The organism is Micromonospora sp. NPDC003241, from assembly GCF_053589795.1.
The window spans coordinates 1-50,560 of sequence record NZ_JBSFSO010000039.1 but is presented as its reverse complement, the minus strand read 5'-3'; the positions used below and the strand labels follow the sequence as shown (position 1 = coordinate 50,560).

Annotated in this window: 48 protein-coding genes; 22 read left to right on the top strand and 26 right to left on the bottom strand. The window is 72.9% G+C overall.

Annotated elements, in window-relative coordinates:
* Positions 1-382 precede the first annotated feature (382 nt).
* A complete protein-coding gene (locus ACWDVW_RS25180) occupies positions 383-2,056 on the bottom strand; it encodes an ABC-F family ATP-binding cassette domain-containing protein (RefSeq protein ID WP_449953348.1) in 1,674 nt (557 codons plus the stop codon).
* A 202-nt stretch (positions 2,057-2,258) separates the two neighbouring features.
* Here ACWDVW_RS25180 and ACWDVW_RS25175 point away from each other — a divergent pair, with 202 nt between their 5' ends.
* The gene (locus tag ACWDVW_RS25175) at positions 2,259-2,870 is read left to right on the top strand and encodes a histidine phosphatase family protein (protein WP_449953346.1); all 612 of its coding nucleotides are present in this window, start codon (positions 2,259-2,261) and stop codon (positions 2,868-2,870) included.
* On the opposite strand, the gene ACWDVW_RS25170 is transcribed toward ACWDVW_RS25175, so the two are convergent.
* From ACWDVW_RS25170 to ACWDVW_RS25160, 3 genes are all read right to left on the bottom strand, one after another.
* Positions 2,800-3,306 carry an Lrp/AsnC family transcriptional regulator gene (locus tag ACWDVW_RS25170; protein WP_350694246.1) on the bottom strand — a complete coding sequence of 169 codons (507 nt, stop codon included), beginning with the start codon at positions 3,304-3,306 and terminating at the stop codon, positions 2,800-2,802. The two genes, ACWDVW_RS25175 and ACWDVW_RS25170, sit on opposite strands and share 71 nt — an antisense overlap.
* Before the next feature lie 64 nt (positions 3,307-3,370).
* Entirely contained in the window at positions 3,371-4,513 is a 1,143-nt protein-coding gene (locus ACWDVW_RS25165; protein ID WP_449953342.1) for an acyl-CoA dehydrogenase family protein, read from the bottom strand.
* Between the two features lie 132 nt (positions 4,514-4,645).
* The gene (locus ACWDVW_RS25160) at positions 4,646-5,026 is read right to left on the bottom strand and encodes a VOC family protein (RefSeq protein WP_449953339.1); all 381 of its coding nucleotides are present in this window, start codon (positions 5,024-5,026) and stop codon (positions 4,646-4,648) included.
* A 94-nt stretch (positions 5,027-5,120) separates the two neighbouring features.
* On the opposite strand from ACWDVW_RS25160, the gene ACWDVW_RS25155 reads away from it, so the two are divergent.
* Positions 5,121-6,029, top strand: a complete 909-nt coding sequence (locus tag ACWDVW_RS25155) for a 5'-3' exonuclease (RefSeq protein ID WP_449953379.1) — start codon at positions 5,121-5,123, stop codon at positions 6,027-6,029.
* Positions 6,030-6,048: 19 nt separating this feature from the next.
* Here ACWDVW_RS25155 and ACWDVW_RS25150 read toward each other — a convergent pair whose 3' ends face one another.
* Positions 6,049-6,777 (bottom strand): GntR family transcriptional regulator, encoded by a 729-nt coding sequence (locus ACWDVW_RS25150; RefSeq protein WP_449953336.1) that lies wholly within the window; start codon positions 6,775-6,777, stop codon positions 6,049-6,051.
* Positions 6,778-6,795: 18 nt separating this feature from the next.
* A complete protein-coding gene (locus ACWDVW_RS25145) occupies positions 6,796-7,338 on the bottom strand; it encodes a UTRA domain-containing protein (protein ID WP_449953333.1) in 543 nt (180 codons plus the stop codon).
* Positions 7,339-7,540: 202 nt separating this feature from the next.
* Between ACWDVW_RS25145 and ACWDVW_RS25140 the strand changes: the two genes are divergently transcribed.
* Entirely contained in the window at positions 7,541-8,023 is a 483-nt protein-coding gene (locus tag ACWDVW_RS25140; protein WP_431729696.1) for a hypothetical protein, read from the top strand.
* A gap of 28 nt (positions 8,024-8,051) precedes the next feature.
* Here the strand turns inward: ACWDVW_RS25140 and ACWDVW_RS25135 are convergent, their stop codons facing one another.
* The 3 genes from ACWDVW_RS25135 to ACWDVW_RS25125 are packed head-to-tail and all read right to left on the bottom strand — an operon-like array spanning position 8,052 to position 11,169.
* The gene (locus ACWDVW_RS25135; RefSeq protein WP_449953330.1) at positions 8,052-8,870 is read right to left on the bottom strand and encodes a sugar phosphate isomerase/epimerase family protein; all 819 of its coding nucleotides are present in this window, start codon (positions 8,868-8,870) and stop codon (positions 8,052-8,054) included.
* Positions 8,867-10,021, bottom strand: coding sequence for a dihydrodipicolinate synthase family protein (locus ACWDVW_RS25130; protein ID WP_449953327.1), 1,155 nt, complete (start codon positions 10,019-10,021; stop codon positions 8,867-8,869). The genes ACWDVW_RS25135 and ACWDVW_RS25130 overlap by 4 nt, the downstream gene beginning before the upstream one ends.
* Positions 10,018-11,169 carry a Gfo/Idh/MocA family protein gene (locus ACWDVW_RS25125; RefSeq protein WP_449953325.1) on the bottom strand — a complete coding sequence of 384 codons (1,152 nt, stop codon included), beginning with the start codon at positions 11,167-11,169 and terminating at the stop codon, positions 10,018-10,020. The genes ACWDVW_RS25130 and ACWDVW_RS25125 overlap by 4 nt, the downstream gene beginning before the upstream one ends.
* A gap of 277 nt (positions 11,170-11,446) precedes the next feature.
* Between ACWDVW_RS25125 and ACWDVW_RS25120 the strand changes: the two genes are divergently transcribed.
* The 3 genes from ACWDVW_RS25120 to ACWDVW_RS25110 are packed head-to-tail and all read left to right on the top strand — an operon-like array spanning position 11,447 to position 16,260.
* Positions 11,447-12,463, top strand: a complete 1,017-nt coding sequence (locus ACWDVW_RS25120) for a LacI family DNA-binding transcriptional regulator (protein WP_449953322.1) — start codon at positions 11,447-11,449, stop codon at positions 12,461-12,463.
* Positions 12,464-12,512: 49 nt separating this feature from the next.
* Positions 12,513-15,221 carry a hypothetical protein gene (locus tag ACWDVW_RS25115; RefSeq protein WP_449953319.1) on the top strand — a complete coding sequence of 903 codons (2,709 nt, stop codon included), beginning with the start codon at positions 12,513-12,515 and terminating at the stop codon, positions 15,219-15,221.
* Positions 15,222-15,255: 34 nt separating this feature from the next.
* Positions 15,256-16,260, top strand: a complete 1,005-nt coding sequence (locus tag ACWDVW_RS25110) for a phosphotransferase (protein ID WP_449953316.1) — start codon at positions 15,256-15,258, stop codon at positions 16,258-16,260.
* Between the two features lie 40 nt (positions 16,261-16,300).
* Here the strand turns inward: ACWDVW_RS25110 and ACWDVW_RS25105 are convergent, their stop codons facing one another.
* The 5 genes from ACWDVW_RS25105 to ACWDVW_RS25085 all read right to left on the bottom strand — a co-directional run bounded on the left by ACWDVW_RS25105 (position 16,301) and on the right by ACWDVW_RS25085 (position 22,733).
* Entirely contained in the window at positions 16,301-18,127 is a 1,827-nt protein-coding gene (locus tag ACWDVW_RS25105; protein ID WP_449953314.1) for an IucA/IucC family protein, read from the bottom strand.
* Complete coding sequence (locus ACWDVW_RS25100; RefSeq protein WP_449953376.1) at positions 18,124-18,693, bottom strand: GNAT family N-acetyltransferase; 570 nt, start codon at positions 18,691-18,693, stop codon at positions 18,124-18,126. The genes ACWDVW_RS25105 and ACWDVW_RS25100 overlap by 4 nt, the downstream gene beginning before the upstream one ends.
* Positions 18,694-18,698: 5 nt before the next feature.
* Complete coding sequence (locus ACWDVW_RS25095; protein WP_449953311.1) at positions 18,699-19,979, bottom strand: lysine N(6)-hydroxylase/L-ornithine N(5)-oxygenase family protein; 1,281 nt, start codon at positions 19,977-19,979, stop codon at positions 18,699-18,701.
* Positions 19,980-20,013: 34 nt separating this feature from the next.
* Positions 20,014-21,564: a pyridoxal phosphate-dependent decarboxylase family protein gene (locus ACWDVW_RS25090; RefSeq protein ID WP_449953308.1), complete on the bottom strand. Its 1,551-nt coding sequence runs from the start codon at positions 21,562-21,564 to the stop codon at positions 20,014-20,016.
* Positions 21,565-21,701: 137 nt separating this feature from the next.
* Positions 21,702-22,733, bottom strand: a complete 1,032-nt coding sequence (locus ACWDVW_RS25085) for an ABC transporter substrate-binding protein (protein ID WP_449953305.1) — start codon at positions 22,731-22,733, stop codon at positions 21,702-21,704.
* 101 nt (positions 22,734-22,834) lie between these two features.
* Between ACWDVW_RS25085 and ACWDVW_RS25080 the strand changes: the two genes are divergently transcribed.
* From ACWDVW_RS25080 to ACWDVW_RS25050, 7 genes are all read left to right on the top strand, one after another.
* Complete coding sequence (locus ACWDVW_RS25080; RefSeq protein ID WP_449953302.1) at positions 22,835-23,899, top strand: FecCD family ABC transporter permease; 1,065 nt, start codon at positions 22,835-22,837, stop codon at positions 23,897-23,899.
* Positions 23,896-24,918, top strand: coding sequence for a FecCD family ABC transporter permease (locus tag ACWDVW_RS25075; RefSeq protein ID WP_449953299.1), 1,023 nt, complete (start codon positions 23,896-23,898; stop codon positions 24,916-24,918). The genes ACWDVW_RS25080 and ACWDVW_RS25075 overlap by 4 nt, the downstream gene beginning before the upstream one ends.
* 29 nt (positions 24,919-24,947) lie before the next feature.
* Positions 24,948-25,757, top strand: coding sequence for an ABC transporter ATP-binding protein (locus ACWDVW_RS25070; protein WP_449953296.1), 810 nt, complete (start codon positions 24,948-24,950; stop codon positions 25,755-25,757).
* Positions 25,754-27,823, top strand: coding sequence for a penicillin acylase family protein (locus tag ACWDVW_RS25065; protein ID WP_449953293.1), 2,070 nt, complete (start codon positions 25,754-25,756; stop codon positions 27,821-27,823). The genes ACWDVW_RS25070 and ACWDVW_RS25065 overlap by 4 nt, the downstream gene beginning before the upstream one ends.
* A complete protein-coding gene (locus ACWDVW_RS25060; RefSeq protein WP_449953290.1) occupies positions 27,816-28,385 on the top strand; it encodes a GNAT family N-acetyltransferase in 570 nt (189 codons plus the stop codon). Before ACWDVW_RS25065 ends, ACWDVW_RS25060 begins: the two co-directional genes overlap by 8 nt.
* A 66-nt stretch (positions 28,386-28,451) precedes the next feature.
* The gene (locus ACWDVW_RS25055; RefSeq protein WP_449953288.1) at positions 28,452-29,195 is read left to right on the top strand and encodes an SDR family NAD(P)-dependent oxidoreductase; all 744 of its coding nucleotides are present in this window, start codon (positions 28,452-28,454) and stop codon (positions 29,193-29,195) included.
* Between the two features lie 321 nt (positions 29,196-29,516).
* A complete protein-coding gene (locus tag ACWDVW_RS25050) occupies positions 29,517-29,975 on the top strand; it encodes a class I SAM-dependent methyltransferase (protein ID WP_449953285.1) in 459 nt (152 codons plus the stop codon).
* On the opposite strand, the gene ACWDVW_RS25045 is transcribed toward ACWDVW_RS25050, so the two are convergent.
* From ACWDVW_RS25045 to ACWDVW_RS25015, 7 genes are all read right to left on the bottom strand, one after another.
* Positions 29,942-30,649, bottom strand: a complete 708-nt coding sequence (locus tag ACWDVW_RS25045) for a RibD family protein (protein ID WP_449953283.1) — start codon at positions 30,647-30,649, stop codon at positions 29,942-29,944. The two genes, ACWDVW_RS25050 and ACWDVW_RS25045, sit on opposite strands and share 34 nt — an antisense overlap.
* Entirely contained in the window at positions 30,646-31,278 is a 633-nt protein-coding gene (locus ACWDVW_RS25040) for a GTP cyclohydrolase II (protein WP_131052902.1), read from the bottom strand. Before ACWDVW_RS25040 ends, ACWDVW_RS25045 begins: the two co-directional genes overlap by 4 nt.
* An 11-nt stretch (positions 31,279-31,289) precedes the next feature.
* Positions 31,290-32,252: a lysylphosphatidylglycerol synthase domain-containing protein gene (locus tag ACWDVW_RS25035; RefSeq protein WP_449953279.1), complete on the bottom strand. Its 963-nt coding sequence runs from the start codon at positions 32,250-32,252 to the stop codon at positions 31,290-31,292.
* Positions 32,253-32,314: 62 nt separating this feature from the next.
* A complete protein-coding gene (locus ACWDVW_RS25030) occupies positions 32,315-33,151 on the bottom strand; it encodes an SAM-dependent methyltransferase (protein WP_449953277.1) in 837 nt (278 codons plus the stop codon).
* Positions 33,148-34,185, bottom strand: coding sequence for a glycosyltransferase family 4 protein (locus ACWDVW_RS25025; protein WP_449953275.1), 1,038 nt, complete (start codon positions 34,183-34,185; stop codon positions 33,148-33,150). Before ACWDVW_RS25025 ends, ACWDVW_RS25030 begins: the two co-directional genes overlap by 4 nt.
* Before the next feature lie 43 nt (positions 34,186-34,228).
* Entirely contained in the window at positions 34,229-34,645 is a 417-nt protein-coding gene (locus ACWDVW_RS25020; RefSeq protein WP_449953273.1) for a 6-pyruvoyl trahydropterin synthase family protein, read from the bottom strand.
* A 3-nt stretch (positions 34,646-34,648) separates the two neighbouring features.
* Complete coding sequence (locus tag ACWDVW_RS25015; protein WP_449953271.1) at positions 34,649-35,629, bottom strand: zinc-dependent alcohol dehydrogenase; 981 nt, start codon at positions 35,627-35,629, stop codon at positions 34,649-34,651.
* Positions 35,630-35,723: 94 nt separating this feature from the next.
* Here ACWDVW_RS25015 and ACWDVW_RS25010 point away from each other — a divergent pair, with 94 nt between their 5' ends.
* Both ACWDVW_RS25010 and ACWDVW_RS25005 read left to right on the top strand, forming a co-directional pair.
* Positions 35,724-36,527 carry a CDP-alcohol phosphatidyltransferase family protein gene (locus ACWDVW_RS25010; protein WP_449953268.1) on the top strand — a complete coding sequence of 268 codons (804 nt, stop codon included), beginning with the start codon at positions 35,724-35,726 and terminating at the stop codon, positions 36,525-36,527.
* A gap of 14 nt (positions 36,528-36,541) precedes the next feature.
* Positions 36,542-38,389, top strand: a complete 1,848-nt coding sequence (locus ACWDVW_RS25005; RefSeq protein ID WP_449953265.1) for a sulfatase-like hydrolase/transferase — start codon at positions 36,542-36,544, stop codon at positions 38,387-38,389.
* A gap of 50 nt (positions 38,390-38,439) precedes the next feature.
* Here ACWDVW_RS25005 and ACWDVW_RS25000 read toward each other — a convergent pair whose 3' ends face one another.
* Positions 38,440-39,468, bottom strand: a complete 1,029-nt coding sequence (locus ACWDVW_RS25000) for a TRM11 family SAM-dependent methyltransferase (protein WP_449953263.1) — start codon at positions 39,466-39,468, stop codon at positions 38,440-38,442.
* 150 nt (positions 39,469-39,618) lie between these two features.
* Complete coding sequence (locus ACWDVW_RS24995) at positions 39,619-40,803, bottom strand: snapalysin family zinc-dependent metalloprotease (RefSeq protein ID WP_449953260.1); 1,185 nt, start codon at positions 40,801-40,803, stop codon at positions 39,619-39,621.
* Positions 40,804-41,032: 229 nt separating this feature from the next.
* Here ACWDVW_RS24995 and ACWDVW_RS24990 point away from each other — a divergent pair, with 229 nt between their 5' ends.
* The 4 genes from ACWDVW_RS24990 (at position 41,033) to ACWDVW_RS24975 (ending at position 44,713) form a co-directional block, all read left to right on the top strand.
* Positions 41,033-41,602, top strand: a complete 570-nt coding sequence (locus ACWDVW_RS24990; RefSeq protein ID WP_449953258.1) for an AMIN-like domain-containing (lipo)protein — start codon at positions 41,033-41,035, stop codon at positions 41,600-41,602.
* A gap of 108 nt (positions 41,603-41,710) precedes the next feature.
* Positions 41,711-42,391 carry a response regulator gene (locus ACWDVW_RS24985; RefSeq protein ID WP_449953256.1) on the top strand — a complete coding sequence of 227 codons (681 nt, stop codon included), beginning with the start codon at positions 41,711-41,713 and terminating at the stop codon, positions 42,389-42,391.
* Between the two features lie 13 nt (positions 42,392-42,404).
* Positions 42,405-43,811 carry an ATP-binding protein gene (locus tag ACWDVW_RS24980; RefSeq protein WP_449953254.1) on the top strand — a complete coding sequence of 469 codons (1,407 nt, stop codon included), beginning with the start codon at positions 42,405-42,407 and terminating at the stop codon, positions 43,809-43,811.
* Positions 43,808-44,713, top strand: a complete 906-nt coding sequence (locus tag ACWDVW_RS24975; protein ID WP_449953252.1) for a Gmad2 immunoglobulin-like domain-containing protein — start codon at positions 43,808-43,810, stop codon at positions 44,711-44,713. The genes ACWDVW_RS24980 and ACWDVW_RS24975 overlap by 4 nt, the downstream gene beginning before the upstream one ends.
* 3 nt (positions 44,714-44,716) lie before the next feature.
* Here ACWDVW_RS24975 and ACWDVW_RS24970 read toward each other — a convergent pair whose 3' ends face one another.
* The gene (locus tag ACWDVW_RS24970) at positions 44,717-45,361 is read right to left on the bottom strand and encodes a response regulator (protein WP_449953249.1); all 645 of its coding nucleotides are present in this window, start codon (positions 45,359-45,361) and stop codon (positions 44,717-44,719) included.
* Positions 45,358-46,461 carry a sensor histidine kinase gene (locus ACWDVW_RS24965; RefSeq protein ID WP_449953247.1) on the bottom strand — a complete coding sequence of 368 codons (1,104 nt, stop codon included), beginning with the start codon at positions 46,459-46,461 and terminating at the stop codon, positions 45,358-45,360. Before ACWDVW_RS24965 ends, ACWDVW_RS24970 begins: the two co-directional genes overlap by 4 nt.
* Positions 46,462-46,571: 110 nt before the next feature.
* On the opposite strand from ACWDVW_RS24965, the gene ACWDVW_RS24960 reads away from it, so the two are divergent.
* Positions 46,572-47,315 carry an ABC transporter ATP-binding protein gene (locus ACWDVW_RS24960; protein ID WP_449953244.1) on the top strand — a complete coding sequence of 248 codons (744 nt, stop codon included), beginning with the start codon at positions 46,572-46,574 and terminating at the stop codon, positions 47,313-47,315.
* Complete coding sequence (locus ACWDVW_RS24955; protein ID WP_396745735.1) at positions 47,312-48,076, top strand: ABC transporter permease; 765 nt, start codon at positions 47,312-47,314, stop codon at positions 48,074-48,076. The genes ACWDVW_RS24960 and ACWDVW_RS24955 overlap by 4 nt, the downstream gene beginning before the upstream one ends.
* A 157-nt stretch (positions 48,077-48,233) precedes the next feature.
* On the opposite strand, the gene ACWDVW_RS24950 is transcribed toward ACWDVW_RS24955, so the two are convergent.
* The gene (locus ACWDVW_RS24950; RefSeq protein ID WP_449953240.1) at positions 48,234-49,268 is read right to left on the bottom strand and encodes an ion transporter; all 1,035 of its coding nucleotides are present in this window, start codon (positions 49,266-49,268) and stop codon (positions 48,234-48,236) included.
* A 336-nt stretch (positions 49,269-49,604) separates the two neighbouring features.
* Here ACWDVW_RS24950 and ACWDVW_RS24945 point away from each other — a divergent pair, with 336 nt between their 5' ends.
* A complete protein-coding gene (locus ACWDVW_RS24945; RefSeq protein WP_449953237.1) occupies positions 49,605-50,231 on the top strand; it encodes a hypothetical protein in 627 nt (208 codons plus the stop codon).
* Positions 50,232-50,560 lie beyond the last annotated feature (329 nt).

The following is a 50,560-nucleotide window of genomic DNA, read 5'->3' as shown; positions in this document are numbered from 1 at the left end:
GCGCTGGTGGACCAAGGGCGCTGGTGGACCAAGGGCGCTGGTGGACCAAGGGCGCTGGTGGACCAAGGGCGCTGGTGGACCAAGGGCGCTGGTGGGCTGTGCGGCTGGAGAGCGCTGGGCATTCACGCGGCTGCGGACGGACAAGTTCTCCAGGCGCAAACCCTCCTGCTCTGCTTCAACCACCGCAACGGTCCGCGCCCAGAAGCAGTGCGGTGGTTGAAGCAGAGCAAAGGCGGTCGAGAGGTCACCCTCGCCAGGCCGAGCGACGCGGCAGGTCGCCTGATCCGTTCGTACGATCAGCTCGACAGTGCCCCTACCCCGAAGCCCCTTCCCCGAAGGATGGGCGGGTCAGGTCGTCGAGCAGCCGGACAGGGAGCGTCCGTCAGGGCGACTCCTCGGCGGCTCGCAGCGACAGGATCGGCCAGTCCGCCAGGTCGGTGAGCATCTGGCGGTCGTGGGTGGCGACCACGACCGCCGCCGGGGTCTCCCGCAGCGCGGCGGTCAACTCGTCCACCAGCAGCGCCGAGAGGTGGTTGGTGGGCTCGTCGAGGATCAGCAGGTCGGGCAGCTCAGCCAGCCGCAGGGCCAGGTTCAACCGCCGCTGCTGCCCCTGCGACATCCGGCCCACCGGCGTACGCAGCGCCTCCCGATCCAGCAGGTGCGTCGCGCCCAACGGCAGGCGGTCGCCCTCGCGGAGCCGCCCTGCGGACTGGAGCCGACCCACGTGCTGGTCGTACAGGTCGCGGGCGAGCGCGCCCGACGGCCAGGCCGGCACCTCCTGCCCCAGGTACGCGACGCAGGCCCGCCCCAGGTGCCGGACGGCGCCGGTGGACGGTTCGAGGTTCTCGGCGAGCACCTCGAGCAGGGTCGACTTGCCGGCCCCGTTCGGCCCGGTCACCAGCAGCCGCTCCCCACCGTCCAGGGTGAGCGTGACCGGCTGGTGCAGCCGCCCGGCCACCGTGACGTCGTCGCAGCGCAGCAACGGCACCCCGGGCCGGGTCCGCAGCTCGGGCCAGCGCAGACGCAGCGGCGGCTCCGGCACGGTGAGCCGATGGGCGTCGAGGTCCTCCTGACGGCGGCGCAACGCCTGCACCACGCCGGGAGCGCGGGACTGGCGCTGATGCTTGCCGTGGCCCTTCTCCGGCCGCCAACCGGTGCTGAGCCGCTGCCGCGCCTCGTTCACCGCGTCGGCCAGCCGCTGATGTTCGGCCTGCTGGGCCTCGAAGTCGTGCAGCCAGCGTTCCCGTTCCCGCCGACGGCCCTCCTGCCAGCCGGCGTACCCACCGGCGAAGACCCGTGGGCGGCCGTCCTCGCTGGGGTCGAGGTCGAGGAACTCCTCGGCCACGTCACCGAGCAGGGCCCGGTCGTGGCTGACCAGCACCACGCCGCCCGCATGCTGACGCAGGCGCAGGGTGAGGAAGGCCAGGCTGTCGGCGTCGAGATGGTTGGTCGGCTCGTCCAGCATGAGCAGGTCGTGCCGCGCCCCCAGCAGGCAGGCCAGACGGACCCGGTAGCGCTGGCCGACCGACAGCGTCGACAGCGGGCGCTGCCGGTCCGGGCAGGCGTCCAGCCCGGCCAGCGCCACGTCCACGCGCCGTTCCGCGTCCCAGGCGTCCAGCCGGGTGGCGGCGTCCAGCGCGACGGCGTACGCGGTGTCCGCGCCGGGGCGGCCCTCGGCCAGCGCCACGGCCGCCTCGTCCAGCGCCCGCACCGCCTCCTGGGACTCCCGGATCGCCGCGGCGACCAGGGTGCCGACCGTCTCGCCGCTGCGCGCCTCCAGCGCCTGTCGGGCCACGCCGATCGTGCCCGTTCGTTCCACCGTGCCCTGGTCCGGGGTGAGTTCCCCGGTCAGTACCCGCAGCAGGGTCGTCTTGCCCCGGCCGTTCTCGCCGACCACGGCCAGCCGCGAACGAGCGGAGACGGTCACGCTGACGTCGGACAGCACCACCCGTCCGCCCAGCACCACGCGTACGCCCTCGGCCCGGACATGCGCCCGGTCACCGGCCGGCAGGCCGGGGGTCGCGTCCTGGGTGGGGTTCAGTTCAAGATTGTTCACTCTGCGCTCTTCGGCTCGTCGTGGAACCGGGCAGCGCGATCAGGCCGCCCGGCGGGAACACCAGGACGGCGACACAGAGCGGAGCTAGAAGAAGCCGGTCAACCCTGCCGCCGTCAGCGGCGGAACCAGGGCTTCATCGTGAAGGCGCGGCAATTCATGCCCCCACCCTAACCCATGCGGCACACCCTGGTTGACTGAGGACATGAGCGAGATCCTGCTCGTCCGGCACGGCGAGACCACCTGGAGCGCGAGTCGCCGGCACACCTCGTACACGGATCTGGAACTGACCCCCGACGGCGAGCGGCAGGCCCGCGCGCTCGGTCCGGCGCTCGCCGGCCGGCGGTTCGTCGCGGTGCTGAGCAGCCCGCGCCGCCGGGCGCTGCTCACCGCGCAACTGGCCGGGCTGACCGTTTCCAGCACCGACGAGGACCTGGCCGAGTGGAACTACGGCGAGTACGAGGGACGGACCACCGCCGAGATCCACGACGAACGGTCCAGTTGGAACGTGTGGACCGACGGGTGCCCCGGCGGGGAGTCGCCGAGCGAGGTGGGCGAACGCCTGGACCGGCTACTCGCCACGGTGCATCCGCTGCTGGAGAGGGGTTCCGTCGCGATCGTCGGGCACGCGCACTCGCTGCGCGTGCTGGGCGCCCGGTGGATCGGCCTGCCGCCGTCGGCCGGTGGGCTGCTCCGGCTGGACACCGCCACCATGAGCGTGCTCGGTCACGAGCACGGCCGGCGGGTCATCCTCCGGTGGAACCAGCCGCCTCCCCCGCCGCCCGCGGCCGAGGGCGACTCGACGGCTCGCCACTGATCTTCGGCGGCCGCCCCTCGTACGGGGTGGAGAGCACCACCGTCGTCCGGGTGGTGACGTTCGCCGCGGTCCGGATCTCCTGGAGTACGCGTTCCAGGTCGACCGGACCGGCCACCCGCACCAGCAGCAGATAGAAGTCCTCCCCCGCCACCGAGTAGCACGAGTCGATCTCGGGCAGGTGGGCGAGCCGCACCGGGGCGTCGTCCGGCTGCGACGGGTCGAACGGCCGGATCGCCACGAACGCGGTCAACGGCAGGTCGAGCGCCTCGAACGAGACCCGCGCCGTGTAGCCCTTGACCACACCGCGCTGCTCCAGCCGGCGTACCCGCTGGTGCACCGCCGAGACGGACAGGCCCACCTTCTCCGCGAGATCCGTGTACGACTGCCGGCCGTCCGTGGTCAGCGCGGCGACGATGGCCCGGTCGATCTCCTCCACGGCGTGCAACCTACCGGGAAAGGCCCGTCGGCGCGACGACTGTCCCGCCGGGCGTCGCGCTCGGTCAGTCCTTGGCCAGGGCGCGAGAGATCACCAGGCGCTGAATCTGGTTGGTGCCTTCCACGATCTGGAGCACCTTGGCCTCCCGCATGTAGCGCTCCACCGGGTGGTCGGCCACGTATCCGGCGCCGCCGAGCACCTGCACCGCGTCGGTGGTCACCCGCATCGCCATGTCGGTGGCGAACAGCTTCGCCTTGGCCGCCTCGATCGAGTACGGCCGACCGGCGTCGCGCAGTCGGGCGGCGGCGAGCGTCAACGCCCGGGCTGCGGAGATCTGGGTGGCCAGGTCGGCGAGGGTGAAGCCGAGGCCCTGGAAGTCGATGATGGAGCGGCCGAACTGGCGGCGTTCCCGGGCGTAACCGACCGCGTAGTCCAGCGCCGCCTGGGCCAGCCCCACCGCGCAGGCGGCGATGCCGAGGCGGCCGGAGTCCAGGGCGGACATCGCGATGGTGAAGCCGGCGCCCTCGCCGCCGATCAGTCGCTCCGCCGGCACCCGGGCGTCGTCGAACACGAGCTGCGCCACCGGTGACGACCGCAGTCCCATGGTGCGTTCGGCGGCCTGCGGGTGGATGCCGGGAGTGGCCCGGTCGAGCAGCAGACAGGAGATGCCCCGGGGACCGGGTACGCCGGTGCGGCAGAAGACGTTGTAGAAGTCGGCCACCTGGGCGTGGGTGATCCACGCCTTGGTGCCGGTGACCACGTACGCGTCGCCGTCGCGGACCGCCTTCGTGGTCAGCGCGGCGGCGTCCGAGCCCCCCTGCGGTTCGGAGAGGCAGTACGCGCCGAGCAGTTCGCCGCCGATCATGTCGGGCAGCAGCTTGCGCTGGGCGTCGTCGCCGAACGTGGCGACCGGGTGGCAGGAGAGCGTGTGCACGCTGACCGCCTCGGCGACCGCCAACCAGCGGCTCGCCAGGATCTCCAGCACCTGGAGGTAGACCTCGTACGGCTGGGCGGCCCCGCCGTACTCCTCCGGGTAGGGCAGACCGAGCAGACCGGCCCGGCCCAGGGTGCGCAGCAGCTCGCGGGGGAACTCGGCACGCTGCTCGAACTCGACGGCCTTCGGGGCCAGCTCGCGGTCGGCGAGTTCGGTGGCCAGCTCCAGCAGGTCGTGGGCCTCGTCGGTGGGCAGGATCCGGTCGACGGTCATAGCGCGGTGGGCTCCGTGGGATGGTGGTGAGCTGTCGTACGCCGTGGCAGCTTCTGGCTCCCACCCGCCCAGCTTAACGTTCGTTCGGGTGACGGGCACGGACGGTGCGGGTCGTGTCGACCTCCGACCGGGTCAGTCCATCAGCCAGAGGCAGAACGGGTGGCCGTCCGGGTCCAGGCAGACCCGCACGTCGTCCTGCGGCTGGAACTCGGCCAGCGTGGCACCGCAGGCCAGCGCGTGCTCCAGGGCGGCGGCCAGGTCCTCGACCCCGATCTCCAGGTGCATCATCATCTGCTGCCGGTCCGCCTCGGCCGGCCAGGTTGGCCGCACGTACGCCCGCTCGCGCTGGAAGGACAGGCCCACCCCGCCCTCGGGCCCGCGCAGGATGACGTCGTCGGTCTCCTCGACCTCCACCGTCCAACCGAGCAGTCGCGCGTAGAAGCGGGACAGCGCCGCCGGGTCGGGCGTGTCCAGGTTGACCGTGGTCAGCGCGAGTCGGGTCCTCGTGGTCATCGCGTCCTCCGGGATTGCGCCGTCGACGTGCCGTCCGCCGCGAACGTCGGTGGGATGTGCCAGGCTGTCGGGCGTGGCACAGCAGACCCCGATCATGCTCGTGGACTCGCCCAGTCTCTACTTCCGGGCCTACTTCGGCATACCCGAGTCCGCCGCGCGGACCGCCGACGGACAGCCGGTCAACGCTGTGCGCGGTTTCCTCGACATGCTCGCCCAACTGGTCCGCACCCGACGGCCGGGGCGGATGGTGTGCGCGATGGACCACGACTGGCGGCCGGACTGGCGGGTCGCGCTGCTGCCGTCGTACAAGGCGCACCGGGTGGCCCCCGAGGGCGGCGAGGTGGTGCCGGACACCCTCAGCCCGCAGGTGCCGATGATCCTGGACGTGCTCGACGCGCTCGGCATCACCGTGGTCGGCGCGACCGGATACGAGGCCGACGACGTGCTGGGCACCCTCTCGGTCACCCAACCCGGCCCGGTCGAGGTGGTCTCCGGCGACCGCGACCTGTTCCAGCTCGTCGACGACGCCCGTGAGGTGCGGCTGCTCTACATCGGCCGGGGCGTGGCCAAGCTGGACGACTGCGACGACACGGCGGTCCGGTCCCGCTACGGGGTGGCCGCCGACCGCTACGCCGACTTCGCCGCGCTGCGCGGCGACCCCAGCGACGGGCTGCCGGGCGTGGCCGGCGTCGGCGAGAAGACCGCCGCCCGACTGATCGAGCGGTACGGCGACATCGCCGGCATCCTGGCCGCGCTGGACGATCCGGCCTCCGGTTTCGCGCCTGGCCTGCGCACCAAGCTCGACGCCGCCCGCGACTACCTGGCGGTGGCGCCGAAGGTGGTCCGGGTCGCCCTGGACGTGCCGCTGCCGTCGCTGCCCACCGAGCTGCCGGCCGCGCCGGCCGACCCGGAGCGCCTGGTCGAGCTGGCCGAGCGGTGGAACCTGGCCGGTTCCACCCGCCGCCTGGTCGACGCCCTCGCCAACCGCACCACGACGGGCTAGCGCTCGGCGCAGCGCCCCGCTACGACGTGCTGTCGACAGTGGTCTGCTCGTACCGCAGTTCGTGCAGGTGACTGCCCTTCACCAGAACCGACACCTCCACGGGACGCCCCGCAGCCGACCGGATCACCCGTAGCTGCCGAAGCACCGGAACGTAACCGGGTAGGTTCAGCGTCTCGATCTCTTCGGTGGTGGGCATCCGGGCCGAGACGCGGTCGCTCAGACGCTGCTGGGCATGGCCGATCTCCGCCAGCACCCTCGGCGCTCCACCGGCGATCTTTCGACGCTCGGCCAGTTCGGTTCCCACCGCGATCGAGGACGGGTAGTACGACCACGACAGCTCGACCGGCTCGCCGCGGTGACGCAGGATGCGGTGCCGGAGCACAGCGCGTTCATCGGCGACGAGTTCCAGTTCCCGCGCCACGTCGGCGGGTGGCACGACCTCCGCGACCCGGAGAAGGTGATAGCTGTAGTCGCCGGTCGACGGCGCGACGTAGGCCATCGCCTCGATCGGGAGTGCTTGCCGATGCCGGACGTAGACTCCCTTGCCCACCTCGCTGTGCAGGAGTCCTTCCGCCTTGAGCGCGGCAAGGGCACGTTGCACCGTCGCGGTGGCGGCATCGAACTGCTGGACCAGCGTCGGGATGGACGGCAGGCGAGAGCCCGCAGGCAGATCACCCGACATGATGCGGGCGCGGAGGTCGGCCGCGATCTGCTCGTGGCGAGGTCGCCCGTCGCGTCCGCCGTTCATATGCCGCATCCCAATCCGCTAGTCGAGTGACATCTGATATCGCAGGCGTCGGCCCGCTGGCGTCATCGCCATGACGCTCACCTCGATCGGTACACCCTCGTGAGTGCTCAGCACACGCGTCAGGCCGAGGACCCACTCTCCGTCGGTAAGGTCGAGTACCTGCCGTTCGGAAGCCTCGGGCTCCCGCGTGTAGACGTCTTCCGTGGCTTGCTTGGGAACATAGCCCAACTCGGCGAGGAGGCGGATCGCGCCTCCCCGGATCTTGCGTGGTTCAGCGAGCGCGGTGTCGCGGGCGATGGTCACCGGATAGTAGGAGTCAGTCAGCTCCACGGGCTGATCATCAAGCAGCATGAGCCGACGACGGACGATCGCCGGAGTGCCTTCCTCCACGCCGAGCGCCGCCGCGATCTCCGCAGCCGGCACCACCTCTCCGACGTGCAGCAGGCGTTGCGTGCCGACGCCACCCTGCTGCGCCGCGTCGGCCGCCCAGGCATCGCCGGGCTGATCGGAGCGTGGTCGGAGATACGGCATCGAGACACTCAGCCAGCCCGCTTCACTCATCTCCCACTCCTACCGCAATCGACCACGCGCCAAGGCTAGAACGTGTCGATCACACCGGCAATCAATCCTTGTCGCCTTATTGAAAAGGCAGTAAGGTCGTCGCTACCGAGGCAGACCGTGTTGGGCGGGCGAGCCGCCGCCGGTCGCAGCCGTGCCCCTGCGACCGGCGGCCCCACCCACCCTTGCCGGACAGGAGTGGACGATGGGTGTGAGCGGTGGAGTTCCGTTCCGGACAGGCGACGTGGTGCAGGTGGCCGAGCAGCACTACTGCTATGGCCTGGGCTGTCTGACCTTCCGGATCCTGGAGGTCGGGCGGCGGGAGCGACACAGCGACGGACTGTGGATCCACCTTCGCGGCGTCGACCTCGGCGACCCGTCCGGTCCTCGGCAGCGCCGGATCCTGGCCCGCCTCGATGCCGTCCAGCCCACGCCTCCGGGCCCGGTCGCACACATCGCCGCCCGACCGGGCTGGGAATGCCTCGGCTGCGGGCAGGACTGGCCGTGCCCGGACCGACGACGCCGACTGCTGCAACGGTACGACCGCGAGCGGATGACCCTCAGCATCTACCTCGGTGCACAACTCGCGGACGCCTCGGCAGACCTTCCCGACGTACCGCCCGGCGTGCTCTACCGGCGTTTCCTCGGCTGGCTACCCGATCGGCACGAAGGCCCCGGAACACTGTGACCGGCATTTCCGGCGGCGGTCCGGGTCGTCAGACCACTTCCCGCAGGTAGCCGTCGATCGCGGCGGCCAGGACGTCCGCGCCGGGCCGTGCCCACACCTGCGCGTTGAAGACCTCCACCTCGATCGGGCCGGTGTAGCCGGCCGCGTCGACCGCCTCGCGCAGCCGGCGCAGCTCGATGCAGCCGTCGCCGGGCAGTGCCCGCCCCAGCAGCACGCCCTCGGGCAGCGGGGTGATCCAGTCGCAGACCTGGAACGAGGCGATCCACTCCCCCGCGCGGGCGATCTGGTCGTGGACGGTGTCGTCCCACCACACGTGGTACGCGTCGACCACCACGCCGACCACGCTCGGGTCGAACCGTTCGGCGATGTCGAGGGCCTGGCCGAGGGTGGAGATGACGCAGCGGTCGGCGCTGAACATCGGGTGCAGCGGCTCGATGGCGAGCGTCACCCCGGCGGTGTCGGCGTACGGGGCCAGCTCGGCGATGGCGTCGGCCACCCGGGCCCGCGCCCCGTCGATGTCCTTGCTGCCCGGGGGCAGGCCGCCGGAGACCAGCACCAGCACCGGCGCACCGAGGGTGGCGGCCTCGTCGACGGCGCGCCGGTTCTCGTCCCACCAGTCGTCGGCGGTGAAGAACCCGCCCCGGCACAGCGTGGTGACCGCCAACCCGGCGTCGCGGACCAGCTTGGCGGCGCGGTCCAGGCCGTACTCGGCGACCGGCTCCCGCCACAGCCCGATGCCGGGCACCCCGGCGTCGACGCACCCGGACACCACGTCGGGCAGCGCCCAGTGCGTGGCGGTGGCCTGGTTGAACGAGAAGCGGGCCAGCTCCGGGCGACCGGTGGTCACTGGGCCACCCCCGCCACCTGGAAGAAGGCCCGGGCCCGGGCGGCGGCCAGCTCGGCGTCGGGCAGCAGACCGGCGGCGTCGGCCAGGGTGAGCAGGGTGGCCAGGTGCGCCGGTGACCGGCCGGACTGGAGGCCGCCGACCATGGTGAAGTGGTCCTGATGGCCGGCCAACCAGGCGAGGAAGACGATGCCGGTCTTGTAATACCAGGTCGGGGCCGCGAACAGGTGCCGGGCCAGCGGCACGGTGGGCGCGAAGATCTCGTCGTACGCGGTCAGGTCGCCCCGGTCGAGGGCGGCGAACGCGGCCGACGCGGCCGGTGCGATGGCCGCGAAGACCCCCAGCAGCGCGTCGGAGTAGCCGTCCGCGTCGCCCCGGATCAGCTCCGGGTAGTGGAAGTCGTCGCCGGTATAGAGGCGTACGCCGGCCGGCAGTCGGCGGCGCAACGCCACCTCGCGTCCGGCGTCGAGCAGCGACACCTTGATCCCGTCCACCCGGGCGGCGTGCGTCTTGAGCAGCTCCACCACGGTGTCGGCGGCCAGGTCCAGGTCGGTCGAGCCCCAGTAGCCGGTCAACGCCGGGTCGAACATCGGGCCGAGCCAGTGCAGCACCACCGGCCGGTCGGCGGCGGTCAGCAGGTCGTCGTACACCCGCAGGTAGTCCTCGGGGCCCCGGGCGGCGGCGGCCAGGTGGCGGCTGCACATCAGCACCGGCACCGCCCCGGCGGCCTGCACGTCGTCGAGCTGCTCGCGGTAGGCGGCGGTGACCTCGGCGAGGGTGACCGGGCCGGCCGGCAACTGGTCGGTGGCGGCACCGGCGACGATCCGGCCGCCGGCCGCCCGGGCCTCGGCCGCGCTGCGCCGGATCAGTTCCCGGGTGGCCGGGTAGTCCAGGCCCATGCCGCGCTGCGCGGTGTCCATCGCCTCGGCCACACCCAGGCCGTACGACCAGAGGTGGTGCCGGAAGGCGAGGGTGCTCTCCCAGTCGACGACAGCCGGCGTACCCGGGGTGTTGTCGGCCTGCGGGTCGGCCACCACGTGCGCGGCGGCGTACGCGATCCGGCTGCGCGGCGGGCCGTCGGGGCGGGGGTGTCCGGCCCCGCCGGCCAGCCGCAGTCGCCGGCCACCAGGCAGGTTCACCTCGGCGGCGCTCACAGCGACAGCTCCGGGATCTCGACGCGACGCCCCTCGCGGGCCGACACCAGGCCCAGCTCGGCCAGTTGCACGCCGCGCGCACCGGCCAGGAAGTCCCACGGGAACGGCTCGTCGACCGCGACGTGCCGCAGGAACGCCTCCCACTGCACCTTGAAGCCGTTGTCGAACTCCTCGTTGTCCGGCACCTCGGTCCACTGCGACCGGAAGTCCTCGGTGGCCGGCAGGTCCGGGTTCCACACCGGCTTCGGGGTGACCGCGCGGTGCTGCACCCGGCAGCGACGCAGTCCGGCCACGGCGCTGCCGTGCGTGCCGTCGACCTGGAACTCGACCAGTTCGTCGCGGTGTACCCGGACGCACCAGGAGGAGTTGAGCTGGGCGATCACGCCGCCGGCCAGCTCGAACACGCCGTACGCGGCGTCGTCGGCGGTGGCGGTGTACGGGCGGCCCCGCTCGTCGACGCGCTGCGGGATGTGCGTGGCGACGGTGGCCGAGACGCTGCGGACCTCGCCGAACAGTTCCGCCAGCACGTAGTGCCAGTGCGGGAACATGTCGACCACGATGCCGCCGCCGTCCTCGGCCCGGTAGTTCCACGAGGGACGCTGGGCGGGTTGCCAGTCGCCCTCGAAGACCCAGTAGCCGAAGTCGCCGCGCACCGACAGCACCTGGCCGAAGAAGCCGCCGTCGAGGAGCCGCTTGAGCTTGCGCAGCCCGGGGAGAAAGAGTTTGTCCTGCACCACGCCGGTGCGGATGCCGGCGGCGTTGGCGGCCCGGGCCAGGTCCAGGGCGGCGGCGGTGTCCTCGGCCAGGGGCTTCTCGGTGTAGATGTGCTTGCCGGCTTCGATGGCCTGCCGGATCGCCTTCTCCCGCTGTTGGGTGACCTGCGCGTCGAAGTAGATCTCGACGTCGTCGCGGGCCAGCGCCGAGGTCAGGTCGGTGGTCCAGTCGGTCAGGCCGTGCCGGTCGGCGATCTCCCGCAGCTTGGTCTCGCTGCGACCGACCAGCACGAGGTGCGGCCAGAGGGTGGTGCCGTCGGGCAGCCGCACGCCGCCGGCGTCGCGGATGGCCAGCAGGGAGCGCACCAGATGCTGCCGGTATCCCATCCGGCCGGTGACGCCGTTCACGATGATGCCGATCGACCTGCGGGTCATGGGGGTCCTTCCGTCGCACACGCACAGGTAAGCGCTTTCCCGCGTAGCCTAGGCCGGGCCGCCGCGCCGAGGCAAGCGCCCTCCCGGCAGCGATATTTCCGGCTCCCACCACCCGGCGACCGCTGCCGGACACCGCCACGGCACCGGGCGCAGCACCCTGAGCAGGGCCGCGACCAGCGGCGTGAGCTGCCGGAACCGACCCCCGAGCGGGAGACCCCGACTGCGGTACGGTGACGCTGGCCGCCAGGCGCGCGGTGTGAGCTCAAGGGGGCGGTACGTGGCGACTCTGTCCGATGTGGCCCGGCGGGCCGGCGTCTCCCCCGCCACCGCCTCTCGGGTGATCAACGGCAGCAGCAAGCCGGTCACCGACGAGTTGCGGGAGCGGGTGCTCCAGGCCGTCGCCGAGTTGCAGTACGTGCCGAACGCCCACGCCCAACTACTCGCCCGCTCACACCGGGGCGCCGTCGGCGTGATCGTGCACGACGTCTCCGACCCGTACTTCTCCGAGATCACCCGGGGCCTGCAACGGGTCGCCACCGACCAGGGTCGGCTGCTGATGATCTGCAACAGCTACCGCGACCCGGAGCGCGAGCTGGAGTACGTCGAGCTGCTGCGCGGGCACCAGGTGGCCGCCATCATCCTGGCCGGCTCCGGCTACCACGACGCGGAGTTCACCCGCCTGCTCAACGGCAAGCTGGCCGCGTACGAGGCGACCGGCGGGCGGGTCGCGGTGATCGGCCGGCACGAACACTCCGGCGACGCGGTGATGCCCGACAACCGCAGCGGCGCCCGGCTACTCGGGCAGGAGCTGTGCCAGCTGGGCCACGAACGGATCGGCGTGGTGGCCGGTCCCCAGGTGTTGACCACCACCACCGACCGGTTGACCGGGCTCCGCGAGGGGCTCACCGCGCACGGGCGGGACCTCCCGGAACACCGCATCCGGTACGCCGAGTTCGACCGCGACGGCGGTGCCGCCGCCACCGCCGCCCTGCTCGACGCGGAACCGGAGCTGACCGCGATCGCGGCGCTCAACGACTCGATGGCGATCGGCGCGCTGGCGCTGCTGCGCTCGCGCGGGCTGGCGGTGCCCGACCGGGTCACCGTCGTCGGCTTCGACGACATGCCGATGGCCCGGGACGTCACCCCGACGCTGACCACGATCCGGCTGCCGCTGGTGGAGATGGGCGCGCGGGCGATGGCACTGGCCCTGGACCCGGGCGCGGACCGCCCCCGGGTGGAGTCGCTCGCCGCCGAGCTGGTCCGCCGGGACAGTTCCGCCCCGCCACCGGACTGACCGCCGGGCCGCCGCGATCGGGTTGCGCGGCTGAGATAGACGTAATGACATGCGTAGACTCCTGATCTCCGCCGCGCTCGCCGTGGCGATGGTGGCCGGTGCCACCGGGCCGGCGGTGGCGGCTCCTCCGGGCAGCCCCGCGCCCCGGCCGGCCGCCACCGGCTGGTCGATGGCCGGCGGCGAGCTGACCTGGCGTTCGAGCACCCGGGTGCCGGTCGGTGGTGCTGCGGTCGAGTTCTGGTCCGGTGACCGGCGGCTCGGCTCCGCCCGCCCGCACCCGGACGGACGCACGTTCAGCCTGCCGCTGACCGGGCCGGTCGAACCCGACCAGCTCAGCGTGCGGGCCGGCGGTAGGCGGCTCGACGGAGCGGCTCCGCCGGCCGCCCGCCGGTCGGGTCCGGTCGCCGCCGTGCCGGCGCTTCCGCCCGCCGCCGCCGTCGATCCCGGCGTCCCCGGACCCCACGGTCAGGTCACCGGCGAGTACGACCTGCCCGCCGTCACGCTGCCGGACTTCCCGGAGAAGGTCGAGATGCGCGCGGTGGTGGTCGCGCCGCAGCGGGCCTCCGGTGCCCGACCGCTCGCGGTGTTCCTGCACGGCCGCCACACGACCTGCTACCAGAGCGGTGCCGACGATCTGTTCCTCCAGTGGCCGTGCCCGGACGGCACCGAACCGATCCCGAGCCACCGGGGCTACCTCCAGGCGCAGCGGCTGCTCGCCTCGCAGGGCTACCTGACCGTCTCCATCTCGGCCAACGGGATCAACGGCCAGGACTGGGCCCTCGAGGACGGCGGTGCCCAGGCCCGCTCCTCCCTGATCCGGCTGCACCTGGCCAAGTGGGCCGACTGGGCCGGTGCCGGCCGCGCCACGGCGCCGGACATCGTGCGCGCGGCACCCCGCGCCGACCTGTCCCGGGTGCTCCTGGTGGGTCACTCCCGGGGCGGCGAGGGCGTCAACCGCGCCGCGATGGACTCGCTCACCCCGCCGCCGGCCGCCGTCGACGGCTACTCGGGCCGGGTCCGCTGGACCGTACGCGGTCTGCTGCTGATCGGTCCGACCATGGCCGGGCACAACCCGGTGCCGGACGTCCCGTCGGCGACGATCCTGCCCGGCTGCGACGGTGACGTCCTCGACCTTGAGGGCCAGATGTTCGTCGACGGCACACGCGGCGTCAGCTCCGGCCGCGCCCTGCACAGTGCGCTCTACGTCATCGGCGCCAATCACAACTACTTCAACACGGAATGGACGCCCGGACAGGCGGTGGCCCCGTCGTGGGACGACTTCTTCACCGACGACGGCGGACCGGACCCCGTCTGTGATCCCGGCACCCCGACCCGGCTCACCGCCGCGCAGCAGCAGACCGTCGGCGCGACCTACGTGGCCGCCGCCGCACGGCTCTTCGTCGACGGCGACGACCGGGTCCGGCCACTGCTCGACGGCAGCGGCCGACGCGCCCCCTCGGCCGACCCGGCCCGGGTGCTCAGTCACGCGCTCGGCGGCAACCGCACGCCGGTCCTGACGCCGGACCCGTCGACCACCCTCTCCGGCGGGGCCCGCCTCTGCGACCAGGTCACCGACGACGCGGAGCGGTCCTGCCTCGATCTGGACGACCGCAACGCCCGGTTCGCGCACTTCGCGCCGTTCCGCTGGACCATTCCCGAGGACGGCCGGTACGCGGCCGAGCTGACCTGGTCCCGCGCCGGCACCCCGATCCGGCTGACGCCACCCCGGCCGGTCTCCGTCGCCGGTGCCCGGGACCTGGCGCTGCGCGTCATCGTCCCGCCGAACACCACCGACAACCGGTGGGACGTCTCCGTCGTCGGCACCGACGGACGGCGCACCCGGCTCGGCGAGGTCCGGGTCGACGGCCTGCCCGGCACCGGGTACACGACCTCGCACTGGGCACAGGAGGTGCGGGTGCCGCTGAAGGGCGCCCCCACCCGCCTCGCCGCGATCGAGATCACCCCGCGCAGCACGACCGGCCAAGCCTGGCTGCTCGACGCGTGGGGATGGGCGCCGGGCACGCCCGACCCACGCCCGGCCCGCCTGCCCCGCCTCGACGTCGGCACCCTCCAGGTGTCCGAGGGCGACTCCGGCACCCGGACGCACGAGATCCCGGTGTCGTTGACCGGACGCGGCAGCGGCGCGGTACGGCTGTACCTGCTCGACCCGGTGACCCTCGAAACGCGCGCCTGGACGGCCACCGTGCGGCCGGGCCAGCGCAGCATCCCGGTGCCGGTCGAGGTGCTCGGTGACACGCTGTGGAACTACACCGAGCAGTACACCTTGTCCGTCAAGACGGACCGGGGCGTGGTGGTCGGCGACCACGTCGGTGGACTCGACGTCCGCAACGACGACCCGGTGCCGGTACTCACCGTCGAGTCCCGTGAGGCACGCGTCGCCGAGGGCGAGCTGTTGAGCTGGCGTCTCTCGGCCTCGGAGCCGACCGAGCAGGGGTTGTTCCTGTCGACCTGGCCGCAGGCTCCCAGTGCCGGACCGGAGTTGTCCACCCTGGACGTCGACCCGGACTGGTTCACCGACAACGCGTTCGAGCCGGTGCAGCCGGAACGGTCGCTGTCGCAGACCTGGCTGACGCCGTACCTGGTGATTCCGGCCGAGACCGGCGTCGGTCAGGTCATCGTGCCGACGATCGCCGACTCGGTGACCGAGCCGGACGAGTGGATCGAGCTGACCTTCGCCGAGCCCGAGGACGGGCCGATCGTGGACGTGGTGCTGACCGGAGTGGTGACCGGCGGCTGACCGGTGGGCGGCACCGGACGCATACCCTGGTCCGGTGCCGCCGCTCAGCCCCACCCAGCAGGTCCTCACCGCCGACGACGTGGCCTACTACGTCCGGGCTTCGTTCGGCCCCGACCGGAAGGTCCGCGACTGTGCGCCGCTGACCGGCGGCGGCTTCGCCACCGTGTGGCGGGCCCATCTCGACGACGACCGCGAGGTCGTGCTCAAAGTGGGCCCGCCGCCCACCGCCCGGCTGCTGCGGTACGAGACCGGACTGCTCGCCGCCGAGGCCCGCTACTTCCGGCTGGTCGCCACCGGCGCGCCGACGGTGCCGGTACCGACCGTGCTGCACCACGGGGTGCACCCGCGCCTCGGCGAGTGGCTGGTCACCAGTTTGCTGCCCGGACGCGCCCTGCCCGACCTGGACGTCGACGACGCACCGGCCCGCGCCGACCTGGGCGCGGCGACGGCGGCCGTGCACCGGATCACCGGCGACCGGTTCGGCTACGACGCGGGCCGCAGCGGCGGGACGACCTGGCGGGCGGCGTTCACGGCGATCATCGAGGACCTGCTCGCCGACGCCGCCGACTGGGACATCGCGCTGCCCGCCCCGCCGGAACGGTTCCGTGCGCTGGTCGCCCGGCACGGTGACCTGCTCGACGAGGTACGCCGCCCGGCGCTGCTGCACTTCGACTGCTGGGACGGCAACGTGCTGGCCGCGCCGGACAGCACCGGCGCGTACCGGATGTGCGGGCTGGTCGACGGCGAACGGTTCCTCTACGGCGACCCGCTGCTGGACCTGGTCTCGCCGCTGCTGTTCCGGCGGGCCGAGGACGAGCCGACCCATCCGTTCCTGCGCGGGTACGCCGAGGCCACCGGCACGCAACTGGTCTTCGACGACGGGGCACGCCGCCGGTTGGCGTTGTACCGGATGCACCTGCACCTGCTGATGACCGTGGAGATGCCGAGCCGGGGCATCACGCCCGACAACGACCCGGGGCGACACACGCTCCTGGCCGAGCTGTTGACGCGCGACCTCGCCGACCTGTCCGACGACTGACCCCGCCCCGCCGCTGACCGGCAGGGCGGGGTCACCGGACTCATCGCGCGACGGGCGCGAAGCGGGCCAGGGGGTTGGTCAGGGCGCCGACGAGTTGCAGGGCGGCCGACGGGTCGGAGAGGTCGACCATCTGCTGGTTGTCGCGCAGTTGCAGCCGGTTGAGGCAGGACAGCGCGAACTCCGGGGCGAACAGGTCGTAGCGGGCCAGCCGGTCGGCCAGGTGCGGGACCTGGTCGGCGTACGCGGTGGCGCAGTCGGCGACCGCCCGCCAGAACGTCTCCTCGTCCACCACGCCCTGCGCGACGAGCGTGGCGCTGAGGAAGCGGAAGAAGCAGTCGAAGACGTCGGTGAAGATGGAGAGCAGCTTCATGTCCTCCGGGATGTCGGCCCGGATGCGCTCCACGGTCGCCGGCAGCTCCGCGTCGGCGCTCATCACCACGATCTCCTCGGCGATGTCCTTGAAGATTACCCGTTCGACCGCGCCGTCGCGCAGCACCATGATGACGTTCTCGCCGTGCGGCATGAAGGCCAGGTCGTAGGCGTAGAAGGCGTGCAGCAGCGGGGTCAGGTAGGCGTTCAGGTAGCGGCGCAGCCACTCGGTCGGCGCCAGCTTCGAGGCGGCGACGAGTTCGGCGGCGAACGAGCGGCCGTCGGCGTCCACGTGCAGCAGCGACGCCATGGTGGCCAGCCGTTCGCCGGGGGCGAGGCCGGGCACCGGGCTCTCCCGCCAGAGTGCGGCCAGCATCTTGCGGTACGGCGAGTAGCGGTCGGTGGCCGCCTCGTACTGCCGGTGCCGGTAGCCGACGGCGGCCCGCTCCCGCAGGATGGTCAGGCCGGTGGCGCCGAACACCGCGTCCCCGGCGACCAGCTCCGCGAGCCAGTCGTTGATCGCCGGGGTGGCCTCCATGTACGCGGCCGACAGTCCCCGCATGAAGCCCATGTTCAGCACCGACAGCGCGGTCTTCACGTAGTGCTGCTGCGGCGCGCTGACGTTGAAGAAGGTCCGGATGGACTGCTGGGCGAGGTACTCGTCCGGCCCCTCGCCGAGGTGCACCAGGCGGCGGCGGGCCACCTCACCGGCGAAGGTCACCGACATCTTGTTCCACCACTGCCACGGGTGCACCGGCATGAGCAGGTAGTCGTCCAGGTCCAGACCGAGTTCACGCATCGTGTCGGCGAACCGGGCCAGGGTCGCCTCGCCCAGCTCCGCCCGCAGGAAGCTCGCGTACTCCAGGTCGGCGGCGCTGGTGAAGGTGGCGTGGTCGCGGTGCGCGGCCACCCAGACGAGCCGGACCGGCCGGGCCGCCTCCGGGGCGTACCGGTGGTACTCGTCGACGCCGAAGCCGAGCCGGCCGTTGTTGGCCACGAAGCACGGGTGGCCCTCGGTCATCGACGTCTCGATCACCTGGAAGTCGGCTTCGACCAGCTCGGCGGCGCTCGGCAGCGCGCGGTCCAGCTTGTACGCGGCACCGGCCAGCGTGGAGGTGATCTCCTCCAGATAGACGGGCAGGATCCGGTCGGCGAGCCCCAGCGCGTCACGCAGTTCCAGGCAGAGGTCGACGGCGTCCAACGGCAGCGACTCGTCGCCCCGGTGCCGGGTGATGCTCTCCGGGTCGATGTCCCAGTGCTCCAACGCCAGCACCCGCGCCGCGAAGCGGTACCGCACCGCACCGGAGTCGCCGGTCACCGCGTACCACCGGCGGCCGTGCGCGTCGGCGGGCCCGGCGGTCGGGTCGACCGGCTCGGGGGTCAGCAGCCGCTCGTGGGTGAACTCCGCGAGGGCCTTGCGCACCAGCAGCCGGTTGACCCGCTCCCAGGTCTGCGGACGCAGGTGCGCGACCGGTGCGGACGAGGCGGGCGTGGTCACGATGATGCTCCTTCGCTACGGGTCGCGGCGACGAACCGCTCCCGGGTGCAGATGCTCAACAGCGCCGTCTTCTCCGGCTTGGCGATCGGGCCGACCACCTCGAACCCGACCGCCGCGTTGAGCGCGTGCACGGCGGTGTTGCGCACGTCCGGCTCGACCACGACCCGACGGGTGGCGGGGCCGGTGAAGAGCCAGGCCATCACGGTGGTGATCACGGCGGTGGTGAAGCCGTGCGCGGGGGTGTCGGTGGGCGCGCAGAGGAAGTGCATGCCCACGTCACCGGGCTGCGCGTCATGGAGGCCGACCAGCTCCACCCGGGCCGGGTCGTACCGTTCGGCGAGGAACGCCGGCTCGCCGCGCCACAGCCCGAGGTACGCGTCGTGGTGCGGGTGGGCGGCGATCGCGCCGTACTCGGTCGCGACCCGGTCCACGTCGGCGTCCTGCATCATCCAGAACGCCGCCTTCGGGTGGGTGACCCAGCGGTGCAGCAGCGGCGCGTCGGCGGCCACGTCGAGCGTACGCAGGGCGAACTCGCCCAGCCCCGGATCGTGGCGGGTGAAGACGATCTCGGTCACGCGGGCACCCCGAACTCCTGGAACGTGATCGACTTCTCGATCGGGTACGGCTCCCGGCCGAGCAGCTCCCGGATGATCCAGGCGTTGCGGTACGGGCCCATCCCCAGGTCGGGCGAGGTGATGCTGTGCGTGTGCGTACCGCCGTTCTGAAGGAAGACGCCGTGCCCGGTCTGGTCGATGCTGTAGTTGCGGGCGACGTCGAGCCGGCCGTGCCCGTCGAAGCGCAGCCGGTCCCGGATCGGGTCCAGGTACGCCGGCACCCGGTAGTGGTAGCCGGTGGCCAGCACCAGCCCCTCGCTCTCCAGCGTGAAGTCGCGCTCCTGCTCGACGTGGCGCAGCGCGAGCGTGTGCACCCCGGCGGCCTCGTCGTAGCTCACCTCGGTCAGCTCGGTGTTGGTCAGCAGGTGGGTGTCCACCGGGCCGTGCACGGTGGTGGCGTAGAGCAGGTCGAAGATGCCGTCGATCAGGTCGGCGGAGATCCCCTTGAACAGGCCCTTCTGCTCGGACTCCAACCGGTAGCGGGTCGCCTCGGGCAGCGCGTGGAAGTAGTCCACGTAGTCCGGTGAGGTCATCTCCAGGGTGAGCTTGGTGTACTCCAGCGGGAAGAACCGGGGCGAGCGGGTCACCCAGTTCAGCCGGTAGCCGTACGTGTGGATGTCGCCGAGCAGGTCGTGATAGATCTCGGCGGCGCTCTGCCCACTGCCGACCACGGTGATGCTCCGCTTGGCCCGCAACACGTCCCGGTTGGACAGGTAGCGCGAGTTGTGCACCGCGTCGGAGGTCAGCCCGGCACACGCGGGCGGCAGGTGCGGCGGGGTGCCGGTGCCGAGCACCACGTGCCGGGCCCGGTACGAGACGGTGTCGCCGTCGACGGTGGCGGTCACCACGTACCGGTCGTCGGCCGGGTCGTACTCGACGGCGGTCACCTGGTGGCCGAAGCGCAGGTTGGACAGCTTCCCGGCGGCCCACCGGCAGTACGCGTCGTACTCCACCCGCAGCGGATAGAAGTTCTCCCGGATATAGAAGGGGTAGAGCCGGCCGATCTCCTTGAGATAGCTGAGGAAGGAGTACGGCGAGGTGGGGTCGGCCAGGGTCACCAGGTCGGCCATGAACGGGGTCTGTAGGCGGGAGGACTCCAGGAGCATCCCGGGGTGCCAGGACACGTCGTCGCGGGCCTCCAGGAACAACCCGTCGATCTCGGCGATCGGCGCGGTCAGGCAGGCCAGGCCGAGGTTGTACGGGCCGAGACCGATCCCGATGAAGTCGTAGCTGGACATCCGGCCCTCCAGGCTCGGGTTCTCCGGCGGCATGTCAGCCGACCGGGCAGGTCAGGTCAACGGCGGGCGTGCCGGCGTGGGCGTGCACGTACCGGCCGGCGTGCTCGGCGATCAGGTCCAGCACGTACCCGACATCCTCGCGCGTGGTGTGCGGATTGAGAACGGTGAACTTGAGGTACTGCCGACCGTCCACCTTGGTCCCGGCGACGACGGCCAGGCCGGACGCGGCCAACGCCTCACGGGCCCGCAGGTTGGCCGCGTCGGCCAGGTCTCGCCCCGGCCCGGTGGGCAGCCAGCGGAACACCACGGTGCTCAGCGGTGAGCGGGTCAGCACCTCGAAACGGGGGTCGGCGGCGACCAGGTCCCAGGCGTCGTCGGCCCGGTCGCAGACCTCGTCGAACAGCTCACCGACCGCGTCCGGGCCCATCACCCGCAGGGTCAGCCAGAGCTTGAGGGCGTCGAAGCGCCGGGTGGTCTGCATGCTCTTGTCGACCTGGTTGGGGATGCGCTGGGCGACCATCCGGGCCGGGTTGAGGTAGTCGGCGTGCCAGGTGACGTGCCGCAGCGTCCGCCCGTCACGGACCAGCACCGCGCTGGAGCTGACCGGCTGGAAGAAGGACTTGTGGTAGTCGACGGTCACCGAGTCGGCCCGCTCGATGCCGTCGAGCAGGTGCCGGCGGGTGGGCGAGACCAACAGCCCGCAGCCGTACGCGGCGTCGACGTGCAGCCACACCCCGGCGGTGGCGCACACCTCGGCGATCTCGTCGAGCGGGTCGATGGTGCCGAAGTCGGTGGTGCCGGCGGTGGCCACGACCGCCATCACCGGCAGGCCGTCACGGCGACAGCGGGCGATCTCGTGGCGGACCGCGCCGGACCGCATCCGCCGGTCCGGGCCGGTCTCCACCAGCACGATCGCGTCCGGGGCCAGACCGAGCAGCTTGGCCGCCTTCTGCACGCTGAAGTGACCGGCCGCGGAGGCGATGATCCGCAGCCGGGGCAGCAGGATGCGCCGGTCGGCCGGGGTGGCTCCGGCCAGGGCCTCCTCCCGGGCCAGCAGCAGGGCGTGCAGGTTGGACTGGGTGCCGCCGCTGGTGAACACCCCGTCGGCGGTCGGGCCGAACCCGATCCGGCCGGCCGTCCAGTCGATCAGCCGCCGCTCGATGAGGGTGCCGCCGGCGCTCTGGTCCCAGGTGTCCATCGAGGAGTTCACCGCGCTGAGCACCGCCTCGCCGAGCAGCGCCGGGAGGACCACCGGGCAGTTCAGGTGGGCCAGGTAGCGGGGGTGGTGGAAGTAGACCGCGTCGCGCAGGTAGACCTCCTCCAGCTCGTCCAGGGCGGCGGTGGCGTCACCCAGCGGACGGTCCAGGTCGACCGCGTCGACCAGCGGCGCCAACTCGTCCGGGCGTACGCCGGTGCAGGGTCCGGTCGCCTCGGCCACCCGCCGGGCCACCCGCTCGGTGCCGGCCGCCACGACGCGCCGGTACTCCTCGACTGTGCCGGCGTGGAACAGGTGGGCCCGGGCTGTTGTGGGCCCGTTCGGCGGCCGGGTCGGCGTTGCCTCGGCGGTGTGCACCGGCAGGGTCATGGACGTCCTCCACGCTCGGCGGATCGGGTTTCGGGCAGCCGGAACCCGCCGCTCGTACGTCGAGCGGCGGGCGCTGCGGTCTCGGAGGGTGGTGGGGCGGGCGGGCCGGCGCGATGACGCCGGGCCACCCGGTGGCGTCAGGTGAGCTTCTTCGCGCCCTGGATCGCCGTGGCGAGGTTCTCCAGCAGGGGTGCTGCGCCCGCGTACGAGAAGCGCGGCACCGCGTCCCATCCGACGACCTGTCCGGCCTGCACGGCGGGCAGTTGCTTCCAGGTGGGCTTGGCGGCCAGGTCGGGCGGCTGGAGTGCGGTGGCACGGTTGTCGAGCAGGATCAGGTCGGCCGGGAACTTGTCGGTGTTCTCCCAGCTCAGCGCCTCGAAGTAGTCGCCGGCTTCGAGCTTGGTCGGCACCACGATGTCGACGCCGAGTTCGGCGAAGTACATCAGGTCGGTGCTGACCTTGGGGTTGGAGACGTAGAACAGGTCGGGGCTGCCGGAGGCGGCCATCACCGTGATGCCCGGGTTGGCCTTGACCGCCTGACGGACCGCCTCGGCGGCGGCCTCGAAGCGGGCCTTGGCGTCGACGACCTTCGCCGCCGACAGGTCCGCCCCGAGGGACTCGGCGAGCTGGGCGTAGCGCGCGATCGGCGTGGTCATCGGCACCCGGGCGGTGGTGATGGTGACCACAGGTGCCCGCGGAAGGATCTTGTCCTTGCTCTCGTCTGGGACGTACCAGTAGGCGCCCGGGTCGTACATGTGCGTGACCAGCAGCTCGGGGCGCAGCGCGGCGTACTTCTCGACGCTGAACTCACCCCAGACGTTGCCGAGGATCTCGACGCTGTCCACGTCCACGTCGCCGGCCTGGGGATCGATGCTCCCGTCGGCCTTCTTGGTCTCGCCGAAGACGCCGACGATCTCTCGCGAGAGTCCGAAATCGACCAGGGCGGCGGCGGAGCCGGTGAACGCCACGACCCGGGACGGGCGGCTGTCGGCCTTGACGGTCTCGGGACGGTCGTCGGTGAACGACCACGGTCCGGAAGCGTTGTCCGCGTTGGGTGTCGCGGCGTCCTCCCCGCCGCATCCGGCGAGTACGGCCGCCACGGCGGCGGCGCCACCGGCAGCGAACAGACCCCGGCGGGAGAGGCGACGGATGGAGACGGGATGAGACATGGTGTCGTCTTTCGATCAGGGTCGGAGACCACGAACGGCCGCCGGTTAGGCTAACCTAACCTAACTTCCTGTCAAGTCCCGTTCGGCGTTTTCGCACCACAATGGAGTTCACACTGTCCGTCATCATCTCGCCACCCCCCGAGACGGCGACACCCTCCGGAACACCCCACCGGCACCGCCGGACGGTGCTGCGCGGCGTCGGGCTGGCCGTGGCCGCGCTGACGCTCCTCGCCGTCGCGGTGCTCAGCATCGCCGTCGGCGCGAAGCCCATCCCCGTCTCCGACGTGTGGCCGGCCCTGACCGACCCCGACGCCGCCGACTACGCCGTGGTGCACAGCATGCGGCTGCCGCGTACGCTGCTCGGCCTGCTCGCCGGCACCGCCCTCGGTGTCGCCGGGGCGGCGATGCAGGCACTGACCCGTAATCCGCTCGCCGACCCCGGCCTGCTCGGCATCAACGCCGGGGCGGCCGCCGCGATCGCCACCGCCGCCCTGCTGCTCGGCGTCGGCGGTGGCGCCGGCCAGGTGTGGTTCGCGCTGCTCGGCGCCGCCGTGGTGACCCTCGGCGTGTACGCCGTCGGCGGTGGACGCTCCGCCACCCCGGCCCGGCTGGCGCTGGCCGGGGCGGCCCTCAACGCGGCCCTCTTCTCGTACGTCAGCGCGGTGATGCTGCTCGACTCCGCCGGCCTGGAGCGACTGCGCTTCTGGACCGTCGGCTCGCTGGCCAGCGCCGACACCGACACCGTCCGGCGGGTGCTGCCGTTCATCGCGATCGGGCTGCTGGCCGCGCTGGCCGCCGCCCGGCCGCTCAACGCACTCGCCCTCGGCGACGACACCGCCCAGGCGTTGGGCGCCCGCCCGGCCCTGATCCGGGCCGGGGTGATCGTCGCCATCACCCTGCTCTGCGGCGCCGCCACCGCCGCCTGCGGCCCGATCGTCTTCGTCGGGCTGCTCGTGCCGCACCTGGTACGTGCCGTCACCGGGCCGGACCTGCGCTGGCTGCTCCCCTACTGCGCGTTGCTCGCCCCGGTGCTGCTGCTCGGCTCCGACGTGCTCGGCCGGATCATCGGCCGCCCGGGCGAGCTGCAAGTGGGCATCGTCACCGCCGTGCTCGGCGGTCCCCTCTTCCTCTGGCTCGTGACCCGGACCAGGACGGCCCGCCCATGATCGTGATCCGCACCCCGGGCCGGTTCTCGCTCCGGCTGCACCCCCGCGCCCTCGCGGTAGGCACCACCTGCGTGCTGTTGTCGCTCGCCGTCGGCGTGCTGGCCGTCGCCCACGGCGACTACCCGATGTCCCCCGCCGACGTGCTGCGCACCCTGACCGGCGGCGGCACCTCCGACGAGGTGTTCATCGTCACCGAGCTACGGCTGCCCCGCCTGGTCACCGGGCTGGCCGTCGGCGCCGCGCTCGGCGTGGCCGGCGCGGTCTTCCAGTCACTGGTCCGCAACCCGCTGGGCAGCCCCGACATCCTCGGCTTCACCCAGGGCGCGGCGACCGGCGCGCTGGTCGTGGTGGTCGTCGGCGGTGGCAGCGCCGCCCTCGCCGGGGCCGCCGCGACCGGCGGTGTCCTCACCGGCCTGCTGATCTACCTCATCGCCTGGCGGCGGGGCGTGCACGGCTATCGGCTGGTCCTCGTCGGCATCGGCGTGTCGGCGATCCTCACCGGCGTCAACGGCTACCTGCTGACCCGCGCGCCCCTGATGGAGGCGGCCCGGGCCATGCTCTGGCTCACCGGCAGCCTCGACGGCCGGGACTGGTCCCACGCCACTCCCCTGCTGGCCGCCCTCGCGGTCACGGTGCCGGTGCTGCTGGCCTGCGGCCCGGCGCTGCGGATGACCGAGCTGGGCGACGACGCCGCCAGCGGGCTGGGCGTGCGGGTGCACCGGCTGCGGATGCTGCTGCTGGCCGCCGCCGTCCTGCTGGTCGCCCTCTCGGCGGCCGCCGCCGGCCCGGTGTCGTTCGTCGCGCTCACCGCCCCGCACCTGGCCCGTCGGTTGACCCGGGCACCGGGAGCGAACCTGCTGCCGGCGGCGGCCATCGGTGCGCTGCTGATCGTCACCGCCGACCAGGTGGCGCTGCGCGCCCTGCCCGGTCAGCTCCCGGTCGGCGTGGTGACCGGCGTGCTCGGCGGCGGCTACCTGGTCTGGCTGCTGGCCACCGAACGCCGGGCCGGCCGGCTGTGACCTCCCACGACACGAACGGAGCACCAGGCATGTCCACCTCCCGGCTGGGCGGAAGCGGGCTACGGCTCGCCTACGAACGGCGCGTCGTCGCCGACGACCTGACGGTCGCCGTACCCGACCGGTCCTTCACGGTCATCATCGGCCCGAACGCCTGCGGCAAGTCGACGCTGCTGCGCGCCCTGTCCCGGCTGCTGAAGCCGGCCGCCGGGTCGGTGCTGCTCGACGGGGAGGACATCCACCGACGTCCAGCCCGCCAGGTGGCCCGGACGCTCGGGCTGCTGCCGCAGTCGCCGATCGCCCCGGACGGCATCGGCGTGGCCGAGCTGGTGGCCCGGGGCCGCTACCCGCACCAGGGCCTGCTGCGGCAGTGGTCCCGCGAGGACGAGCGGATCGTGGCCGAGTCGATGCGGGCCACCGGCGTCTCCGACCTGGCCGACCGGATGGTCGACGAACTCTCCGGCGGCCAGCGGCAACGGGTCTGGCTGGCCATGGCGCTGGCCCAGCAGACCCCGCTGCTGCTGCTCGACGAGCCCACCACCTACCTGGACATCGCCCACCAGATCGAGGTCCTCGACCTCTGCGCCCGACTGCACGAGGAGCAGGGCCGCACCCTGGTCGCGGTGCTGCACGACCTCAACCACGCGGCCCGCTACGCCACCCACCTGATCGCGATGCGCGCCGGTCGGGTGGTGGCCACCGGTGAACCCGGCGAGATCGTCACCGCCGACCTCGTCGAGGACGTCTTCGGCCTGCCCTGCCGGGTCATCGACGACCCGGAGACCGGTACGCCGTTGGTGGTACCCGCCGCCCGCACCCGCACCGGTACGGTGACCACGTGAGCGAACCGACCGAGACGCCGCAGCACAGTGGACGGCGATACCGGGACCGGTACGGCATCCCGCACCTGCGCGCCGACGACCCCGGCTCGCTGGCGTACGCGCAGGGTCGGGTCACCGCCCTGGACCGGGCCTGGCAGATCGAGGTGGAACGCCACCGCTCCCAGGGCACCAGCGCCGCCTTCCTCGGCCCGGACGCGCTCGCCTGGGACCGGTTCGCGCGGCAGGTGCGGCTCGCCGACACCGCGCGCCGCTGTCACGCGGCACTCGACCCGGCCACCGCCGAATGGGTCGGCCGGTACGTCGACGGCGTCAACAGCGGCCTCGCCGAGGGCGCGGCACGGGCTCCCGAGTTCGCCGCCACCGGCCTGTCCCCCGGCACCTGGCAGCCGTGGACACCGCTGGCCGTCTGGCTCGGCCACCACGTGCTCTTCGCCGGGCTGCCCACCAAGCTGTGGCGCGAACACGTGGCGCGGCGGCTTGGTGCGTCGGCGGCCCGCCTGTTCGCCGTCGACGGGCAGGTGACCTCCGGCAGCAACGGCTGGCTGGTCACCGGGGACCGCACCGCCACCGGCGCGCCCCTGATCGCCGGGGACCCGCACCGGTTCATCGAGGCGCCCGGCATCTACCAGCAGATCCGCCTGGCCTGCCCGGAGTACGACGTGCTCGGGTTCGCCGTGCCCGGCGTGCCGGGCCTGCCGCACTTCGGGCACGCCGGTGCGGTGGCCTGGGCCATCACCAACGCGATGTCCGACTACCAGGACCTGTACGCCGAGCGGCTGCGCCGCCGAGGTGACGCGGTCGAGGCGTACGGGCCGGACGGGTGGCGGCCGACGTACCGGCAGGTCGAGACCATCGAGGTGGCCGGCGCCGACCCGGTCGAGGTCGAGGTGATCGAGACCGAGCGGGGGCCGGTGGTCTCCGGCGGACCCGACGACGATCCCGAGCTGACCGTCAGCCTGCGTCACCCGCCCCGGGTCACCGCCGACCTCGGCTTCGCCGTGCTGCCCGCGCTGCTGCGCGCGCGTACCGTCGGCGACCTGGACACCGCCCTGGACGGCTGGGTCGAGCCGGTCAACGTGGTGCTCGCCGCCGACACCGACGGTGGGCTGCTGCACCGGGTCGCCGGGCGGGTGCCACGACGGCACCCGGACAACGGGCTGCGGGTGGTGCCCGGCTGGTCGGCCGAGCACACCTGGCAGGGCTGGCACGACACACTGGAGTCCCCGGTCGACGGGGTCGCGGTGATGGCCAACGAGCGGGGCATCTCCGCCGGTCTCGGCGTGGAGTTCGCCCCGCCGTACCGGGCCGACCGGATCCGTACGCTGCTCACCGCCGATACCGGTTGGCGCGCGGCGCAGATGGCCGCCGTACACACCGACACCCACCTGGCCGGCGCCGAGCCGCTGCTCGCGGTGCTGGCCGGCCTGGACGGACTCAGCGCCGACGCCGACGCCCTGCGGACCCGGCTGCTGGCCTGGGACCGCCGGATGGCCGCCGACAGCGTCGACGCGGCGACCTTCGCCGACCTGCGCTCGGCGGTGGCCCGGCGACTCGCCGCCCATCCGGCGCTGGCCGCGCTGACGGAGCCGCCGGCCCACCCGGAGGTCTTCCACCCCTGGCTGGCGCTGGTGCCCCGGGTCGGGTACGCGGTGGTCCCGCTACTGCACGCCGACCTGCCCGGCGTGGACCGCGACGCGCTGGTGCGGGCGGCGGCCGAGGAGGTCGCCGCCACCGGCGACACCCGCCGGTGGGGTGAGCGGCACCGACTGCTGGCGTGGCAGGCCCTGCCCGACCCGGCCGCTCCGCCCGGTCCGGAACTCTCCGGCGACAGCGACTGCGTGCTGGCCACCTCCAGCGTCCCCGGCGTCACCGACCTGTGCCTGCGCGGGCCGGCCGCGCGGTACGTGTGGGACCTGGCCCGCCGCGAGGACAGCCGCTGGGTGGTGCCGCTCGGCGCCACCGGCACCGGAGAGCACCGCGACGACCAGCTCGCCCACTGGTTGCGCGGCGAACTCGTCGAGGTGACCTGCGACTGGGACCGCCTCACCGAGGAGCACGATGACTGACCCGCACCACCGCCAGCGACACGTCCCCGGTTTCGGCACCGTCACCTTCCGGCCGGTCGACCCGGAGGCCGACGCGGACGTCGTCCACGGCTGGGTCAGCCAGGACCGGGCCCGCTTCTGGGGCATGCGCGACGCCGACCGGGACCGGGTCGTGGAGGTCTACCGGTACGTCGACTCGCTGCCCAGCCATCACGCGTACCTCACCCTGCGCGACGGGCAGCCGGTGGCGCTGTTCCAGGGCTACCAGCCCGAGCACGACCCGGTCGGCGAGTGCTACCCGGTACGCCCCGGCGACTACGGCGGCCACCTGCTGATCGGCACCCCGGTACGCCCCGAGCCCGGCTTCACCGGCACGCTGCTCGCCGAGTTCGTCGCGTTCGTCTTCACCGACCCCACCCGACGGCGACTGATCATGGAACCGGACGCCCGCAACGAAAAGGCGATCGCCCGACTCCGGCGGGCCGGTTTCGTCGAGGGCCCACTGATCGACCTGCCGCACAAGCAGGCCCGCCTGATGTTCCTGGACCGCCCCGATGACCTGGACGGCGAGCCGGACGGGTAAGCCCGCCCGAACACGACGTCCGATCACCGCCAGATGTCCGGCCTTCCGTCGACCAGGCTGTGGGTCATGAACAACGCACTTGACGGCAAGGTGGCTCTCGTCACCGGTGGAAGTCGTGGCATCGGCGCTGCCGTGGCGCTACGCCTGGCCAGGGAGGGCGCCGACGTGGCACTGACCTTCCAGCAGAACCAGCAACGCGCCGACGACGTGGTGGACCAGATCGAGGCCGCCGGACGGCGGGCCGTCGCCGTACGCGCGGACAGCGCCGACCCGGCGGCCGTGACCGCCACCGTCGACCGGGTCGCCGGTGAGCTGGGACGACTGGACATCCTGGTCAACAACGCCGGTGTGTTCCTGCTCGGACCACTGGAGCAGCTGAGCCTGGAGGAGTTCGAACAGACCGTCGCGGTCAACGTCCGGGCGCCGTTCGTCGCCGCGCAGGCGGCGATCCGCCACATGCCGGCCGGCGGGCGGATCATCAACATCGGCAGCAACGTGGCCGAGCGGGCCGTCTTCCCGGGCTTCTCCCTGTACGCGATGAGCAAGACCGCCCTGATCGGCCTGACCAAGTCACTCGGACGCGAACTCGGCGGCAGAGCCATCACCGTGAACCTGGTGAACCCCGGGGCCACGAACACCGAACTGAACCCCGCCGACGGCCCGAACGCCGACACCATCAACGGATTCACCGCCCTCGGCCACTACGCGGACCCGGCCGATGTGGCTGCCGCGGTGGCGTTCCTCGCCGGCCCGGACGGGCGTTACCTCACCGGGACGACGGTCAACGTCGACGGCGGCTTCACCATCTGACCCGCACCGCCGGTGACCAGAAGTCGGCCCCGGGCGGCAACCCGGATCGACCCGTCTGCGCTATCAGCTCGACAGGGGCCGATTACCCCTGCACGGCCCCTGTCGCTCAGCGGATGTCAGGCCAGGACGCCAGACCGACGGCGATGAGTGACAGCAATCAGCATCCGGTCGCGGCGCGCTGCCGGGCGGTGATCGGTGGGATCCTGGAGAAGGCTGAGCCTCATTCCACGGCGGGATCGCAGGAGGGGCGGGACACGCTCGCGCTCGGCGCGTCGGTGGTGATGTCGCAGGCGTCGAACGTCGATCGAAAGGAGTGGAGTGGTGGACGTCTTCGGGTCGGTGGCCGACCTGTACGAGACCGCCCGGCCGGGCTATCCGCCCGAGATCGCCGAGGAGATCGTCGCCTACCACGGCGGCACGCCGACGTCCGTGGTCGAGATCGGCGCCGGAACCGGCAAGGGAACCGAGGTGCTCGCCCGCATCGGCGCACCCCTGACCTGCATCGAGCCCGATCCGCGGATGGCGGCGCTGCTGGCCACGCGTCATCCCGACGTCCGCGTCCACGTCAGCACCTTTGACCAGTGGTCGCCACCCACCGGCGGGGTCGACGTGCTGGCCTGCGCCATGGCCTGGCACTGGTTGGATCCGGCCACCCGTAACGCACACGCACGGCGAGCACTCGCGCCCGGCGGCACGCTGGCCATGACCCGGCACGGCCTGGGTCGGCAGGGCGGGGCGCAGCAGACTCACGCCGGCTGGCAACGCTCCGACAGGGCGTAGCGGGTGAGCACCACGTCCCCGATCTGACGCGCCTCCACCACCTGGGCCCGCCGGCCCGGATGCCAGGGGAACCGGCCCTCACCGACGAACCGGGGTGCCCGCCGGTCCCCCACGAAGAACGGCGCGACCACCAGGTGCAGTTCGTCGGCGAGCCCGGCGGCGAGGAACTGACCGTGCACCACCGCCCCGCCCTCCACCAGGAGCCGCTGTATCCCCCGGTCGGCGAGGTCGGCCAGGGCCCGCGACAGGTCGACCGGGTCACCGGCGTCGACGACGGTGGCCAGGTCACCGAGGCGGTGCCGGGTCTTCTCCAGCGCGCCGCTGGCGCTGTAGACGATCCGGTCGGTGTCGCCGACGGTGAAGAACCGGGCGGTCGGATCCAGGTCGCCGCAGCCGGTCAGGGTCACCCGGGTCGGTGACTCGGGCAGGCCACGGGCCACCCGCTCGGCCCGGCGCCGGTCGCAGCGGACCAGCAGCCGGGGATCGTCCCGGCGGACCGTACCTGCGCCGACCAGGATCGCGTCGCAGTCGGCACGGACCGCGTCGACACGGTCGAGGTCCGCGTCGTTGGAGAGCAGCAGTCGCTCCTCGGTGGCGTCGTCGATGTAACCGTCGATCGAGGTCGCGCAGCTGAGCAGCACGTACGGGCGCTGCGCCGTCGCCGGGCCGGTCACCGGACGAAGGGAAGATCGACGGTGCGGGCGGCGCGGCTGGCCTTGGCCGCGAGGTAGTCGGCGTTGGCCGGGGAGAGGAAGACACCGGTGGGTACCTGCTCGGTGACCGTGACCCCGAGGCGCCCCAACTGCTCGGTCTTCTCCGGGTTGTTGCTGAGCACCGCGATCGGCCCGACACCGAGCGCGACGAGCATCTGCGCGGCCACGGTGTAGTCGCGCTCGTCCTCCTCGTGCCCCAGCGCCACGTTGGCCTCGAAGGTGTCCAGCCCGGCGTCCTGCAACGCGTACGCGTCGAGCTTGGCGTACAGACCGATCCCCCGGCCCTCCTGCCGCAGGTAGAGCAGGTACCCGCCGACCTCGGCGATCCGCTGCACCGCCTCCCGCAACTGGGGGCCGCAGTCGCAGCGCTGACTGCCGAAGACGTCGCCGGTCAGGCATTCGCTGTGCGGACGGACCAGCGGCACGGCCCCACCCTGCTCGGCGTCGCCGAGGGCGAAGGCGAGATGTTCCCGGCCGTCGACCAGGCCGTCGAAGGTGAACAACCGGGCGGTGGTGGCGTAGCCGTCGGGGAACCGCAGCGGCACGGTGACCTGCGTCCGGATGGAGGCGAGAGGCAGTGAGTCGGACATGGGTCTCCTCGTCATACGGTGGCGGGTACACGGACACGTCGAGCCAGCAGCACGGCCGCTCCGGGCAGGCTCGCGACGAGCACGAGAGCCCCGTACACGGTCGCCGCGGCCACCCCCTCGGCGGCGGTCAGGCCGGCGGCGGCGAACGCCCACGCGGCCACCCCCTCGCGCGGGCCGAAACCGGCAACGTTCGCCGGCACGGCCATCGCGAGCAGGGCAAGCAGGGTCAGCGGCAGCAGCAGGGTCAGCGGCGCGGTGGAGCCCGCCGTCCGCGCCGCCACCAGGAACGTCGCCAGGTGCCCGCCGATCGCGAGCGCGGAGGCGAGCAGCACACCCAGCCAGGTGCGGCGGCCCAGCAGACCGTGGCGCACGTCGGAGACGGCCGTACCGATCGCGCGGGTGACCCGGGTGGCGCCCGACTGCGGCAGCATCCGGGCCGTCAGCACCACGCCGGCCAGCACCACGACCGCGACGGCGGTCGCCGCCGGCAGGTACGGCCGCACCGGCGAGGGGAACACGAACAGCAGCACCACCGCGACCGCGACCAGCACCACCTGACCGGCGACACGCTCCCAGACCACCGCCCGGATGCCGCGGCCCACGTCACCGACGTCACGGCCGTGGCGTACCGCCCGGTGCACGTCGCCGAGGATCCCGCCGGGCAGGGTGGCGTTCAGGAAGATCGCCCGGTAGCAGTGCGCGACCGCCTCCCGCAGCGGCAGCCCGACGCCGAGACCACCGGCGACCAGGCTCCACCGCCAGGCGACACAGACCGTCGTGAACAGGCCGATGGCGAGCGCGGCACCCAGCGCGGGTGCGTCGATCAGCCGCAGCCCGGCCAGGAACGGTCCCGTTCCCAACCAGAAGATCAGGCCGACGATCACGGCGAGCCCCAGCGCCAGTCGTGCCCATCCCCAGAACGACCGACCCGCCGGGGCGACCGTGGAGACGGCGCCACCAGCTAACTCCCCCACGCGTGCCTCCCCGGCATGGCGATCTTCCCTGACTGTACGCACGTAGCCGGCCGGCCACCGGTTCAATGGCACAGCGCCAACAGGTCGACGTGATCGACCTGTACCCCGAGACGACCGGTTCTAGCCTCTTCGTGCCGACGACGCTCGTACTCGGCGGTGCGGTCGACCAGCTCGGGACGCTGCTCGCGGGCGGCCTCCAGCCAGCCGGCGAACCACTGCCCGGCGAGGTCGGCCTGCTCCGGCCCGAGCCGCCACGGGCTGGGCTGCACCCGCACCGGCACCCCGTGCCGGGCGAAGGCGGCGGTGCAGGCCTCGACCGCGTCCGGGCCGAGCAGGTGCCGGCCCGCCACGGCCCGCCGCTGGTGGGCGTTGAACGCCTCCGCCACCTCGTCGTCCAGCGGATCGGACGGGGTCAGACGCACCCCGCCGGTCACCGAGATAAGGAACAGCGTCCGGGTGCCGGCCTCGACACAGGCCGCCACGATGCGGTCGATCTCCTCGGCGGTCAGCATGTCGAGCAGCGCCGACGCGGTGACCAGGGCGGTGCCGCCCAGGTCGTCGGCGGTCAGCCGGGTCAGGTCCCCCGCCTCGGCGCGAACCGTGACCGCGCTGCCGTCGGCCGCGGTGGTGGGCATGTCCGCGCAGGCCCGGGCGAGCAGGTCCGGATCCTGGTCGTGCAGCACCCACTGCTGGGGGCCGGGCAGCAGCGGGGCCAGCCAGCGGCCCAGCGAGCCGGTGCCGGCGCCGAGGTCGCGCACGACGTACGGGCCGTCGTCGGTCAGGGTGGCCCGGACCGCGTCGACCAACTCCGTCGACCGGGCCGCCACGTCGGCGGGTTCGCGCAGCGAGAGCCACTGCGCGAAGTCCGGCGGAAGCGAATAGGGCTGACGCTCGTTCATGACGCCAATGCCTCCTTGAGGGCGGTGGTGATCCGGGTGGTGGTGGCCGTCCAGTCGTCGAGCGTGTCCCGACGCCGCAGGGCGGCCTCACGCAGGCGTGCCCGCAGGGCCGCGTCGTCCAGCCAGTGCCGCAGCGCCTCGGCCAGCGCCGGCGGGTCCTCCGACGGCACCAGCAGCCCCGGCCGTACGCCGTCAGGGGCGTGACCGAGGGCGTCGGGTAGCCCGCCGACGGCCGAGGCCAGCACCGGCACGCCCCGGGCCAGCGCCTCGGTCACCACCATCCCGTACGTCTCGCCTCGGGACGGGTGCACCAGCAGATCAGCGGCGGCGTACGCGGCGGCGAGCCGGTCGCCGGTCAGCGGTCCGGTCAGGCGTACCCGGTCGACGAGGCGGTGCTCGGCGAGCCGGGCCCGCAGCCGGTCGACGAAGGGTGGATCCCGGTGCAGCGGTCCGGCGCAGGTCAGCGTCCAACTCCGGTCGGCGACCGCCGCGAGCGCCTCGACCAGCACGTCGTGGCCCTTGTGCGCGGCGACGGCCGCGACACAGAGCAGCGCCGAGCCCGCCGGCGAGCCGGGCACGGGCGGAGCCGGATCGACCCCGGGCACGGCCACGTGCACCCGGTCGGCGGGCAACGCGTACCGGTCCAGCAGCCGGTCGCGGGTCCAGGCGCTGGTGGCGACGACGGTGGTGGCCGCCGCGAGCGCCCGGGCCTCGGCGTCGTCGTCGCGGGGCAGGTGCACCAGCGGGACCAGCCGCAGTCGCCGGGCGTGTGCCGCGAGCGCGTCCGGGACCACCGAGGCGACGAGTCCGTCGATCAGCACGGGCGCACCGTCGGGCAGCCCGGCCAGCACCTCGGCCAGCGCGGCGTGCTCGGCCGGCGACGGCTGCGGCCATCCCCCGGGCACGGCGTGTTCGCGGACCGGCCAGCCGGCGGCGGCCAGACCGGCGCAGACGCGCCGGTCGTAGCCGTTGCCGCCGCTGGGTGAGGCCGGGTCGTCGATGTCGCCGGGCAGGATCACGTGCAGGAGCGGCACGTGATCCTGGTTCCCCGACGAGACCGTATGCGGTACGAGCACGTCAGGCGGCGCCGCCGCCCGGCAACGACCGCTCGTAGGCGGCCCACGCCACGTGCGACTCGTGCAGGGTGACGGTGATCCCGGTCAGCCCGTGCGCGCCCGCGCCGAGCGCGCCGGAGGCCACCCCGTCGGCGAGCCGGTCGGCGATGGTCTTGGCCAGCACCTCGGTGGTGGTGTTCGTGCCGGCGAAGGCCGGCTCGTCGTCGAGGTTGCGGTAGTTCAGCTCGCCGAGTACGGCCTTGAGCTGGTCGGTGGCGAGTCCGATGTCGACCACGATGCCGTCGGCGTCGAGGTCGGGGCGGCGGAAGGTGGCGTCGACCACGAACGTCGCGCCGTGCAGCCGTTGGGCGGGCCCGAAGACCTCGCCCCGGAAACTGTGGGCGACCATGATGTGGTCACGGACGGTCACGCTGAACACGGTTCACTCCCCGTCGTAGGTGATGAGATGACAGAGCGCGGGCAGGCTGCCCTCGCTCAGGCGGTGCAGGACGTCGGGCAGTTCCGGGAACGGCGACCGACCGGTGATCAACGCGTCGAACGCCGGGTCGGCGAGCAGGTCGAGCGCGAGGGCCATCCGGTCGGCGTAGCCGCGACTGCTGCGCCGGGCGGGGGCGACCATGCCGACCTGACTGCTGCGGACGGTGAGTCGTCCCGAGTGGAACGCACCACCGAGCGAGAGCTGCACCTCGCGGTCGCCGTACCAGCTCAGTTCGAGCACCGTGCCCTCGGGCGCGAGCAGGTCCAGGCCGCGTTGCAGCCCGGCGGCGGTGGCGCTGGCGTGCACCACGAGGTCACGTCCCCCGGTGGCGGTCTCCGGCGTGGCGAAGTCCACACCCAGCGCGGCGGCCACCTCGGCCCGGCTCGGGTCGGTGTCGACGAGTTCCACCCGTACCCCGGGGAAGCGGGCCAGCAGGGCGGTCACCGCGCAGCCGACCATCCCGCCGCCGATCACGGTGACCCGGTCGCCGACCAGCGGCGGCGCGTCCCAGAGCGCGTTGACCGCGGTCTCCACCGTGCCGGCCAGCACCGCACGGGCCGCCGGCACGTCCGGCGGTACGACGGTGACCGCCCCGGCCGGCACGACGTACGCGCTCTGGTGCGGGTGCAGGCAGAACACCGTCCGTCCGCGCAGATCCTCCGGCCCCTGCTCGACGGTGCCGACGCTCAGGTAGCCGTACTTGACCGGGGCCGGAAAGTCGCCTTCCTGGAACGGGGCGCGCATGGTGTCGTACTGGCTCTCGGGTACCGCGCCGGTGAACACGAGCGTCTCGGTACCCCGGCTCACACCCGAGAAAAGTGCCCGGACCAGCACCTCTTCGGGGCCGGGTGGCGGGAGCGTCACCGAGCGGATCTCACCCTGGCCTGGCAGGGTGAGCCAGAAGGCGCGAGCCGTTCGGGTCACCGAGTTCTCCTTTGCCTGGGTCCGGACCGAACCGATCCGTCATGTTTTCCGTACATCTCTGACAGGGGTCGTCGATCATAAACACGGAGGCACGGTGTCCACAGTTCGAACCGGTCCGCAAATCGGGCTGATCGTCCAGATCGTCCTGCTGGCGGGGCTGGCCGCGACCGTCGGTCTGGGGGTCGCCGGCTGGGTGGCCGGGCTCGCGTACGGCACGGTGACCTGTGCGGTTCTCGTTCATGGCCTGCGCCGATGCGGCTCGGACCGGCTCGGACCGGCCGACTGGGTGACCATGGGCCGGGGGCTGCTGGTCGGCGGGGTGACCGCGCTGATCGCCGACGCGCTGATCGCCGGCCGCCCGGCACCGGTGGTGGTGCTTGTCACGATGACCGTGGTGGCGCTGGCCCTGGACGCCGTCGACGGCAAGGTGGCCCGCCGCACCGGCACGGCCAGCGCGCTCGGCGCCCGCTTCGACATGGAGGTCGACTCGTTCCTGGTGCTGATGCTGAGCTTCTACGTCGCCCCGTCGGTCGGGGTGTGGGTGCTCGCCATCGGCCTGATGCGGTACGCCTTCCTGGTCGCGAGCTGGGCACTGCCCTGGATGGACCGGCAACTGCCGCCGCGGTACTGGCGTAAGGTGGTCGCCGCGGTCCAAGGGATCATGCTCGCCGTCGCCGCGTCCCAGGTGCTGCCCGGGCCGTTGACCGCCCTCGTGCTGGTCGCGGCGCTCGGCATGCTGGTCGAGTCGTTCGGGCGGGACGTCGGGTGGCTGTGGCGGCAACGCGCGCCTCGGGTCGTACCCGCGGTGGTGGTCCTGCCGGCACCGGTCGTCGCCCGCCGGGTCGACCGGATCGAGGACCGCGACATGCCGCCCGCGCCTGTCCTGTCGCTGCGCTGACCCGGGAGAAGCAGTTGTCGATCTCCGACCCGGCCCCCACGCCGGGCACCGACCGCACCCGCACCACCGAGCCCACCGAGCGACCGGACGACACGACAGCGACCCCACCCGCACTTCAGGTCGCCGGGACGGCCGGCGACTCCGCGGCGGTGAGCGGGTCCGGGACGGCCACCGTGCCCGAGAAGGCGGACGAGCCCGTGGCCGACGCCGGGGCGGAGACGGTCGACGGGCCGGCAGCGGCGCCCAGCCGGCGGCGGGCGGTGCTGGCCCGGGTGGTGACCGTGCTGGCCGCCGCGCTGGTGCTGGCCACGCTGACGCTGCCGAACCGGCCGTGGCAGTTGGAGCCGGGCACGTTCCTGCGGATCCCGCTGGAGGCGCTGCTGCTGGCCGCGCTGCTGCTGGCGCTGCCCGGCCGACCCCGCCGGGTGGTGGCCGCCGTCTCCGGTGTGCTGCTCGGCCTCGTCGCCATGGTGAAGGTCGGTGACATCGGCTTCTACTCGTCGCTGGGGCGCCCCTTCGACCTGGTGCTGGACTGGTCCCTGCTCGGCCCGGCGTTCGCGTTCGTGGCCGAGTCGATCGGTCGGCCGGGTGCCATCGCGATCGCCGCCGGGGTCGGGCTGCTGCTGCTGGGCATCCCCGTGCTCACCGCGCTGTCCTCGGTCCGGCTGGCGGGAGTGCTGGCCCGCCACCGCACCCGCAGCACCCGGGCCGTCGTGTCGCTGGTGGTGGTCTGGGTGGTGCTCGCGGCCTTCGGGGCCCGGATCGTGCCGGGCGTGTACGTCGCCGATTCCAACGCGACCACCCTGGTCCAGGAGCACGCCGTCGAGGTGTACGCGCGGCTGCACGACCGGGCCGCGTTCACCGAAGAGATCAACGTGGACCCGTTCCGCGACCTGCCCGGCGACCAGCTGCTGACCGGGTTGCGCGGCAAGGACGTGCTGATCACCTTCGTGGAGAGCTACGGCCGGGACGCGGTCGCCGACCCCGACTTCGCCTCGATCCGACGGGTGCTCGACGAGGGGGCCGGGCGGCTGTCGGCGGCCGGCTACACGTCCCGCAGCGGCTTCCTCACCTCGCCGACCATCGGCGGGGCGAGCTGGCTGGCGCACGCCACCCTGCTCTCCGGGCTCTGGATCGACAACAACCAGCGGCACCGCAACCTGCTCGCCACCGACCGGTTCACCCTGGGTGACGCGTTCCAGCGCGCGCAGTGGCGTACGGTCGGCGTGATGCCGGCGGTCAACCAGGCCTGGCCGGAGGGCGCGTTCTACGGGTACGAGAAGTTCTACGGCGGGCCCGACCTCGACTACCAGGGCCCGAAGTTCGCCTTCGCCCCGATGCCCGACCAGTTCGCCATCCACCAGTTCCACCAGCGGGAGATGGCCACTCCCCGGGACCGCCCGGTGATGGCCGAGTTGGCGTTGGTCTCCAGCCACTCCCCCTGGACCAAGGTGCCGTCGGTGGTGGACTGGGACGACATCGACGACGGCGAGGTGTTCCAGCGGGGCATCATCGGCACCCCGGCCGCGCAGGCCCGCACCGGTTACCGGCACTCGATCAACTACACACTGCGTACCCTGATCTCCTACCTGGAGCGGTACGGCAACGATGACACGGTGATGGTCATCGTCGGTGACCACCAGCCGGCGCCGGTGGTGACCGGGGAGAACCCCAGCCCGGACGTACCGATCCACATCGTGGCCAAGGACCCGGCGGTGTTCGCGCAGATCGAGGACTGGAAGTGGCAGGAGGGCCTGACCCCGGACGCCGACGCCCCGGTCTGGCGGATGGACACCTTCCGCGACCGGTTCCTGACCACCTTCGGCCCGGGCAACTCCCGCTCCCAGGCGCAGGGCCGCTGACCTGACCGGGTTCCCGCACCGACCGCCGACGGCCGGTGCGGGAACGCGGATCAGCCGGGTTTGCGGGCGACCAGGACGTCGCGGACGATCGCCTGGTCGACCCGGTGGGACAGCGCCCGCCAGGGGCCCTCGTCGAGCACGTCGAGACCGGCTGCGGCCAGCCGCTCGGCGGCGGCCTCCCGCCGGGCCACGTTGGTGTTCCAGGAGATGCCGAGGGCGCCGCCGGGGCGCAGCAGCCGCGCCCAGCCGGGCACGGCGGCGGTGAGCAGCGCGAGCGGATCGCGGGCCAGCCCGGTCTCGGCGGTACGGCTGCCGTGCTGCACCCCGTACGGGGCGTCGGCCACCACCACGTCGACGCTCTCCGGACGGAAGAACTCCCCGACCCGGGTGGTGTCGGCACTGACCACGTCCACGGTCTGCACGTCGCCGGCCTTCTGCGCCTCCTTCGAAGCGGCCACCTCCACCCGCAGCCGTTTGCCGACCACCTTGCGTTCCCGGCGGACCGGCCCGGACTCCAGCACCCGGTGCTTGACCCGCTTGCGCTTGAGCCAGGTGCTGAGGAACGTCTGGTACGCCTCGAAGTCCTTGCTGTCGCGGTCCAGGCCGGCGGCGTCGAAGCCGTACATCATCGCCTGGTTGACCGTGGTGCCCCGGCCGCAGAGCGGGTCGAGCACCCGGAACCGCCGGGTGAGCAGGTCGTCGGCCCAGGCCGAGGCGAGCAGGGTGACGTTGAGCAGCAGCTTGGTGAACTGCTCGTTGGTCTTGCCCGGGTACTTCAGGATGGTGACCAGGTCGTCGTCGAAGCGGTCCAGAGGCGTCAACGGCACCGGCCGCAGCAGGTCACCGACGAACTCGAACATCGCGTACGCGCTGGACAGGTTCGCCAGCAGCGCGGCGTCCCGCTCGCTCAGCCCGCCCTCGACCTCGAAGGTGACGTACGGGACGCCGCCGACGGCGACCGTCTCCACCGCCCCGATCCGTCCACCGAGCACGCTGCCGCCGAAGATCTCCAGCTCGGCCCGCGTCAGCTCCACCGCCGCCCCCGAGTACACCCGGTTGCTCGACGGCAGGATCAACACCCCATAACGCTCCACAACCAGGCACTATCCCACGCCCCCGCCCAGCCGGTCCCGCCCCCGGTCCCCCTTACGCGATCATGGAGTTGTGGTACCACGGACGCCGCACCTCGCGGCCTTCCGGGCACCACAACTCCATGATCGCGGAGCTCGTCAGACCGGCAGGCCGCCGACCTGGGTGTTGATCCAGGAGCGGATGGAGGGCAGGTCACCGTAGATGGAGGGGGCGGTGGCGCAGGTGGAGCTGTTGTTGCCGGCCCGACTGGTCGCGCCGATCACCTGCCACACGCCGTTGACCCGACGCACCTGCGGGCCGCCCGAGTCGCCGTAGCAGGCCCCGGCGTTGCCGTTGGTGTTGTTGGTGCAGATCTCGTACGGACCGTTGATGCCGCTGCACCGGCTGTCGGCCACGATCGAGGTGTCCAACTCGTTCGCCGTCACCGGCGCGGAGCCGCAGCCACGGGGTGCGCAGGTCTGGCCCCAGCCGATGATGCGGGTGGCGGTGCCGACCGCGCCCGAGGTGGACGGGATCACCGCCGGTGCGTAGCTGACCGAGCTGGCGAGCTGGAACAGCTTCACGTCGATGGTGGGGTTGTTGACGGCCCGGCTCACGCCGACCACGACGCCGCCGCTGCTGCGGTTGACGCTGCCCACCCGCACCGACGACGGGGTCGGGCAGTGCTTGGCGGTGACCACCCAGTTCGCCTTGATCAGCGTGCCGGTGCAGCCGGAGGTATAGACCAGCCACGGGTAGTTCTCGGTGGCCGGCCGACCGCCGACCACGAACGTGCCGAAGTCCCCGTCCTCGGTCCAGGTGTACGACTGCGCCACGCCGGCCGTGCTGAGGCTGCCCGCGAAGAGCTGGTTGACCCGGCTGGCCTCGGCCGCGCTGGGGTTGGCGTTGGTGCAGGAGACCGGTGCGCTGCTGCCGGACATCAGGTCCGAACAGAGCCCGGTACGCCGGTCGGGCAGCCCGAGGATGTGGCCGAACTCGTGGGTGGCGATGCGGGTGCGGTTGTAGCCCTGGTCGACGGCCTGCCACCCCATCCAGATCCGACCGGAGCCCAGCCCGGTGACCTGCGCCCGGGGCCAGCCGGTGTCGACCAGGATGGTGACGTTGGCCGGCGTACCGGGGACCAGCCGGACGTTGCTGACCCGGCTGTTCCAGATCTGCGCGGCCTGGTCGAAGTTGGTCCGGAACTCGCCGGCCCGGCTGGCGTCGTAGTACACGGTCCGGGCCGCGGCGGCGCCGGTGGCGGTGACCACCTGCACGCCGGTCGCCGCCAGCACCGCCGCGAGCGCGGCGGTGGCCGCGCGCAGCAGTTGTCGTCGGATCATCAGGTACTCCCCTGCGGACTGCGCGGCGCGCCGATACGCCGCGATCGATGTGCGTGAATATTAATGGCCACCTCCCATCCGATGTCATCGCGAAAGCGTCATACCGCCCGACAGCTGTTACCCGGGTGTTACGTAACAGTGAAAGCGCGGTGGCAGACCGTCACGACCGTGGACGCACGAGGTCAGGCCCGCGCCCGACCGGCGCCGGGTGGACGGATGGGAGACGACGATGAGGATCAGAACGACCCTGACCGCACTGGTCGTGGCGGTCGCCGCGCTGCTCGCCACCGCCGCGACCGGTACGCCCGGCGCGGCCGCGACCGGTACGCCGTACTGCGGGATCACCTGGGGCAGCGGGGACCGGACCGCCGGCGCGCTGAGCGACGCCCCGTTGGTGGAGGTACGCACCGGCCGGCACGAGTGCCACGACCGGGTGGTGTTCGAGTTCGACGGCTCGGTCAACGGCTACTCGGTCGGGTACGGCGAGACGTACACCGAGGGTGAGGGGCTGGCGCTGTCGCCGTACACGGCGGGTGGCGCGCTGCTGCGGGTGTCGCTGCGGGCGCCCGCGTACGACGACGCGCACCTGGCCACGGTGCCGTACCGGGTCGGCGACCACGTCGCCACCGTGCTGCGCTACACCACGCTGCGGGACGTGGTCTTCGGCGGCAGCTTCGAGGGCTACACCACCTTCGCCGTCGGCGTACGCGCCCGACTGCCGTTCCGGGTCACCGTCCTCGCCGGCCCCGGCACGCACACCCGCATCGTGCTCGACGTCGCCCATCAGTGGCAGGAGTGACCCTCCGTGGCGGTCTGGATGTAAGGAGGGGTCCCCTACTATGCACCAGGCGATAGCAGGGGTCCCCTCCTTACATCAGCGGCAGGGCGGGATTACGCTGGGTGCATCATGGACGGCCACGTGCTGGTGGTCGAGGACGATGCCTCCATCCGGGAGGTCGCCGCCCTCGGACTGCGCCGCGCCGGGTTCCGGGTGGAGACCGCCGTCGACGGGCGGCAGGGACTGGCCGCCTGGCGGGCCCGGCCGGTGGACCTGATCGTGCTGGACGTGATGCTGCCGGGGCTGGACGGCCTCGAGGTGTGCCGTGAGGTCCGGCGGTCCAGTGCGGTGCCGATCCTCATGTTGACCGCCCGTACGGACACCATCGACGTGGTGGTCGGCCTGGAGTGCGGCGCCGACGACTACCTGCGCAAGCCCTTCGACCTGCCGGAACTGGTGGCCCGGGTGCGGTCGGTGCTGCGTCGCGCGGTCGCCCCGCCCGAGCCGGGGCCGCTGCGGGTGGGCGGTCTGGAGATCGATCCGGGCGCGTTCGTGGCCCGCCGGGACGGCGTCGACCTGCCGTTGACCATCACCGAGTTCCGTCTGCTGCTGGAGCTGGCCCGCCGCCCCGGGCAGGTCTTCACCCGTGAGCTGCTGCTCGACCGGGTCTGGGACCACCGCTACCTCGGCGACAGTCGTCTGGTCGACGTGGCCGTGCAGCGGCTCCGCGCCAAGATCGAACCCGATCCGGCCCACCCCCGGCTGATCCGGACCGTACGCGGCGCCGGCTACAAGTTCACCGCCGGCTGACCGGGCCACCGCGATGGGCACCGACAGCGTGCGCCCGGGCCGGCTCAGACGCCGGTTGACCATCGCGTTCGTCCTGGTCGCCGGGGTCTCCGCCGGAGTGCTCGCCGGTGGGTCGTACCTACTGCTGCGGCAGGCCCGCTACGACGCCTCGCTGCACGCCGCCGCGGCCGACGCCCGCTACCGTCTGGTGCTCGCCGGTCAGTTCCTGCCGTTGACCGAGCCTCGCCGGGCCGAGTTGCTCACCAGCTTCGAGAGCAGCGGACGGCACGTGGTGCTCGTCGACGGCGACACCTGGCCGTCGCACCCGGCGTACGCGCCGCCGCTGGGCACGCGGCTGCGGGCCAGCGTGGCCGCCGGGCAGCTCGGCTACGAACGCCCCGCCGGACGCGACGAGCTGCTGGTGGTGGGTGGTCGGATCCCCGGTTCCACCGCCGAGCTGTACGTCGTCACCGGAGAGGCCGGTCTCGCCGCCGACCTGGACCAACTCCGCACCGCCCTGACGGCGGGCTGGGTGTCGGTGGTGCTGCTCGCCGCAGCCGTCGGTCACACGCTGGCGCGGCGCACCCTGGAGCCGGTGGGCCGCGCCGGCCGGGCCGCCCGGGCGATCACCGAGGGACTGCTGGCCACCCGGCTGCCGGTGCGGGGGCGCGACGAGTTCAGTGCCTGGGCGGTGGCGTTCAACGAGATGGCCGAGGCGCTGGAGGCGAGGATCGCCGACCTGCACCGGGCCCGGGAACGGGAGCGGCGGTTCACCGCCGACGTGGCGCACGAGCTGCGTACCCCGGTGACCGCCCTGGTGGCCGCGGCCTCGCTGCTGCGCGACCACCTCGACCACCTGCCCGGCGACGCCCGGCGCGCCGGTGAGCTGCTGGTCGGTGACGTGGTGCGGCTACGCCGGCTGGTCGAGGACCTGATGGAGATCTCCCGACTGGACGCCGGTCAGGAGGTCGTCACCGTCACCGACGTCGACGCCCCGGCCCTGTTGCGCGCGATCGTCAGGGACCGGGGCTGGCGGGACCGGGTCGAGGTCGACGCGGATCCGGTCCGGGTCCGCACCGACCCGCGCCGCCTGGAACGGGTGCTGGGCAACCTGGTCGCCAACGCGGTGCAGCACGGCGGCGGCGCGATCCGGGCCCGGGTGGTACGCGCCGGTGACCGGGTGCTGTTCGACGTCGACGACGAGGGGCCGGGCATCCCGGCCGCGCACCTCCCCCGACTGTTCGACCGGTTCCACAAGGTCGATCCGGCCCGCTCCGGCGGCGGCAGCGGACTCGGTCTGGCCATCGCCCGGGAGAACGCCCGGCTGCTCGGCGGCCGGCTCACCGTGCACAGCGCCCCGGGCAGCGGCACCCGCTTCCGCCTCGACCTGCCCGATCACGGCGAGGTGGCCGGAGAGTCGTCCGAGGGCGGTGCCGGGTGAGCCCGCGTCGGGGCCGCGTGGCCGCAGCGACCGCCGCCCTGCTGCTCCTGACCGCCGCCGGCTGCGCGCCGTCGCGATCCGGCTCGCTCGGTCCGGCCCCCACCGTCGCCTCGGCGGCGACCTCAGGCGCGGCGAGCACCGGGCCGACCACCACGGCCCCACCGGCGGAGACCACGCCGCCGACCGCCTCCGGCCCCGGATCCGCGCCGCCGCGCGCCGGACCGTCGCCGACCGCCCGACCCGCGACGCTCACCCTCCAGCTGTGGTACGTCCGGGACGGGCGGCTCGCCCCGACCCGGCGTACCCGGCCCACCACCCCGGCCACCTCCCGCCTGGCACTGGCCGAACTGGCCGCCGGACCGACCCGGACGGAGGCCGACGCCGGTCTGGTCACGTTGCTGCCCGACGGGGCACAGGTGAGCCGGATCGCCGCCGGGACGGCCACGGTACGCCTGCCCGACGCGTCCGATCCGGCCACCGCACGGTTGCGCGAGGCACAGGTGGTCTACACGCTCACCCAGTTCGCCACCGTCCTGCGCGTCGACTTCGGCACCGCCGCACCGGCAGGCCGCGCCGAGTACGCCGACCTGCTGCCCCCGGTGGTGATCGCCGAACCGGTCATCGGCGCGCGGGTGAGCAGCCCGATCACCGTCTCCGGCAGCGCCGACGTGTTCGAGGCGACGGTCAACGTCCGGCTGCTCGACGCCGCCGGTCGCCCACTCGCCACCGGCTTCACCACCGCCACCTGCGGCACCGGCTGCCGGGGCGGCTACCGGCTCACCCTGTCCTACGCCTCGGCGCGGGAGCAGCCCGGCACCGTCGAGGCGTACGAGGTGTCCGCCGCCGACGGGTCACGGACGAAGCTGGTCGCCGTACCGGTGACGGTGGCCGCGACCCGGTGACCGTCAGTCGAGGAGCCCCTCGTGCAGGGCGCGCAGCACCGCGTTCGTCCGGTCCCGCGCGCCGAGCTTGGTGAGGATGGTGGAGACGTGGTTCTTGACGGTCCCCTCCGCCAGGAACAGCACCTCGGCGATCTCCCGGTTGCTGTAGCCCTGCGCGACGAGCCGCAGCACCTCCTGCTCGCGTTCGGTGAGGCCGGGCACGGGACCCGCGTGCGGCCCGGCCGGTGACGGCCCCGAACGGATCGCCCGCAGCATCCGGTCGGTGATCGACGGGGCGATCAGCGTCCCGCCGTCGGCGAGCGTGCGGATGGCCCGGGTGAGCTGGTCCAGCGTCACGTCCTTGAGCAGGTAGCCACGGGCACCCGCGCGCAGCGCCGCCAACACCAGCTCGTCGTCGTCGAACGTGGTCAGCACCAGCACCGGAATCTCGACCTCGGTCGCGCGGAGTCGTTCGAGCGTCCAGATGCCGTCGAAGCGGGGCATCCGCAGGTCGAGCAGGATCACGTCCGGCGTGGTCTCGGCGACGATCGCCAGCGCAGCCCGCCCGTCGTCGGCCTCGCCGACCACGTCGATGTCGGCGACCTCCAGCAGCCCCCGGATGCCCTGCCGGATGAGCGTCTGGTCGTCGACCACCACCACCCGGGTCATGCCGCCGGCACCCGCGCGGTCACCCGGAACCCGGTCCGCCCGTCGACCGCGAGGTCGCCGCCGAGCGCCTGGAAACGTTCGCGCAGCCCCCGCAGCCCGTTGCCGAGCACCAGGTCCGGTGCACCGCACCCGTCGTCGCGGGCCTCCAGCACGGTGCCCCGGGCGTCCGCGCTCACCGAGATCCACAACTCCCGCGCCCCGGCGTGCCGGATGGTGTTCGTGACGATCTCCTGGGTGGCCCGGACGAACGCCGCGCTCTCCTCCTCGTCCACCCGTACGGTCGGCGAGACGTCCACCGACACGTCGAGCCCCGGCAGGTCGCGGGCCATCCGCCGCAACGCCTGCTCCAGGTCGGGCGGCTCGGTGCGCAGCCGACCGACGGTGGCGCGGACGTCGCCGAGCAGCTCACGGGCGACCCGGTTGGCCCGTTCCACGTGGGTACGCGACGCCTCGCCGTCGAGGTGCCGGGCGGTCTCCAACTCCAGCGTCAGGACGGTCAACTGGTGACCGATCTGGTCGTGCAGCTCGCGGGAGATCCGCAGGCGTTCGGCCGTCCGGGCGGACTCGGAGAGCAGCACGCTCGCGGCCTGCAACTCCACGTGCGCCTCGGCCAGCTCGCGGCGCATCCGCTGCTCCCGGACCAGGGTGCTGGAACTGAGCATGCTGGCCAACTGGATGAGCAGGTAGAAGCCGATCACCACGACCGCCTCCGGCGACCGGAACGCGACCGGCGGCAGGCTCACGGCGATCACCACGGTGTTGAGGGCGACGAGGACCAGGCCCACCCGCAGTGGCGCGAGATACACACTGATCGCTGCGGTGAGCACCAGCAGCACCGGCAGCAGCCCGGTGTTGGGCAGTGTGAGGAGTACCGCCCAGGAGGCCAGCACGGCCACCGCGAACGACCCGGTCCGCAGCGGGCCGGCCCGCTCGACGGCGACCGAGGTGAGCAGCGCGACGAGGTAGAGGACGAACAGCGCGATCCACAGGACCAGGGGGATCTCGGTGCCGACGGCCCCGAACAGCACGGGCGCGGCGACGGCGATCGCGACCACGAGCATCGCGATGCCGGACCACTCCTCCGTCCCGACGCGTCGCACGCTCCCACTCTAGGTCGGCCCGCGTCGGGCGTACCCGTGCCGAAAGTCATGCCCCCGGGAGGTGACTTCTGGGACAGGTGGCCAGGTCGGGGCGTCCGTAGCGTCGAGGCATGACCAACGTCGAACCGGCGATCCTCGCCGAGAACCTCGCCAAGAGTTACGGATCGACCCGAGCGGTGGTCGATGTGAGTCTCCGGGTCGACGTCGGGGAGGCGGTCGGCGTCCTCGGCACCAACGGAGCCGGGAAGACGACGGCGGTCGAGATGATCGCCGGGCTACGCGTACCCGAACGGGGGCGGGTACGCGTACTCGGACTCGATCCGCAGGCCGACCGGCGGCGCGTACGGCAGGTGCTCGGCGTACAGCTCCAGCACGCCTACCTGCATGGTGCGCTGCGGGTGACCGAACTGGTCGACCTGTACCGCAGCTTCTATCCCGACCCTCGCCCGACCGACGAGTTGCTGGACATGGTCGACCTGACCGGGCACCGGAAGGCGACGTTCGAGAAGCTCTCCGGCGGCCAGCAGCAGCGGCTCTCGATCGCCCTCGCGCTGACCGGCCGCCCGCGCGTGGTGATCCTCGACGAGCTGACCACCGGCCTGGACCCGAAGGCCCGTCGCCGCATGTGGGCGACGATCGAGCAGCTCCGCGCCGAGGGGGTGAGCGTGCTGCTGGTCAGCCACGCCATGGAGGAGGTGGAGCGGCTATGCGACCGGGTCGCCGTCCTCGACGCCGGCCGCGTCATCGCCACCGACACTCCCGCCGGGCTGATCGCACAGACCGGCGCCGCCAACCTGGACGACGCGTTCGTCGCGCTCACCGGCAAGGAACTCGACCTGGAGGAGGCCGCATGACCACCGTCGTCGCCCATCGACCGGGGATGCGCTCGCTGCTGACGTTGATCCGCTGCGAGGCGAAGATGGTCGTGCGGGACACCCCCGGGCTGGTCGTCCCGCTGTGCCTGCCGCTGCTGATCATGCTGACCAGCGCCGGCTCGGCGAACGAACAGGAGGTCTCGGGCGGGCTGACCGCGCTGGACCTGTTCGTCCTCCCGCTCGTGCTCACCATGGTCATCGCGCTGATCGGCATCATCAACATGCCGAGCTTCCTGGCCTACTACCGGCGTTCCGGCATCCTGCGCCGCCTCGGCGTGACCCCCGCCTCGCCGGCCATGGTGCTGGCCGCGCAGGTGATCGTCAGCCTGCTCCAGGCGGTCGTCGGCATCGCCGCCGCCGTCGCGCTCGCCTTCCTGGTGTTCGGCGCGAACGCCCCGGTCAACCTCGGCGCGGCGCTCGGCGTGACGGCGCTGGCGATGGCCGCCATGTACAGCGCCGGCATGATCGTCGCGGCGATCGCGCCCACCCCGAACTCCGCCGTCGCCATCGGCCTGGTCGCGTTCTTCCTCCTCGGCGCCATGGGCGGGATGTTCGGCGGACCCGACGCGCTGCCGGGCCCGCTCGCCGACATCGGTCGCCTGCTGCCGTTCGGCGCCTCGGTGGAAGCCCTCGGCGCCGCCTGGGAGGGCACGCCGATCGGGGTCGGGCAACTGGTCGGCCTGGGCGTGACGGTGGTGCTCGGCGCGACCGTGGCGGGCCTGCTGTTCCGCTGGGAATGACCCGCGCAGCCGCATGGCCTCGGCCGTCCCGGAGCAGCCGTTGCGACGGAGTGCCCCGGGACGGCCGGTGCGGCGGGCGGTGCGGTCAGCGCCGTTTGCGGCGGTGCAGTCAGCGCCGTTTGCGGCGGTGCAGTCAGCGCCGTTTGCGGCGGTGCAGTCAGCGCCGTTTGCGGCGATTCCTGGTCCGGGACCGCTGCTGGTCACGAACGGTGCCCGGCGGCACGGAGACGGCCCCGGTGGCGTCGGCCTCCCGGGCCCGCCGTGGGACCGGCGGCAGGACGAGCGTCCCGGCCTCCGACGCGACCTCGACGCGCGCGGCGGTCTGCGGACCGACCGGGACCGGTTCCGGCAGCCGCCGCTCCAGGTCCGTGATGATCGCCTGTACGCGGGCCAACTGCTCCCGCACCGACGGCTCGTCCTCGGCGTGCCCGCCGGTGGGCCGACCGGCCCGCTGCGCGGCGACCTGCTCGTCCTGGTGCGCCTCCTGCAACGCGGTCAGCACCAGGCCGACCAGCAGATTCGTCAACAGATAGCAGGCGGCCACCATGTAGGAGACGTAGTAGAGCACCGCCCACTCGGTGACGTCGCGGCCCGCCTGGAGCGTGTCGGTGATGCCGTCCAGAGACAGCAGCAGGAACAACGTGAGCATGGCCTGCCCGGCCGTGCCGTACTCCTCCGGGTAGGCGGTGCCGAACAGCATCCAGCCGAGCATCGCGTACCCGTACAGCAGCAGCGCGGTGACCAGCAGGAAACTCGCCAGGCCGGGCAGGCTGCGCCGGATGCCCACCAGGATCACCCGCAGGCTCGGGAAGAGCCGGAACGCGCGCACGATCCGGGCCAGCCGCAGCAGCCGGAGCAGGGTCACGTTCTCCCGCACCCCGGGCAGCAGTGGCGCGGCCACGATCACCAGGTCGAACACGTTCCACCGGTCCCGGAAGAAGCCGGCCGGGGCGGTGGCGTGCGCGCCGAAGCGCATCAGCAGTTCCAGCACGAACAACGCGATGCAGACGTACTCGACGGCGCGCAGCGCCACGCCCACGGAGGCCACCACGTTCCCGTACGTCTCCAGGCCCAACGCCACCGCGTTGACGATGACCACGGCGAAGCTGGCCAGGTTGAACCAGGGCGCGCCGACGACGACCCCGCAGCGTACGGCGAGCCGGTGCAACGGACCACGGACAGTACGCGTCATGCTACTCCTCGACCGGCTCACGACCGGACGGCAGCCTATGACATCCCGGGACAGGCCGGGCACCCGGACCGCCCACATAGGACGGATGCCTGGTCACCCCGGCGCGCCGCCGGTGACGGCCACGCGGGCGGCTCGTGCGGTCCCGGCCGACACACGGCGGTGCTCCCGGCCTCGCGACGGGCATGGCCACGCGGCGGACACGCCCAGGCGGCGGGCACGGCCACCCGGCGGTGCTCGACCTCGCGGCCGCACTCGCTGCCTTACGGCAGTGCACGCCCTCCTGGCGGCGCGGCCACGCGGCGGGCGGTCTGGACGGTCGCCCTTACGATCTTCGTCGTGTCTACCTCTGCCGCCACCGAGTTCGCGGGCGCCTGGACCGTCGGCCGGTCGGTCCGCCGCACCGCACTGCTGGTCCTGTTCGGCCTCCTCGCCGTCGTGCTGAACACCGGCATCGGGTACGCCAGCGCGGGCACCCGGGCGATCCCGATCGTCACCGGGATACTGGTCTGTCTGGCCTTCGCGACCGGCGTACATCTCCTGCACCGGGCGACCTGGCTGGCCCTGCTCTCCCTGCTGCCGGCGCTGTTCGTCCTCGTCGGCTCGGTGCAGCTCGCCCCCGACCTGGCCCTTGAGCAGCGCGGCGTCCGCCAGCAGGTGACGATCGTGAACGCCGAGGTCAACGGCAAGCGGCACACCTTCACCCTGCGCGGCACGACCGGCCCGCTCGACGAACCGCTCGTGTACCAGGGCAGCGCCCCCGGCTACCGGGTCGGCGACACGCTCACCGTGCTGACCGACCCGGACGGACGGATCGCCCTGCGGGACGCCGACCGGGTCGACTCCGCCGGCAAGGTGACCGGCCTCGTCCTCGGCACCCTCGGCTGGACCGCGATCGCCCTGCTCGCCGGTGTACGCGGACACGTCCGCCGACGCACCGGCCGCCACGCCGGCCTGATCCTCTAGCCCCCGACCGTCCTCGGCGTCACTAGGCGACGCGGCCACGGAGCCGACCGCCACGACGTCGACCTCGGTCCCGCTCAGGAACAGCCGGGTATGCGGCGCGACGTGTCCGCCCGGGATCGCCGAACGCCGCACCGGCCGCACCGATCGCGAGCTCGATCGGCCCGGACGCGCCGCAAGCGCGGACGTGCCGCAAGCGCGGACGTGCCGCAAGCGCGGACGTGCCGCAAGCGCAGACGCGCGGCCCGGACGCGCCGCAAGCGCAGACGCGCCGCAAGCGCAGACGCGCCGCAAGCGCAGACGCGCCGCAAGCGCAGACGCGCCGCAAGCGC

Coding starts and splice junctions, on each gene's coding strand:
- ACWDVW_RS25175 (WP_449953346.1), top strand. CDS start 2,259: ATGAGCGAGATCCTGCTCGTCCGGCACGGCGAGACCACCTGGAGCGCG.
- ACWDVW_RS25165 (WP_449953342.1), bottom strand. CDS start 4,513: ATGACCGTCGACCGGATCCTGCCCACCGACGAGGCCCACGACCTGCTG.
- ACWDVW_RS25160 (WP_449953339.1), bottom strand. CDS start 5,026: ATGACCACGAGGACCCGACTCGCGCTGACCACGGTCAACCTGGACACG.
- ACWDVW_RS25155 (WP_449953379.1), top strand. CDS start 5,121: ATGCTCGTGGACTCGCCCAGTCTCTACTTCCGGGCCTACTTCGGCATA.
- ACWDVW_RS25150 (WP_449953336.1), bottom strand. CDS start 6,777: ATGAACGGCGGACGCGACGGGCGACCTCGCCACGAGCAGATCGCGGCC.
- ACWDVW_RS25145 (WP_449953333.1), bottom strand. CDS start 7,338: ATGAGTGAAGCGGGCTGGCTGAGTGTCTCGATGCCGTATCTCCGACCA.
- ACWDVW_RS25140 (WP_431729696.1), top strand. CDS start 7,541: ATGGGTGTGAGCGGTGGAGTTCCGTTCCGGACAGGCGACGTGGTGCAG.
- ACWDVW_RS25125 (WP_449953325.1), bottom strand. CDS start 11,169: ATGACCCGCAGGTCGATCGGCATCATCGTGAACGGCGTCACCGGCCGG.
- ACWDVW_RS25115 (WP_449953319.1), top strand. CDS start 12,513: ATGCGTAGACTCCTGATCTCCGCCGCGCTCGCCGTGGCGATGGTGGCC.
- ACWDVW_RS25095 (WP_449953311.1), bottom strand. CDS start 19,979: ATGTCCAGCTACGACTTCATCGGGATCGGTCTCGGCCCGTACAACCTC.
- ACWDVW_RS25090 (WP_449953308.1), bottom strand. CDS start 21,564: ATGACCCTGCCGGTGCACACCGCCGAGGCAACGCCGACCCGGCCGCCG.
- ACWDVW_RS25085 (WP_449953305.1), bottom strand. CDS start 22,733: ATGTCTCATCCCGTCTCCATCCGTCGCCTCTCCCGCCGGGGTCTGTTC.
- ACWDVW_RS25080 (WP_449953302.1), top strand. CDS start 22,835: ATGGAGTTCACACTGTCCGTCATCATCTCGCCACCCCCCGAGACGGCG.
- ACWDVW_RS25075 (WP_449953299.1), top strand. CDS start 23,896: ATGATCGTGATCCGCACCCCGGGCCGGTTCTCGCTCCGGCTGCACCCC.
- ACWDVW_RS25070 (WP_449953296.1), top strand. CDS start 24,948: ATGTCCACCTCCCGGCTGGGCGGAAGCGGGCTACGGCTCGCCTACGAA.
- ACWDVW_RS25060 (WP_449953290.1), top strand. CDS start 27,816: ATGACTGACCCGCACCACCGCCAGCGACACGTCCCCGGTTTCGGCACC.
- ACWDVW_RS25055 (WP_449953288.1), top strand. CDS start 28,452: ATGAACAACGCACTTGACGGCAAGGTGGCTCTCGTCACCGGTGGAAGT.
- ACWDVW_RS25040 (WP_131052902.1), bottom strand. CDS start 31,278: ATGTCCGACTCACTGCCTCTCGCCTCCATCCGGACGCAGGTCACCGTG.
- ACWDVW_RS25030 (WP_449953277.1), bottom strand. CDS start 33,151: ATGAACGAGCGTCAGCCCTATTCGCTTCCGCCGGACTTCGCGCAGTGG.
- ACWDVW_RS24995 (WP_449953260.1), bottom strand. CDS start 40,803: ATGATCCGACGACAACTGCTGCGCGCGGCCACCGCCGCGCTCGCGGCG.
- ACWDVW_RS24990 (WP_449953258.1), top strand. CDS start 41,033: ATGAGGATCAGAACGACCCTGACCGCACTGGTCGTGGCGGTCGCCGCG.
- ACWDVW_RS24985 (WP_449953256.1), top strand. CDS start 41,711: ATGGACGGCCACGTGCTGGTGGTCGAGGACGATGCCTCCATCCGGGAG.
- ACWDVW_RS24980 (WP_449953254.1), top strand. CDS start 42,405: ATGGGCACCGACAGCGTGCGCCCGGGCCGGCTCAGACGCCGGTTGACC.
- ACWDVW_RS24970 (WP_449953249.1), bottom strand. CDS start 45,361: ATGACCCGGGTGGTGGTGGTCGACGACCAGACGCTCATCCGGCAGGGC.
- ACWDVW_RS24960 (WP_449953244.1), top strand. CDS start 46,572: ATGACCAACGTCGAACCGGCGATCCTCGCCGAGAACCTCGCCAAGAGT.
- ACWDVW_RS24955 (WP_396745735.1), top strand. CDS start 47,312: ATGACCACCGTCGTCGCCCATCGACCGGGGATGCGCTCGCTGCTGACG.
- ACWDVW_RS24950 (WP_449953240.1), bottom strand. CDS start 49,268: ATGACGCGTACTGTCCGTGGTCCGTTGCACCGGCTCGCCGTACGCTGC.